The following is a 57671-nucleotide window of genomic DNA, read 5'->3' as shown; positions in this document are numbered from 1 at the left end:
TATCAGGTTTAAATTTGTTCTTGCAGATGTTTCAAATATACATAGAGTAGAGCCGCTATTTGAGATGTATAATTTCTCAATGGTCTATCATGCTGCAGCTTATAAGCACGTGCCTCTTGTTGAAGATAATCCTAATGAAGCGATTCGGGTGAATGTTTTGGGTTCAAAAAATATTGCTGTTTTATCCAGTCGTTATAAAGTAAACCGATTTGTGATGATTTCTACGGATAAAGCGGTAAATCCTACTAATGTAATGGGAGCTTCTAAAAGAGCTGCAGAGCTATTTGTTCAGTCTTTACAACATGCTGAAGGAAATTCAACAAAATTTATTACCACAAGATTTGGAAATGTTCTGGGATCAAACGGTTCCGTTATTCCACATTTTAAAAAGCAGATTGAAGCTGGAGGACCTGTAACAATCACACATCCTGATATTGTAAGATATTTTATGACCATTCCTGAGGCTTGTGAACTGGTTCTTCAGGCTGGAACAATGGGGCAGGGAGGTGAAATTTTTGTTTTCGATATGGGTGAGCCGGTGAAGATTCTGGATTTAGCCAGAAGAATGATTAAACTATCGGGATTTGAACCCAACATTGATATTAAGATTATTTACACAGGACTTAGACCGGGAGAAAAGCTATACGAAGAGCTGTTAAGTGATAATGCAAAAACTCTTCCTACCCATAATGAAAAGATCATGATTTCTAAAGATCCTACCATGTCATTTTCAGAAATAGAGAGTCTTGTCCAGTTGATCGGAGAGGCTTCTGTCAATAAAGAAAAAGTAGAAGTTGTTAAGATTTTAAAGCTAATAGTACCTGAATTTATAAGCAATAATTCGATCTACGAGGTTTTAGATAAATAAAAAAAAATATAAGTGTATATTTGCACAATTTTAAAATATGAAAAGTAAAATATTAGGGATATTTTTTGTATTCTTATTAATATCATGTAAGGTAAAGGAAAATGCCCAGAATGATTTAAATTATATGCAGAATATAGAGAATGTTGCAGTAGAATCCTCTGCTAAAAATTCTAATTCTACTATACAGACTGGTGATCAATTAGTGGTTTTGATCACTGCAAAAGATATGGATGTAGTAAAACCATTCAATCAAAATTATTCTTCTTCTGAAATGATCCAGACAAATAGTCTAGCAGGAGGAAATACTCCTAACCAAGGGATGACAACCATTTCTGGACCCACATATATTGTAGACAGTGAAGGGAATATAGATTTTCCCGTGCTTGGTAAGATTGATACAAAAGGTAAATCACTTGTAGAATTTAAAAATGAAATTAAAGATAAAGTAAGCCAATATGTTATTAATCCGACAATAAGTGTCAGACTTGCAAATTTTAAAATAACAGTTTTAGGTGAGGTTAATAAACAAGGAGACTATACCATATCTAACGGGCAGGCTACTATCCTCAATGCCCTGGGGCTTGCAGGAGATTTAACGATGTATGGTAAGAGGACGGATATCTTAGTAATAAGAACTGAAAACGGAACGGTTACGCATGGTAAAATCAATTTACAGGATGCTAATCTTATTAATTCTCCATATTTTAACCTGAAGCAAGGAGATGCTATTATTGTTCCATCAAATAAAGCAAGAGATTTAGCCTCTAAGCAAAACCCTAATACAGCAATTTATCTGACTGCAGCTTCTGTTGTAGTTACTGCTCTTGCTGTAGTAGTTGGTTTATTTAAAAAGTAAGAGTATATATTTAAAATGCAATTTTATTTAGATTGTATTATAAATGTAAGGTAGGCTCTTCTAATAAAATCACAAAGAAATGAAATCATATAAAATAGCTGTTATTGGACAAGGATATGTAGGATTACCTTTGTCTTTAGAGTTTGCAGGTCATTATCCGGTGTTGGGTTTTGACATTAATGCAGACAGAATTAACCAGCTTAATAATGGCTACGATATAACCCTGGAAGCAGATATCCATAAGCTTAATGAAGGCTTACACTCTTATAAAGAATCTGGCGGAAGCATAGGTTATAATGGTACAAGTGAACTGAATGAAATTTTAGACTGTAACATTTTTATAGTAACTGTACCCACTCCGATTGACAAATATAATGCTCCCGACTTAAATCCATTGCTGACAGCATCAAAAATGTTAGGAGGGATTATTAAAAAAGGAGATATTGTAATATTTGAATCTACCGTTTTTCCCGGTTGTACAGAGGAAGAATGTGTTCCGATACTAGAACTGTATTCTCAGTTAAAACTCAATGAAGATTTTTTTGTAGGCTATTCTCCGGAAAGAATTAATCCAGGAGATAAAATAAACACGTTAACAAGTGTAAAGAAAGTAACCTCCGGGTCTACTGTTGAAATTGCAGACGAAATAGATCATTTATATAAAAAAATCATTACAGCAGGTACCCATAAAGCACCTAGCATAAAGGTTGCTGAAGCATCTAAAGCCATTGAAAATGCCCAAAGGGATGTGAATATTTCTTTTGTTAATGAGTTAGCCCTCATCTTTGACAGAATGGGAATTGATACACATGATGTTCTTGAAGCTGCTGGTACAAAATATAATTTCTTACCATATAAACCGGGATTAGTAGGCGGACACTGTATTTCTGTAGATCCATATTATTTAGCTCATAAAGCAGAGCAATTGGGGTATCATCCTGATGTTATTTTATCCGGTCGAAGAGTAAACGATTCAATTGCAAAATTTATAGCGTCGAAAGTGGTAAAACTATTAATAGCAAAAAGTAAGATTATAAAAGGTTCACAAGCTTTAATTTTAGGGGTAACCTTTAAAGAAAATTGCCCCGATGTTAGAAATACCAAAGTAATTGATATTTATAATGAATTAATAGACTACGGAATTGGAGTTGACATTTTTGATCCATGGGTAAACAAATCAGAAGTGGAACATGAATATGGAATAAGTATTCTGGATCAACTTCCGGAAGATAAAAAATATGACTCTATTATCATTGCTGTATCCCATAAAGAATTTCTTACCTTAGATTTTGAAAAACTAAAGAAAAAAGATAGTGTTATCTTTGATACTAAAGCTTGTATTGATAGAAGTCTAGTAGATGCTAGACTATAATTAAAATAATAAAACTAATAAATATCTGTTGTTAATTGACAGAATAATTTGTAAAATTTAAAACTAAATAATGGATAATCCAGTTATTGAAGAATCAGAAAAAATTAATATTCAGGAAATAATCAAACCCTATTTAAGAAACTGGTTATGGTTTGTAATTATCCCTATAGTGTCTTTAATTATCAGTTATTTTTATTTAAAACTGACTACCCCGGTATTTAGTATTCAATCATCGGTACTTATTAAAGATGCTAAAAAAGCTCCTTCTGGTGGCGGAGATTTTGGCGTATTGCAGGACCTGTCAGTATTGGGGGGGATGGGAACCAACAGTATAGAGAATGAAATAGAAGTTTTTAAGTCTAAAAAGTTAATGCAGGAAGTTGTAAAACAATTAAGGTTACAAACTTCTGTTTACACAGAATATGGCTTAAAAGAAAAAGAACTTTACAAAAGTACATCTCCTATTATCATTGAAGTAGTTAATGAGAAACCTTTTACAAAAGGACCTGAAAAACCTATTTTAGTAAAAATTTCCGGAAATAATATAACTTTAGATAGCGATGAATTACCTGAAGTTAAAACTCAGTTCAATAAAATTATAAATCTTCCTTATGCTAATATAATCATATTGAAAAATTCCCAGTTTAATAAATTAGAAGCTGGTGAAATGGGAGATATTTATATGACTTATTCAACGGTTGATGGTGCTGTCGATAATTTACAGAAAATATTAAATGTGAAATTAGTAAATAAAGATGCTACAGTAATTGGATTATCTCTGAATTATGCGAATGTATCTAAAGCTAAAGATATAGTAAACAAATTAGTAGAAGCTTATAATAATGAAGCTATTTCAGATAAAAATTCAGAATCTAAAAAGACAAAAGATTTTATAGATGACAGAATCAATATCATTTCAAATGAATTAGGACAGGTTGAAAATGAAAAGGAAAAATTCAAATCGAATAATCAGATTACTGATCTAGTTACAGAAGCTAAAATTAATCTTGAAGTTTCTGCAGAAGCAAGAGCAAAACAAATTGATCTTGAATCTCAGCTTGAACTGACCAATGCGTTGATTGATTTTATGGGTAGACAAAATAACAGTCAGGTTCTACCTACCAATATTGGTTTAAATAATACCACTGCTACCACTAATATTTCTGCATACAATCAGTTGGTATTGGAGAGAAACCGTTTATTAGAAAATGCAACTCCTCAAAACCCATTAATTATAGATCTTAACAAACAGATTTCGTCTTTAAAGGGCTCTGTAATGGAAAGTCTTATTAAAAACAGAACAGGGATTCAGTTAGCTAAAAATCAATATGAAGGAGAGCAGAACAAGATAAGCTCAAAAATTACGAAAATTCCTGCTCAGGAGAAGATGTTTAGGAGCATTGAGAGACAGCAGCAGATAAAGGAAAATTTGTATTTACTTCTATTACAGAAAAGAGAAGAGACTGCTATTTCTTTAGCTGTAACAGCCAGTAAAGCAAGAATAGTAGATTATGCTTATGCTTCACCTAAACCGGTTGCACCAAAAAAAATACTTATACTGCTAGGAGCATTGGTTTGTGGTTTTGCTATCCCTTTCCTTATTGTATATCTAAAAGAACTTCTTAATAATAAAGTGAAATCAAGAAGTGATCTAGAGAAACTTTCTAATGGTAAATCTGTAATAGGTGAAATCCCTGGTTTATTAAGAGGTCAGGATGAATTGGTGAAACTTAATGATCTTTCACCTTTGGCAGAGGCATTTAGAATTCTTATTACCAATATGAATTTTATGATTCCTAAAAAGAAAGATGCTAAAGTGATCTTCGTTACCTCAACGGTAAAGGGAGAGGGGAAAACTTTTGTTTCCGTTAATTTAGCACTTACTTTAGCTACTCCGAATAAGAAAGTTATTATTATTGGATCTGATATTAGAAACCCACAGCTTCAGAGATATAATCCTGCTAGAAAAGGTTTGTTAGGTCTTACAGAATATTTGTACAGTGATAAAGTAAATATTAAGGAAGTTGTACACGTATCTACGTTCAATCCTTATTTGGATGTTATCTATTCTGGAAGCATTCCTCCAAACCCCACGGAACTTCTTACAAATGGACGTTATGAACATTTAATTGAAGAATTGAAAGACCAATATGACTATATTATTCTGGATACGGCTCCTTTAATGCTTGTTACAGATACATTCCTGATCGCCGATATGGCTGATGTTACTTTATATGTAACCAGATCAAGATATACAGAAAATGCATTAATTGATTTTGCAAATAAGAGTATCAGCAGCCAGAAAATTAAAAATGTAGGCTTTATATTAAATGATGTTGATAAAGATTACTTTGGATATGGTAATAAATATGGGTATGGATATCATGCTGAAGAGCAAAATTGGTTTACAAAACTAAAAAACAGATTTTAATTATGGATAAGCCGGTTCTCATTACACTTCCTAAAATTGTTGATCCCAGGGGTAATTTGTCTTTTTTTGAACATCCCAATCAGCTACCCTTTGAGATTGTAAGAACTTATTGGGTCTATGATGTGCCAGGAGGAGAAATAAGAGGAAGCCATGCGTTCAAAGAACAGCAGGAGTTTATTATTGCACTTTCAGGAAGTTTTGATGTAATACTCCATGATGGTATAAAAGAAGAAAGATTTTCTTTAAACAGATCTTACTATGGTTTGTACATTCCCAAAATGTATTGGCGAAGATTAGAGAATTTTTCTACTAATTCGTTAGCCCTTATTGTATCAGACAAGCTATATAATAATGAAGATTATATTAGAGATTTTGAAGAGTTTAAAATATTAGTCAATGGAAAGTAAGGCTTCAGTATTTGATTGCAGTGTAATTGATTTGGGAAAAATCAATTTTGCAGAAGGGAATCTAACAGTTGTTGAGAACGACTCATCATTTCCCTTTAATATAAAGAGAGTATTTTATCTTTATGATATTGCTGGTGGTGAAAGCCGTGGAGCACATGCCCATAAAGAATGCCACCAATTCCTCATTGCGGCAAGTGGCAGTTTTGAAGTTTCCTTAGATGATGGAAAATTCAAAAGACAGGTCTTTCTTAATCGTCCTGATATAGGATTACATATTCCTCCGGGAGTATGGGCTTCAGAAGTTAACTTTTCTTCGGGTGCAATTTGTTTAGTATTAGCCTCTCATTCGTTTAATGAAAAGGACTATATTAGAAATTATCAAGATTTTTTAAACTATATCAATGAATAGAATTCATTCTTTATCTGATGTTCAGACAACTAATATTGGGATAGACACATTCGTTTGGCAGTTTAGTATTATTCTAAAAAACGCAGTCATTGGAAATAATTGCAATATCAATTGTCATGTTTTCATTGAAAATGATGTAATTATAGGTGATAATGTAACCATAAAACCTGGAGTACAGATTTGGGATGGATTGCGAATAGAAGATAACGTATTTATTGGACCTAATGTAACATTTACCAATGATAGGTATCCACGATCTAAGAAATATCCTGAAGAATTTCAGCAGACAATTGTTAAGAAGGGAGCAAGTATTGGCGCAAATGCTACCATTTTGGGAGGAATTACCATTGGAACAAATGCTTTAATTGGAGCAGGGAGTGTGGTGACTAAAGATGTGCCAGCTAATGAATTATGGGTAGGTAATCCCGCTAAAAAGATTAAAAACATAGAATAATGATTAAATTTCTTGATTTACAAAAGATCAATCTTCAGTATCAAAACGAAATAGAAGCAAAGCTTCTGGAAGTTTTCAGATCAGGTTGGTACCTTATGGGTAGTGAACTTTCTAATTTTGAAAAAAATCTTTCCCAATACATAGGCTCAAAACATGCAATTGGTGTTGCTAATGGTTTAGATGCCTTACGCCTTATTCTTCGTGGCTATATTGAGATGGGCGTAATGAAGAAAGGAGATGAAATCTTAGTTCCTTCTAATACTTATATTGCTTCTATTCTTGCCATCTCAGATAATGATCTGGTTCCTATTTTAGTGGAACCGGAGATCAATACTTATAATATTGATATTTCTAAAATTGAAGAAAAAATTACCCCTAAAACGAAAGGAATCCTTATTGTACACCTTCAGGGAAGAGTTGTATTTTCTGAAGAGCTTAAGACAATAGGGGAAAAGCATAATCTTAAAATCATTGAAGATAACGCTCAAGCTATCGGCGCAGAATGGAAGGGCATAAAAGCTGGAAACCTTGGGGATGCTGCAGGTTTTAGCTTTTATCCGGGTAAAAATCTTGGAGCTTTGGGAGATGCTGGAGCTGTGACAACCAATGATGATGATTTGGCAAAAGCGATCAGAGCTTTGGCAAACTATGGTTCAAATCAGAAATATGTTAATATATACCAAGGATTAAATTCGAGACTTGATGAAATTCAAGCTGCCGTATTGGATGTAAAACTAAAGTATATAGATAATGAAAATGAGGTAAGAAAACATATTGCCAAAAGATTAATAGGCGAAATTAAAAATTCGAGTATTATACTTCCTGAATATCCTGCAGATGAGAATGAGCATGTATGGCATGTTTTTGTAATCAGAACAGGGAAAAGGGATGAGCTACAGACTTATCTTACAGAAAATGGAATACAAACTATCATTCATTATCCTATTCCACCTCATAAACAAGAAGCTTACAAGGAATGGAATGATTTGTCATTTCCAATTACGGAAAGAATACATAATGAAGTTTTGAGCTTGCCTATTTCGCCAGTGATGAGTGAGAAAGAAGTTTCTGATGTAATCTCTATTATTAACCGGTTTTAATGATTTCGAAAATAAAGAAAGTACTAACAAGTGATCTTGTAAAAGTTTTCTCATTTACAGGGCTTTCTACATTAATCAAATTGATTACCAGTTACATTACTGTAAAAGTTGTAGCTAGTGTAATAGGTCCTGCTGGTGTTGCATTAGTAGGGCAGTTGCAAAATTTTACAGCAATATTTACGACAATAGGAGCTGGTGGAATCAATAATGGTATTGTAAAATATGTTTCAGAATATAAAGAGAATGAATCAGAACTAAAAAAATATCTTAAAAATGGTTTTAAATTAACCACTTTTTTTTCATTAATATCTGGACTGTTTTTAATCATTTTTTCCATATATCTTAGCAAATGGATTTTGTTTGAGACAAAATACTATTACCTCTTTATCCTTTTCGGGGTGAGTTTGGTTTTATTATCTTTTAACAATTTTTTCTTATCAGTGCTTAATGGTTTCAAAGAGTTTAAGATCTTTGTTACAATTAATATCTTTACAAATATTGTTAGCTTACTATTTACAATTATATTAGCTTGGTTTTATGATTTGCAAGGAACTTTAGTAGCTTTAGTCACCTACCAAGGCATTATTTTTTTTATCACTCTCTTTTATTTAAAAGAAAAAAAATGGTTTTCGAAAGAATTATGGGGTAGTTGGGATAAGACTATCATTAAGAAATACCTTTCTTTCAGTTTGATGGCGCTTGTAACTGCAATGACGGGTCCTGTGTCACAATTGTTGATAAGAGGCTATATTATTAAAGAATTTTCGATAACAGAAGCAGGTTTTTGGGAAGGAATCAACAGGATTTCTGCAATGTATCTTATGTTTGTTACGACATCTTTTAGTGTTTATTATTTGCCAAAATTATCTGAGATAAAAGATAATAAACTGTTGAAACAAGAAATCCTTAAAACCTATAAAATCATAACTCCACTAATATTTGTAACTTTATTGTTCATTTATTTCTTAAAAGATATGGTAATAAATATACTTTTTACAAAGGAATTTTATCCAATGAAAGAACTATTTTTATGGCAATTGATTGGAGATTTTTTCAAAATTATGAGCTGGTTGTTAGCTTTTGTAATGGTGGCAAAATCCATGACAAAAACCTATATCACAACCGAAATAGTGTTTTCTGTCTTGTTGGTTGTTTTGTCTTATTATTTCATTAATCAAAACGGAGTTGTTGGAGCAACTCAATCATATTGTATCAATTATATTATATATTTTGTATCAATGATTTTTATATTTAAAAATAAGCTATTTAAAATTACATGAAGATAATTATTCCTATATATGCGTATGGTAAAGCGGGTGGTTTTAGAGTGCTTTCTCAATTGGCTAACCACTTTATAAAGGATGGGCACAAAGTCGTATTTTTATCTCATAAAAGCAGTGATATTCCCTACTATCCAACCAAGGCTGAAGTTTTATATTATGACAATAGTGGCAGCTTGTCTTCTACAAATCAGATGGAGTATAATACTCCTGTTTTAGGCATCTTTTCATTAAGAAGGATTTTGAAAAATGTGTTGGATAACATTACTTGTGATATAATTTTAGCCAATCATTCATTGACTGCACAACCTGTTGCAAAATGTATTAATAGTGCCAAAAAATTTTATTATATTCAGGCATATGAACCAGACTTTTTTAAACCACTTACATTAAAGAATAGAGTGCTTCAGTATATTAGTAAACGGTCTTATGGATTGGGTCTAAATATGATTGTAAATTCTAAAATGTATTTTGATTATAAGGAAATTAAGGCTGAAAAATATGTTCCACCTGGTCTGGATTTAAATATCTTTCAAGAAATAAAAAATAAAAAGAGTGAAAAGCTTGTTATAGGTACTATTGGTAGAAAAGAGAAACACAAAGGAACTGGCTATATTATAGAGGCTTTCAAAAACCTAAAAAATAAATATAATCTGAATATTGAATTGAATGTTGCTTTTGGTACAAAAGATTTAGAAAATATTGAAGGTATAATAACTAGCCAGCCTGATGGAGATGAAAATTTAGCCAATTTTTATAATTCTTTGGACGTATATATCTGTGCACAGACAATACAGTTGGACGCTATCCATTACCCAATCCTAGAATCCATGGCATGTAAAGTTCCGGTTATAACCACAGGATATTATCCTTCATCAAACTCTAATGCATTTCTAATCCCTATAGAAGATGTGAATGCCATAGAAGAAATGATACTTAGTTTTTTAAAATGTAGTAAAGAAGATATCATAAAGAAAACGGAAATTGCCTATCAAGATATTAAACAGTTTGATTGGACAAATGTATCGAGACAAATGCTAAACTATTTTGAAAATTAAATTAATCTGCAGTGGACACATATTACCTGATACTTTTTGTTGCATTTTTATTATGCTTTTTTGATTTCGTTTCTTATCGAGGTCCGAAACTTTTTGTTTATTGTATATTTTGTTTGATAGTAATCTTTTTGATAAGTTTTAGAAAAATAGGAAATGACAATGATAGCCAAATGTATGAAAGTATGTTTTATATTTATTCGAAATCTACTATAAACGAATTGATAGAGGGAGGATATGGGTACGTCGAAAAGGGTTATACTTTCTTAAACAAATTTATTGGAGAATTAGGAGGTACTTTTAGAAATGTATTAATGGTTATGGCAATTGCTACGGCTGCGGTCAATTATAGTTTTTTTGTTAAGAAGACGAATTTTATTTTTATTTCATTATTGGCATACTTATCATTTTTTCTCATATACAGAGATTTTACACAGATAAGATATGGTCTTTGTGCAGCATTTTGTTTTTGGTGTATTGATAATTTTATTGAAAAAAAATATGTGAGAAGCTTAGTGTTTTTTTTACTAGCATTTTCATTTCATAATTCAGCACTGATCCTATTGCCTACATTACCCTTTTTGAAGTATTTCAAAAATAAAAACGTTTTGATTCTGCTCCCTATTCCCTGCTTTATCTTAGGTAGTTTAGTCAATTTTTTTCCTTTGCTTCTTATTTATGGCTACAGTAATGCCCATATGGATGAATATTTGAAGGAAGAGGGAGGAGGAGGATACGCAATATCTATTTTCGGTTATTTTTTAATTTTAATTTATTATATTTTTGATAGATATTCAAAAAAAATAGTATTTACTGAGAATCAAAACTTTTATTTTAGAATTTTGGCTTTTAGTGTCTCTCTCAATTTACTTTTTGTTCAATCTGCTATTTTTCAAAGATTTACTTTTATTTTATTTCAGTGTTCTATTATAGTAATATCAATTTTATTATTTATGGCAAGAAAACATATTAAGAGAAAAGAAAATTTCTTCATTTTATATTTTTGTTTAAGTGTTTTTTACCTAATTTATGGAATAAGGATTATAAATCCTGAACTTATACGACCATATGAAATATCTTTTTCCGAATGATTGATATCCTTTTAGCCACATATAATGGTGAGAAATTTTTAAAAGAACAAATTGATTCACTTAAGAATCAATCTTATTCTGATTGGAGACTGTTAGTACATGATGATGGTTCGATCGACAAAACGATAGATATCATTAAAGAGTATCAAAGAAATGATCCGAGAATAATTCTAATTGAAGATGGCATAAAATTCGGAAATGCGGGCAAAAATTTTATGCATTTGTTGTCTTTTTCAACATCTGATTTTGTTATGTTTTGTGATCAGGATGACATTTGGATGCATGATAAAATAGAACTTCACTATAATGGAATAAAAGATAAAAAGACGCCCGCCATGATTTATTCAAATGGCTACATCTATAAAAATAATGTAAATATTCAGATTGAATTCATAACTTTCCATAGAAATAATATTCAAGATAGTATTTTCTTGAACGGTGGAATTCATGGTTGCTGTGTTATGATAAACAAATTGATGTTAGAAAAAATTAACCATATTTTTCCTGATTATGTATATATGCACGATCATTTTATTACCATCCTTTCTGTAACTTTTGGGGAAACGATTTATATAGATAAACCGCTTATGCTATATCGTCAACATGATAATAATGTGACGGGAAATATTGAAACTTCTTTTTTCCTAAGACTTAAAACTTTTTTAAATTACAATAATCCTATTATTGAAAAAAGGCACTATAATGCAAATAAAAGTTTTTATGAAACATACAAACTAATAATGGATGAAAAGAAGAGAAAACTTTTTAAAGATTATTTGAGATTTACGGAAGTTAATCTTATTCAGCGTCTTAGAATAGTAGTCAGAAATTCTTTTAAAGTGATAAGTGTTAAAAATTTAGTATTGAAAACATTATTAAGAAAACCAATCTAATAACAATTTTGTATGAAAAAAGGTATTTTGATTCTTGCATTGTCTTTTTGTGGAATTTTGGGTTTCGCATCGGTTAAAGTCTTTCACGTAAGAGATTTTGGTGCAGTGTATAATGATAATAAAGATGATACTCAGGCTATTCAAAAATGTATAAATGAAGCAGTTAAATATTCAGATTCTAAGATAATTTTTGGATCTGGAGTGTACAATGTTAATAAGCAGTTGGCTATAGATTATACAAATAAATCTTTAGAAATCAGTAGTGAAATGATTAATGGTAAAATTGCCGAGATTCACTCTACTTCTCAGGAACATATCATTCATGCTAGAGGTTTTTTCACAAATCCATCAACAGGCACATTTAAATTAAATCAGATTAAAATTATCGGTAATAATATGCCATACAGTTCCAAACATCCAAACATAAACAAGAAAGAATGGAAGGCGGCTCTGATAATTACTGATATGAGCAATGTATACATAGACAATGTGCAGATTGAAAACTTTTATGGGCAAGGAATCCATATCACAACAACGGACCCACTCAATTTGCCTTTGAATTCTAGATTTAAATTTGTGGAAATTACAAATTGTAAACTAATAGATGTTTGGGGTAGTAACCCTAAATTTGATGATTATGGTGATGCCATATATCTCGCAAATGTTGCAAACGGAATAGTGAAAAATAATTATATAGAAAACAAACTTCTACGTACAAATCAATTAGGCAGATGCGGAATAGTATTAGAATTTTTTTCCGAAAATATTCAAGTTTTAAATAATCAAATAGTAGAAGGTTATGATCGCCCTTTGCACATTGAGAATACATATGGTGGGCATTCTGTTAAAAATAATATTTTCAAAGGTTCAGATTTAGGCATTGTTATAGTAGAAAATTTTGAAAAACCTTATAAACCAACAATATTTTCTAAAAACAATATTTCAAATGTAAACCTTCTTAAGAATGTTAAATTTACTAAATCCTATGGAGAAGGAAGTTATGGAGACAGATCGTTTGTGTTTATTATAACAACAGGAAAGAGTAAAGAAAATTTGATTATTTTTCAGGATAATGAATTCATAGTGGACGATAATTATATTTATAATTCCAATTCTGTATTTAATATAAGGTCAAAAAATGTAGAATTACTTGGAAATACTTTCAAGAGCACCAGCATAAATAAAAATTATTCAATATTTAATTATGGTAAGAGTAAGCTAAGTAATAACAAGCTCCAAAATAATTTTGATATACGATGAGAATTCTTCAAGTGATTGACTGTTTGAGCATAGGAGGTGCTGAAAAAAATTTGGTAGAAATAGTTCCTTTACTAGTCGAGCGTGGTTTTGTAGTAGATGTTTTATTGCTGAACGGTAATAAAACTCCATTCTATTATCAGCTCGAAAAGTTAGGCATAACAAAAATATTTAGTTTGGGAGATTCTTATTACAATCCCAAATATATCTTTAAGATGATACCTTATTTGAAAAAATATGATTTGGTTCACGTTCATTTGTTTCCTGCTCAATATTTTGTTGTTTTAGCAAAAATTTTATCTTTTTCTAAGATTAAGTTATTATTTACTGAACATAGTACGGGGAATAAAAGACTAAATAATCCCAAACTCAGATTTGCTGAAAAATTTATAGATAAATATTATTCTAAAATTATATGCATTACCCCACAAGTTAAGAACATTTTAATAGAGAAGCTTCGGATTGATCATTCAAAACTACTTGTTATTGAAAATGGAGTTAATCTTGAAAAAATTAAAAATGCTATTAAATATGATAAATTAAATTTTGGATATAACCAGACAGATGTTCTGTTAATAATGGTTGCAGCTTTCAGAAATGAAAAAGATCAGGATACAGTTATTAAAACTATGCAAAAATTACCTGAAAACTACAAATTAATTTTGGTTGGAGAAGGAGCAAGAAAAGAACAATTAAAAATTTTGATGAATTCACTTCATTTACAAGAGCGAGTTAATTTTTTAGGCATTCGAGAAGATGTTTATTCATTATTAAAGATGTCGGATATAGCAATATTAAGCTCTCACTGGGAAGGATTTGGTTTAGCTGCCGTAGAGGCTATGGCAGCAGGAATACCTATAATAGGATCGAATGTTTCCGGATTAGCTGAGGTAATAGGAACCCCCGACTTGTTATTTGAGAGAGAGGATGAAGTTGATTTGGCAAAAAAAATTGAAAAATTAATTACTGATAAAATTCATTATTTAAAAATGCAAAAATATGCACTTGAACGTTCTAAGAATTATGATGTGCAAATAATGGTCTCCAATCACTATAGTCTTTATAAAAATCTTATAAATGAGTAACAAAAAAGTTCTACATATTATAACTGTTTCTTTTGTTATAAATCATTTTTTTGGAAAACAGTTTTCTTATCTCAAAGAAAAAACATCAAACCAATATTTCTTAGGTTGTAGCCCTTCTGATGAATTTTTTCAGCTCAGTGAATCGCTAAATTATACTCCATTTGCCGTCAATGTAACGCGGCGCATTAGTCCCATTACTGATTTAAAAGCAATATTTAAGATTTATAAATTCATAAAGGACAATAATATTGATACAGTTATAGGTCACACCCCAAAAGGTGGAATGGTTGCAATGATTGCCGCTTTTTTTGCAGGAGTCAATAACAGAGTATATTTTAGACATGGGATTATCTATGAAACAAGTAAAGGTCTCAAGAGGTTTCTGCTCAAAAATATTGACAGACTTTCAGGCACATTGGCGAAAAAAGTTGTTTGCGTAAGCAATTCTGTCAAAAAAATAAGCGAACACGATAAATTAAATAATCCATCTAAGAATATTATCTTAGGTTTAGGTACTTGTAACGGAATAGATACGGAAAATAAATTTAATCCAGAAAAACAAGATGAATACCTGATAAAAGATATTAGGAACCAGACTAAAATTACAGACAAAGATTTTGTAATAGGCTATGTTGGAAGATTGGTAAAAGATAAAGGGATTAATGAGCTTATTGAAGCATGGAAAACTCTTAGAGAAGAATACGATCACATAAAGCTTCTTTTAGTGGGGCCAATTGAAGAAAGAGATTCAATTAGCGAAGAATCAAAAAGGATGATTGAAAATGACCTTCGTATTATCAATACAGGATTTGTATTAAATGCAGCTCCATATTTCAAGTTAATGGATGTTTTTGTACTACCTACCTATCGTGAAGGATTTCCCACTGTTTCTTTGGAGGCATCATCTATGAATTTGCCAGTTTTGATAACTAAAGCTACAGGATGTACTGAATCAATTATTGAAAATAAAACAGGTGTTTTTATTAAAAATAATGCGGAAGATATTAGAGGAAAAATTGAATTTTATATTGAAAATCCCGAAATGAAGCAACTTCATGGAGATAACGGTAGAAGTTTTGTGAGAGAAAACTTTGAAGAAACAAAAGTTTGGGATATAATACATACAAAATTAGGCTATTAAAATGAACATACTTATCACAGGGATCTCCGGATTTGTCGGACAAAACTTATCTGAATATTTAGAAAAACAAAATTTTGTTGCTTTAGGTCTTTCCCTTAGAAGCAGTTACGTTTTTAATATTGATGCTGATGCAATAATCCATCTTGCGGGAAAAGCTCATGATACTGCAAATACTTCTGCTGAGGAAGAATATTTTAAGGTAAACAGAGATTTAACAATTCAACTTTTTGATGAATTTTTAGATTCAAATATCAAAGATTTTATTTATTTCAGCAGTGTAAAAGCAACAGCAGATACCGTTGATGGAATTTTGGATGAAGGGCATGTATCCGACCCTAAGACGTCTTATGGAAAATCTAAGCTTTTGGCTGAAGAATATTTATTATCAAAAACCCTTCCCGAAGGAAAGAGGTTTTTTATTATCCGTCCATGCATGATCCATGGTCCTGGAAATAAAGGAAATCTGAATCTCCTGTATAAAGTGGTAGAAAAGGGTGTTCCGTGGCCGTTAGCAGCTTTTGACAATAAACGTTCATTTTTGAGTATTGACAATTTAAACTTTTTAATACACGAAATACTTAAAAATAAAGATATTCCCTCCGGAATTTATAATTTTGCTGACGATGAAAGTATCTCTACAAATGATTTGATAGAAATTATAGGGAAGGCTTCAGGGAGAAAAAGCAAGTTGTGGAGGCTGCCTTCCGGAATGATTTCTTCAGCAGCAAAATTAGGTGATGCTTTAAAATTACCTTTAAATTCTGAAAGATTGAAAAAGCTAACGGAAAGTTATCAGGTTTCAAATGAAAAAATTAAAAATGCTTTACATATAAAAAAACTTCCTGTATCCGCAGAAGAAGGCCTTTTTAAAACAATAAAAAGCTTTAAAAACACATGATGGAATATATAATTATAATAATTGTCTTATTTATTGTAATGCTGATGTATTTTAAAATAGCTGATAAATATAATATTATTGACAAACCCAACCACAGGAGCGCCCATACACAGATTACCTTAAGAGGCGGAGGAATTATCTTTCCTGTTGCATTTATTATTTTTGGGTCGTTTAACCCCAGCTTGGTAATAGAGGAGTATTGGTCTTTTGGATTGGGTCTGCTTGCCATATGTACAATAAGTTTTATTGATGATGTTAGAACATTATCTAATAAAATAAGGCTGTCTGTTCATCTTATTTCAGTTATTTTGCTGTTATATTTTACCGGAGCCTTTGCCTTAATGCCTTTCTGGGTCTGGCCTATATTATTTGTTGTGATCATAGGGACACTCAATGCCTATAACTTTATGGATGGTATTAATGGAATGACAGGGATCTACAGTTTGGTTACCCTGGGGTCTCTGGCATATATCAACAGAGAGGTTATTCAGTTTACAGATCATGATTTTATTTATTATCCCCTATTGGCATGTCTTGTTTTTTTGTTTTTTAATTTCAGAAAAAAAGCAAAATGTTTTGCCGGTGATGTAGGAAGTATGGGGATTGGCTTTTGGGTAATTGGGCTCATTACATTGCTGATTATGAGAACAGGTGAATATAAATACATCTTACTTTTAGCCATCTACGGAATGGAAGTAGTACTTACCATTATTGAAAGAATAGTATTAAAAGAAAATATTTTCGAGGCCCATAGAAGGCATTTATATCAGCTTTTCGCCAATGAGGAAAAAGTCTCTCATTTAGTTATCAGCAGTGTTTACGCTCTAGTACAATTATTCATAAATATATTTTTAATACATTCGCACTTGCCAATTTGGGCTATTGTATTAATTGTTTTTATTCCTGCAGGTGGTGTATATCTGGGATTAAAATTGAGCTTAAAAAAGAAATACAGTTTATAAAAAAATTAAAACCTAAATATGAAAATAAAAGAAACTTCCTTAAAAGATTGCTACGTAATAGAACCTACTATTTTCGAAGATGAGAGAGGTTACTTTTTTGAAAAGTATAACGAGAAAAGATTTGAAGAGTTGACGGGAATGAACGGTCATTTTGTACAGGACAATATTTCGAAGTCTTCTTATGGTGTGTTGAGAGGATTGCATCTTCAAAAAGGAGAACATGCACAGGCAAAGTTGGTATCTTGCCTTGAAGGAAGAGTTTTTGATGTCGCTGTAGACCTTCGTAGAGAGTCTCCTACTTTTGGCCAGTGGTATGGTGTTGAGCTTACTCCTGAAAATAAATTGCAACTTTATGTACCAAGAGGATTTGGACATGGTTTCTCTGTATTAAGTGAAACTGCTGTTTTTTCATATAAATGCGATAACTTTTATAATAAAGAATCAGAAGGAAGCGTTATCTGGAATGATTCTGAATTGAATATAGACTGGAAGTTACCGTTGGATGTAGTTCAGCTTTCAGATAAAGATAGAATCCTGCCTACATTTGCTGAGGGAAACTTTTAAATAAGATATTGAAAACCACTTTTCTAAAGTGGTTTTTATTTTTTAATTTTTTACTCTTCAATATTTTGTATCTTTGCACACTCAAAATCAAAAAGATGCGCACAAAATCTGTAGGGAAGAAGAAAATCAATGTAGTTACTCTTGGATGCTCCAAGAATGTATATGATTCTGAAGTTTTAATGAGCCAATTAAAAGCGAATGGCAAAGAGGTGGTTCATGAAGACCGCGGTGATATTGTAGTCATTAACACCTGTGGATTCATAGATAATGCCAAAGAAGAATCTATCAATACGATCCTTGATTATGTAGAAGCTAAAAACAGAGGAGAAGTGGAAAAAGTATTCGTTACAGGGTGCCTTTCTGAAAGGTACAAGCCGGATTTGATAAGAGAAATTCCAGATGTAGACCAATATTTTGGAACAAGAGACCTTCCTATTCTCTTAAAGCATCTTGGAGCAGATTATAAACACGAATTGGTTGGTGAAAGGTTGACAACCACTCCTAAACATTATGCTTACCTTAAAATCTCGGAAGGCTGTGACAGGCCTTGTTCATTCTGTGCCATTCCTTTGATGAGAGGTGGACATATTTCTACCCCTATCGAAAAATTAGTTACTGAAGCTCAGAAACTGGCTAAAAAAGGAACAAAAGAATTGATTCTTATTGCTCAGGATCTTACCTATTATGGATTAGATCTGTACAAAAGACGTGCACTTGGAGATCTTTTAAAAGAATTGGTAAAAGTAGAGGGAATAGAATGGATTCGTCTTCACTATGCTTTCCCAAGTGGATTTCCTGAAGATGTTCTGGATATCATCCGTGAAGAACCGAAAGTATGTAATTATATCGATATTCCCCTTCAGCATATCAATTCAGATCTTTTGAAATCTATGAAGAGAGGAACTACCCATGAAAAAACAGATGCGCTTTTAGCAAAATTCAGAGAGAAAGTTCCGGATATGGCTATTAGAACGACTTTAATTGTAGGATATCCAGGCGAAACCCAAGAGAGGTTCCAGGAACTTAAAGACTGGGTAAGAGAACAAAAATTTGATAGATTAGGATGCTTTACCTATTCACATGAAGAAAATACAACGGCCCATGTATTGGAAGATGATATTCCACAGGAAGTAAAAGAGGCAAGGGTAGAAGAAATCATGGAATTGCAGTCACAAATTTCATGGGAAAAAAATCAGGAAAAAATAGGTAAAACCTTTACATGTGTCTTTGACCGTAAAGAAGGAAATTACTTTATCGGAAGAACAGAATATGACTCTCCGGATGTAGATAACACAGTTTTGGTTTCAGCTGAAGAAACCTATATTTCTATAGGAGAATTTGCAGAAGTGAAGATTACCTCAGCTGAAGAATTTGACCTATACGGAGAATTGGTGTAATCATTTTTATTTAGTCTTGATTATCAGCAGTATTGAATTTGACTTTCAGACCTGAAATAAAAATATATTAATGAAAATTAACATAAATATTCTGTTTCTGTTGATTTTTATATTGTTGGTTTTCAATTGTTTGCGCTTTTTCGATATTAAGATTTTTTAATTTTATTTTATAAAGTATACAAATTAAAAAATTATGTCTTAAATTTGCGCCATAAGCAATATTTTTAAATATATACTCTTAATAAGTTATTTGTTTGAAATATTGTTTAAATTGACTATAATGTACTATCTTTGTCTATATTAACTAGGAAGAATCACAAGTTGGGATTCGTATTCCTTTTAAAAATACTGATGAAAATAATGTAATTAAAATCTTTAAAAACTTATGAAAAAATTTTTATTCACAGCAACTATGCTTGTTTGCCTTTCGGCACTTTCCAAGGCTCAGCAAGGGCGCGTGGGGATTAACACAACCACACCCGCCGCAACATTAGATGTAGTAGCCAATACTACTGACATTGCAAGACCTGATGCTTTATTGGTCCCTCGTTTAACTGAAGATCAGCTGGCAGCTAAAAATAATGCTTATACTGCTGATCAGAACGGTGCGCTTACTTATATTACTGCTGTAGATGGTACAACTACCACTAAAACAGCAAATGTGACTGCCGTTGGATTCTATTATTATGATTCTGTATCTTCTACATGGAAACCTGTAGGAGGAGGCACTTCTACTCCAAACTTCCAAATTCAGAAAGGTAGAATTCATAATGCAAATACTGCTATTGTATGGGCAGCTGATGATTATTCAGTAGTTGCAACTGCATTAGGAGGTACTAGTGTATTAAAGTTACCGGATGCGACAACGCTTCCTTTAAATTCAGTAAGATGTGTATCTGCTAACGGACCTGGAAATATAGGTTGGGATACTACTGCTGTAGCCGGACCTACTAGACCTATCGGTGGTTTCCCATCTACAATTACTTCTGCCGGATCTTTCTGTTTCATTACAGTTGACCAGGCTGGTGTAAAGGTATGGGGTATACTTTCAGGTAGATAATAGAATTTAATTGTAACTTTTAACTTTAAGCAAATGAAAAAAATAATATTAGCACTTTTTGTGACAGCAGGTACATATGCAAGTGCACAGGTTTTATCCAACGGGTCTATCATTAACCAATTCCCAAATGAGAACATCTTCTTAGATGGTTCTACAAATAATAACTCAACTGTTAATGATGGAAAAGGATTATTATTCCCGTCAACAGATTTAACACAGTTTACTTTTAAAACAGCTAGTTTAGATGGTATCAACTTCCCTTCAGCTTATGATGGTATGGTAGTTTACAATACGGCTACCGGTAATACTGTTACTGGTAACGGAGTAGTAACTGCTGTAACTCCTGGTTTTTACTATTTCTCTAACCCAGGTCAGTCTACAGATGTTGCTCCGGGTAAATGGTTGCCATTAGGAGGATCTAATGCTAATGCAGGTAAAGTGAATATCCTTACAACAGAAACTATAACTAATACTTCAGTAAATAACAAGCAGGTATATGCTGTTAAAGGTGCATTTACTACATTAGGTACTTCTACAGCAGTAAATATTCCTGCTCCTGCAGGGATGACCGCTATGTATGGAATCACGATCTATAAAGCTGGAACAAATACGGTATATGACAGAAGTTTATATTCTTATACGGTAGCTACTTCTGCTGGAAATGCTATTACAGGATCTCCTAGTATGTCTGTAGTTTATCCGGCTGATACATATGAGTATGTATTAGAGTATTTGAAAAACTAAAAATTAATTTAATTACATATAAAACCAATGAGTCTTCTCATTGGTTTTTTTAATTATAGCAGTAGGTAAATGAATTGCGCAGACAGGTTATAAACATCTTAAAAGACTATCTTTAGGATTAAAGCCTGAGACTAGGAAAATTCAGCTGATTAAATACGCATATTTTAAATTGACCAGAGTTTGAGAAGAAAAATATAAAATAACAGGGTATTCTTCCTAACTTTTGATAGTAATATTATTTTTTAATCTAAAGAGTTTAAGAAGGAACCTGTTTATACTTTTTATTTTAACCGCAAATCGAAGATTCAATAGTCAAGAGTCACAAGTTTCTTTAATAAAACTGTGAAAATAAGCTCATGTAAGTTTTAAAAAATCAATTTTTTTTTTTTGATTAAGTGTACTTTTATTTTTAAACAGTTTAAACTTAAAATAAAACTAAAGTGTTTATAAGTTTTCATTCAGCTTTTGCGACTAATTTTTTAAACGGGTTTAAGTATTGATATATAAGAATGAATAATGGGTTTAAAATTTTTTGAGGTTTATTTTTGTTGTTAAAATGACTTTGAAAGGAGGAGCCTTATAAGAGGAAACAGCCTTTATTACAAATTTTTTCTTTTCTCTTTAATCTTAAAACTTTTGTCTCCTTACAACAAATTTTAAAAATAAACTGAATATTGGTTTTTTTTCAATATATTGATTTTCAATACTTTAACTTTACTGTTTTTTTTAATTATACATGAATTAGTTAATTATATTAACTTTTAGACTATTTTTTTAACACTTTTTAACAACGTGTCTTAAAATGCCTATCCATAGGGAATTGCAAGGTTGTTTAACATAGGTTTTTGTTTTCGTTAACATATTTTAACATTTCGACTGTGGACTTTAAAAGATTCCTGATACATTTGCCCCAGTCAAAACCAATAAAAGTTCAACATGATGAAAAGATTCATTCTCGTAATCATAATGATGATTTCAACCTTAGGTGTTTATTCGTTTACGAGTAATGCCTTAGATGCGAAAAAAACAAGTTATGCATCGTACTACCACGATAAATTTAACGGTAGAAAAACCGCTAGCGGTGAAATCTTTGATAACTCAAAGTTTACTGCAGCAAACAGAACGCTTCCATTTGGAACAAACGTTAAGGTAACGAACCTTAAAAATGGTAAAGAGGTAATAGTGAGAATTAATGACAGAGGGCCTTACCATTCATCAAGATCTTTAGATATGTCTAAAGCTGCGTTCGATGAGATCGGAAATATCAGTCATGGTACCATTCCGGTTGAATATGAAATTGTCGATTAAATTTATGATTTAAATTAAAAAAGCCAGCTGTTTAAGCTGGCTTTTTGTATGATCATACTAGCGCTTATCAGATATCTAATTCCAATAAAGCAGGACAATGATCAGAATGTACCGCCTCTTTTAAAATTACAGCTCTATTAAGCTTGTCTTTTAAACTATATGAAGTAAAATTATAATCTAATCTCCAGCCTTTATTATTTGCCCGGGAATTCTGTCGGTAGCTCCACCAGGTATAATTGTCAGGATCACCGTTGAAAAACCTGAAACTGTCAATCAGTTCACATTCATTGATGAAATTGGTCATCCATTCTCTTTCCATAGGAAGAAACCCTGAAACATTTTTTAAGCGGATCGGATCATGTATATCGATAGCTTCATGGCAAATATTGAAATCACCCGATATAATAAGATTGGGAATTTCTTTTTTAAGATTTTTGATATATTCTAAAAAGTCGTGACAGAACTGCATCTTAAAATCTAATCTTTCAATATTGGAAGCCGAAGGAACATATACTGAAATAGCTGAAAATCCATCAAAATCTGCGCGGATGATTCTGCCTTCGTTATCATAGCTTTCAATACCACAACCATATTCTATATGGTTAGGCTTTATTTTTGAGGCTATACCAACCCCACTATAGCCTTTTCTTACTGCTGAATGCCAGTAACTGTGATACCCTGATTTTTCAAGACTCTCGATATCTATCTGATCATTTCCGGCTTTACTTTCCTGGATGCAGATAATATCCGGATCAGCAACCTTCAGCCAGCCTAAAAAATCTTTCGTAAATGCTGCCCTGATTCCATTGACGTTGTATGTAATTAATCTCATTAGTCTTTTATAAAGAATTTAAAGTTTTCATTGTATTTTGAAGGAATAAACTCGATGATCTCATAATCTGCTATCTGATGAATATAAAAAGGATCTTCGCTGATGGTCTTTTCCGCTTCATGTTTAGAGGAGATATCGGCAATAATGATACCTCCGGTTCTTGGCTCCTTTCTTCCTGAAGTGATGAATACTCCGGAGTCATAATACTTTTGAAGAAAGAGATTATGTTCAGGAATATAACGTTCTACATTTTCAAGAGGCATTTTGTAGGTAAGCGAAATAATAAACATGCTGTATTTTTTACGAAGATATAAACTCTTTCAGACTATAAAAAAAGAAGCGGAAAAAATCAATTGATTTTTTCCGCTTTATATTCAAAAATGAAAATACTACTTAGGTTCTAGAACACTGATTGGAATAATACACTCTTCAAGTGAAATTCCTCCATGCTGGTAAGTCTCTTTATAGTAATTTACAAAATGATTGTAATTTTTAGGATAAGCAAGGAATATATTGTTTTTAGCAAAAATATACTTTGAACTCAGGTTTCCTTTTGGTAAGAAAAGCTTTTCAGGATTAGTAATTGCCCATACATCACTGCTGTCATACGTTAAGCTCTTTCCTGTTTTATAGCGGATATTGGTGGAGGTTTCCCTGTCGCCAACAACCTTGCTTGGTTTTTTTACATATACCGTTCCGTGATCGGTGGTAATAACCAGTTTATATCCGCTTTCTGCTGCTGCCTTAATGATCTTCAGTAGTGAAGAGTTTTCAAACCAGTTGAAAGTAAGAGAACGGAAAGTCTTATCATCACGGATAAGCTGGTCTACAATATGGTTGTCTGTTTTAGCATGAGAAAGAATATCAATAAAGTTATAAACAATAACTAAAAGGTCATTGTTTTTATGCTGATTGAAGTCATCATAGATTTTTCTTTCAAAATCAGCATTCAATACTTTAAGATATTTCATAGACTTAGAACCAAGTCCGATTCTTTTCATCTGATCTTCAAGGAAATCACGCTCAAACTCATTCTTATTACCTTCCTCATTGTCATTGAACCACTTGTCCGGGAAACGTTTTTCAATTTCTGACGGCATAAGACCTGCAAAAAAAGAATTTCTTGCATACTGTGTTGCGGTAGGTAGAATACTGTAATAATAATCTTCAGAAATTTTATTGTAGTATTTTGTGAATAATGGTTCTACCACTTTCCATTGGTCATAACGAAGGTTGTCAACCATCAAAAGAAGTACTTTTTCTTTTTCTACTTCCGGTTTTACTTTTTCTTTGAAAAGGGTATGGCTCATCAAAGGTTTATCTGAGTCAACAAGCCAGTCTTCATAATTTTTTTCAATAAATTTTGCAAACTGAATATTAGCCTCTTCTTTCTGCGACTGCAGAAGATCAGCAAATTCATTATCTGCTACTTTATCAAATTTAATTTCCCAGCTAAGGATCTTCTTGTAATACTCTGCCCATTCCTGATACGTTCTCAGATAGGAAAGTTCCATAGAAAGGTTTCTGAACTCCTGTTGATACTGCAGAATTGTTTTCTGCTCCACCAGATTGTCCTCCTGAAGGTTTTTCTTTAATGAAAGCAAAATCTGGTTAGGATTCACAGGTTTTAAGATGTAATCGGCAATCTGAGATCCGATAGCTTCTTCCATGATGTGTTCTTCTTCACTTTTAGTTACCATAACTATTTTCAGGGAATTGTCTTTTTCCTTGATCATAGGAATAGCTTCCAGTCCGGAAATACCGGGCATATTTTCATCAATTAATGTTAATGCGAATTTCTCTGAATCCATAAGCTCCAATGCCTCGTTCACATTATTAACGGGGGTTACCTGGTAGCCCTTTTTTTCTAAAAATACGATATGAGGTTTAAGTAAATCTATTTCATCATCTATCCATAATATCTTTTCTGACATAATTTATTTTTTACATGATTATTCTATCAAAATGTTGACCAATTCCGTTTAAAATCTCACAAAATGAGCAGATTAAAAGTTAAATATTAGTTAAATGAAAACGATGGTCAAAATTGTCTGTTTTCATTTCATTTATTCTTTGGTTTCTATATAGCGCAAAGCCCTCTGTAATACCTCATCAATTCCCTTTTTTATGCCCTCTGCGGTGGGTTTTACTATAATATCGGGAATGATACCGATTCTTTGTGTTTCTCTGCCATCAGGATAATATGCGCCAAGCCCGGTAAAACAGGTGTCGAGGTCAGCAATCTTAAATCTGATAATATCTCCGTTAGCTCCGGAAGTATTGCTCCCTATTACTTTAGCGTTTGGATGCTGCTTAAACATCATGGTAGTTGTTTCTGCCTGGCTTTGAGTATCTTCGTTCACCAAAACAACTACATTGCCTTTATAATAATTCTTATTTTTTCTTCCGATACTGTTTTTTCTACTGTAAAATTTGCCCGGATAATTGGTTTCGGGAAAATTAAATTGATAATAAACAGCCGGTTTTGGAAGTAAAAGGTGGCTTAAGGGTATAATGGTCTGCCTGGGATAATTTCTAAGATCAAAAATAATAGATCCGGCAGATTCCAGGTTTTTGTACATCTCATCCAGATCTTCCCTTTCAATAATTCCCATATTAACGTAACCAATACTTTTTTTATTATCTATGAATGCCCATTTTTGGGGAACTGCAGTTGTTTCATAGACGAGATCTTTTACAAAATATGTTTTTGCTGTAATCGGTAAATTTTGTCCGTCTCTTTCAATCTTTACAGAAATTGAATCTTTATTGCTGAAAAGGAAGAGGTTTTTTACTTTTTTTATTTTTCCCCACGAATTGGAAGCGGGAATAAATTTTCCAAGATCATTGACCATTTGAGGAATGGTTTTACCATTAATATCATAAATCACATCTCCCACATGTAAAGGTGTTTCTTCATGGAATCGGGTAGTATTTACTTTGGTAATCACCAGCTTGCCCTCTGCATATGAATATTCTACAGGTATTTTTCTATTCCCGAACTGATGAAGACTAATTAAAGTTGAAAACAGAAATGCATGTGAGTCATCTGTTTTTGTTACCAGTTCAGCTAAGGCCAGGTGATAATTTTCATCATTATTTACATGAAGGAATGTTGGAATCATTTCAGATAAAACATCACTCCAGCTTTGATCTGTTTCATATTTATAAGGAAAAAAATATTCCACATAATTCCAGTATCTGAAAAGTTCCAATAATCCAATTTCTTTGGCAGTAAATTTTGAACCATAAGAATTTTCATTTCTGAAATATACTTTTCTTCCTCCTTTTCCAAAATAATGGTTGTTACCTGTATTCCGGTTATTTTCTATATTATGAAGTTTTTGGGCTGTTTTTTCATTGAATATATTAGAATTGTCTATCCATTTTAGGTCAAAATTATTCAGAAAATAAATCTTGTCACTTTCTTTTAAACATGATTTACATTCATCTATTTTTCCAAGGCTTTCAATCCAGTTAGAATATAAAAGGTTGAGTTCTTCTTTATCATGAATCTTTTCAAGTTCATTGATCTTAAGAAGAAGTTGCTGATCCCAATCCAATTTTCCTTTTGCCACATTGGGATGGTAGTATTTTAAAAATCCCCAGACTCGGCATAGTGATTCCAGTTTTTGGTTTTCTGATAAAACCCGGGCGGAAAAGTGTAAACTTAAAAAAATAAAAAAGAAAAGTGAGAGTTTCCTCATTAAAGGTTATTGTGTTTTCATTCAAAGATAGATCTTTAATATTACAGTTACAAAAGATTTTTTTAAAATAAACAGGTCTTTGAAAATCTGAGGAACTTAAAAATTTTCCGGTGTGAAATTAATAGTAAAAGTAGGCGGCATTAATGGGTAGATGAGATCTTAATAGTAAATTAATGAGTCCTAAAATTTAAAATTCCTAACTTTGTTTACTAATATTGAAGTTTCAATGCAGAATAAGCTTAAAATCATCAACGATCCCGTTCACGGATTTATCAAAATACCACACGAAATTTTATTTGATATCATTGAACATCCTTATTTTCAAAGATTGAGGAGAATTGGGCAAACAGGTCTTTTGAATCTTATTTTTCCGGGAGCAACCCATACAAGGTTTCATCATGCTTTGGGGGCAATGCACCTGATGTTTACGGCATTGGAAACATTAAAACAGAAAGGCATTAAAATTTCTGAGGAAGAAGAAAAGGGGGCAATGCTGGCGATTTTGATGCATGATATTGGTCATGGTCCCTTTTCTCATGCATTGGAAAGTATGCTGATGGACGACTGGCATCATGAAAATCTTTCATTGCTGCTGATGAACGAGCTTAATGACGAATTTGACGGACAGCTTTCAATGGCTATTGAAATGTTTCAGGGGAAGTACCATAGAAAATTTTTTAATCAGCTGATTTCTTCTCAGCTGGATGTTGACCGGCTGGATTATCTGAAAAGAGATAGCTTTTTTACAGGAGTATCAGAGGGAAATATTAATACCCAGAGAATTATTTCTATGATGAATGTTTGTGAAGAAGGAGAATTAGTCATAGATGCCAAAGGAATTTATTCCATTGAAAACTTTCTGACTGCCCGGATGTTTATGTACTGGCAGGTATACTATCATAAAACCTCTGCCTTAGCCGAATTTCTTTTGGTAAAAATTCTGGAACGTGCAAAATATCTGATTTCTCAAGGGAAGGAACTTCCTGCAACGGAAAATCTGAAATACTTTTTATACCGCGAAAAAAGCTCAGCTTCAGATGAAGATATAGAAAGATTTACACAGCTTGATGATAATGACGTCATCCAGGCGATGAAAGAGTGGCAGAATTCTGATGATTTTATATTGTCATATTGGTGTAAATGTGTGATTCAGAGAAACCTTCCGAAGACAATCATTTCAACACAGGCTTTTGATGAAAAAATCATTGAAGAAAAAATAAAAAATACCAATGAATTTTTCGGAATTGATAACGGTAAAGAATTGGTGCATGAAATCAAAAGAAAACTTCTTCCCTATCATACAGAAAAACAGCCAATTTATTTGTTGCATAAAAATGGTAAAAAAACAAGGCTTCATGAAGCTGAAGACCAGCTTTTATCAGGGTTAATGGTGAATAAGACAACAAGACATATACTGATGTTTCCCCGGGATATTTCCAGTTTAGATTCTTAAAGAATATTAAAATTTGAGATCTGAAACCAAAAAATGTTTGCAAATTATAGAATTTCTTATCTTTGCAGAATATGGAATTTACAGCTTCGCAAATTGCAAGTTTTATTGACGGAAAAATTATAGGTGACGAAACGGCACTTATTACAGGGGTTTCTCCAATTGAAAATGGAGAATCAGGACATCTTTCTTTTATAGCACAAGATCGGTTTTCCCATTTTTTGGATACCTCCAAATGCTCTGTTATCATTGTTTCTGAGAAACTTATAGTCAAAGATAATTACAATCCAACCTTAATTGTTGTAAAAGATGCCTATCTTTCTTTTCAGGTTCTGATGAATTTATATCAGGAAATGAGAGGAAGAAAAGAAGGTGTTGAGAATGGTTCATCCATTCATGATACAGCTGTAATAGGAGACAAAGCTTATATCGGTGCATTTACTTATGTTTCTGAGAAAGCTAAAATCGGGGAGGGCTCACAGATTTATCCACATGTATATATTGGAAAAGGTGTAAAAATTGGTAAAAACTGTAAGATTGACAGTGGTGCCAGAATTTATGACTATTGCATTATTGGTGATAATTGTGTGATCCATTCTAATACGGTAATAGGAGGTGATGGTTTTGGTTTTCAGCCTACCGCTGAAGGATTCAAAAAGATTCCGCAGCTTGGAAATGTTATTATTGAAGATGATGTTGAAATCGGTTCAAACTGTAGTATTGACAGGGCAACAATAGGTTCTACCATTATTGGTAAGGGAACAAAAATTGATAATCTGATTCAGATTGCTCACAATGTGAAAATAGGACAGAATAATGTAATAGCCGCACAAGCCGGTATTGCGGGTTCTACTACAATTGGGGACTGGAATCAAATCGGAGGTCAGGTAGGAATTGTAGGGCATATCAAAATCGGAAACCAAGTGAAAATTCAGGCTCAGAGTGGTGTGAATTCCAGTGTTAACGACAAAGAAACACTGTATGGTTCACCAGCAATCAGCTACAATGACTATCTGAGAAATTATGTTCATTTCAGAAATTTCACTGAAATAGTAAGCAGAATAAATAATCTTGAGAATAACTCAAAAGATCATACTAATGAGTGATATGCAAAAAACACTTCAGCAAGAGGTTACTCTTTCTGGAATTGGTCTTCACACTGGTAAAGAAGTAAAACTTACCATTAAACCTGCCAAAGAGAACACAGGTTTTGTATTTGTAAGAACAGACTTAGAGGGCCATCCTCAGGTAGAAGCAGATGTCAATTATGTTATAGCAACAGAAAGGGGAACAACATTAGAAAAACTGGGAGTGAAAATTACGACCTGCGAACATCTTTTAGCAGCATTAGTAGGTTGTGATATTGATAATGCAATGTTAGAAATGGATGCCTCTGAACCCCCAATTTTGGACGGATCTTCAAAATATTTTGTCGAAGCAATTGAAAGTGTTGGAGTCGTAGAGCAAAACATTGCCAGAGAATATCTGGTAGTAAAAGAAGTTCTTACTTATAGTGACCCGGCTACCGGCTCGGAAATCACAATTATTCCTTCAGATACATACGAAGTAACAACAATGGTAGATTTTGGAACTAAAGTTTTAGGGACTCAAAATGCTACGCTAAAAAATATTTCTGAGTTTAAAGACGAAATATCATCAGCAAGAACATTCAGCTTCTTACATGAACTGGAAATGCTGTTAGACCATGGGTTGATCAAAGGAGGAGATATATCTAATGCTATTGTATATGTAGATAAAGATCTTACACCGGAAACTACAGAAAAATTAAAGAAAGCCTTTGGGAAAGATAATGTTTCTATCAGACCAAACGGTATTCTTGATAATTTGAATTTAAACTATCCAAATGAAGCTGCAAGACACAAATTACTGGATGTAATTGGTGATCTGGCTTTAGCTGGAGTAAAAATAAAAGGTAAGGTTATAGCTAACAAACCTGGCCATTTTGTAAATACTCAATTTGCAAAAAAACTAAACCGTCAGTGGAAATTGCAGAAAAAGAAAAACGTTCCGGACTTTGATCTTACAAAAGAGCCGGTATTCGATATCAACGGAATTATGAAGCTTATGCCTCACAGACCTCCGTTCTTATTAATTGATAAAGTTCTTGAACTTTCAGATTCTCATGTAGTAGGATTGAAAAATGTTACTATGAATGAGCCCTTCTTCGTTGGGCATTTTCCTAAAGAGCCTGTAATGCCGGGAGTACTTCAGGTGGAAGCTTTAGCACAGACAGGAGGTATTCTTGTATTGGCAAGCGTTCCAGATCCTGAAAACTATTCTACATACTTTATTAAAATCGATAAAGTAAAGTTCAAAAGAAAAGTAGTTCCTGGAGATACTATTATTTTCAAAATTGAACTGATAGAACCTATCAGAAGAGGTATTGTTCACATGCAGGGATATGGATATGTGGGAGATACAGTGGCAGTGGAAGCAGAGCTTATGGCTCAAGTTGCAAAAAATAAAGTTGATTAAATGATCCATCAATTAGCAGCCGTAGATAAACGTGCGAAAATCAGCAAAAATGTAATTGTAGAACCTTTTACTACAATTGCAGGGGACGTAGAAATTGGAGAAGGAACCTGGATTGGTCCTAACGTTACCATCATGGAAGGCGCAAGAATAGGAAAAGATTGTAAAATCTTTCCGGGAACTGTAATTTCTGCAATCCCTCAGGACTTGAAGTTCGATGGGGAAGATACACAAACAATTATTGGAGATAATACAACTTTAAGAGAATGTGTGACTATAAACAGAGGAACTAAAGCTCTTGGATTTACAAAGGTAGGCAGCAATTGTCTTATCATGGCTACTTCCCACGTTGCTCATGACTGTATTATAGGAGATAATGTGATTATTGCCAATGGATGCGGTATTGCAGGACATGTTGAAATTGGAGATTTTACTGTAATGGGAGGTCTTTCAGCAGTTCAACAGTTTGGTAAAATCGGAAAACATACTATGATTTCCGGGGGATCACTGATCAGAAAAGATATTCCTCCGTATGTAAAAGTTGCCAGAGACCCAATTTCTTATGCAGGGATTAATTCTGTTGGTTTAAGAAGAAGAGGGTTTTCTAATGAGAAGATCTTCGAAATTCAAAAAATTTACAGAGCTATTTTCCAGATGAAGATGAATGTTTCCCAGGCACTGGCATATATTGAAAAAGAAATGCTTCCTACTGCTGAAAGAGACGAAATCCTACAGTTTATCCAAAACTCACCAAGAGGTATTGTAAAAGGATACGGAACCAGCAAAGACAGCAATTAACCAAACAGAGCTAAAAGTAAATTTGCAATTTGCCTATTTGCCGCACAGCCCAATAAAAACTAAATAAAAAAAGAATAATATAATTAATGGCAACAAGTAACGATATCAGAAAAGGACTTTGCATCGAATTTAGCAATGATATTTTCAAAGTAATTGAATTTTTGCACGTAAAGCCAGGAAAAGGTCCTGCTTTCGTGAGAACAAAACTGAAGTCAGTAACCAATGGGAAAGTACTTGATAATACTTTTTCTGCAGGACACAAAATAGATGAAGTAAAAGTAATTACAAGAAAGTTCCAGTATCTGTATGATGATGAGAACGGGTTCCACTTCATGAATAATGATGACTTCTCTCAATTATATATCAATAAAGAAATGATCGAGAACGCTCAGTTTATGAAAGCTGGTGAAGAAGTAACGATCATTCTGAAAGAGGCTGATGAAACTCCACTTTCTGCTGAGCTTCCACAATCAGTTTATCTGGACGTTATTGAAGCTGATCCGGGGGTGAAAGGAAACACTGCAACAAATGCCCTTAAAAACGCAATCGTTGAAACAGGAGCAAGAGTAATGGTTCCTTTATTTATTGAGCCGGGAGATAGAATTAAAGTAAGTACTGAAGACGGTAGCTACTTAGAAAGAGTAAAATAATAAATACAATTTACATAAATTCGGTTTGCATTAGCATTCCGAATTTTGTTTTATAAGAAAATCTATTGTTATGAGATTCCATTCTCCACAAAAGCTTAAAACAATTGCAGATCTGATAGGAGCAAAATTTGTTGGTCCTGAAGATTTTGAAGTATTGGGTTCCAATGAGATCCATATGGTGAAACCGGGTGAGATCGTTTTTGTGAACCATCCTAAATATTATGACAAAGCATTACAGTCTGCGGCTACCATCATTTTGATCGATAAAGAAGTGGAATGTCCTATAGGAAAAGCTCTTTTAGTTTCTGATGATCCTTTCAGAGATTTTAATGCAATTAATACTCATTTTACAAGAATATACAATTTCACAGAAGAACTTCATGATGCAGAAATTGGTGAGGGCACAAGAATTCACCCTTCAGCAGTCATTGGAAATAATGTGAAAATAGGAAAAAATACCCTTATTTTCCCTAATGTTGTCATTGGTGACAGAACAGAAATAGGAGATAATGTAGTCATTCAATCCAATACAGTATTGGGTGGTGATGCATTTTATTACAGAAAGCTAAACGGAAACTTTGACCGTTTAATTTCAGTGGGAAATGTAGTCATAGAAAATAATGTGGAGATAGGAAACGGCTGTACCATTGACAGAGGTGTTACAGATTCTACCATAATTGGAGAAGGCTCAGTGTTGGATAATCAGATCCAGATAGGACATGATACCGTTATCGGAAAAAAGTGTCTGATCGCTTCCCAGGTGGGGATTGCCGGATGTTGTGTTATTGGAGATGAAGTAACATTATGGGGACAGGTGGGCATCGCCTCAGGCAATAAAATAGCAGCTGGAACTGTAATTTTAGGAAAAACAGGAGTAAACAGAGACCTGGAAAAAGGTACTTATATCGGGATGTTTGCCGAAGACTTCAAAACATATCTGAAAAAAGAAGTAAAGCTGAGAAATCTCAAATAAACTATTCTAAAGGTTTTATCTAAAATCAAAGAAATTTAAGTAAATTTGTGATCATTAATAAAATAATTAATAAATTAAAACAACAATAAAATGTCAATTTTAGTAAACAAAGATTCTAAAGTAATTGTACAAGGATTTACAGGGAACGAAGGTACTTTCCATGCTAGCCAGATGATTGAATACGGAACCAACGTAGTAGGTGGGGTTACTCCAGGAAAAGGAGGTAGCGAGCACTTAGGAAAGCCGGTATTCAATACAGTAGCTGACGCTGTTGAAAAAGCAGGAGCAAACGTAAGTATTATTTTCGTACCGCCAGCATTTGCAGCAGATGCTATTATGGAAGCTGCTGAAGCAGGTATTAAAGTAATTGTATGTATTACTGAAGGTATTCCTGTAGCTGACATGGTAAAAGTAAAATCTTATATTGCTGACAGAGACTGCAGATTAATCGGACCAAACTGCCCTGGAATCATTACTTCTGAAGAAGCTAAAATTGGTATTATGCCAGGTTTCGTTTTCAAAAAAGGTAAGGTAGGTATTGTTTCAAAATCAGGTACCCTTACGTATGAAGCTGCTGACCAGGTGGTAAGAGCAGGATACGGAATCTCTACAGCTATCGGTATTGGTGGTGACCCAATCATTGGAACAACTACAAGAGAAGCATTAGAATTATTCATCAATGATCCTGAAACTGAGGCTGTTGTAATGATCGGTGAAATCGGTGGTGGATTAGAAGCTGAAGCTGCCAGATGGTACAAAGCAAGCGGATCTACTAAGCCGGTTGTAGGATTTATTGCTGGACAGACTGCTCCAAAAGGTAGAACAATGGGACATGCTGGTGCTATTGTAGGTGGTGCTGAAGATACAGCTCAGGCAAAAATGGAAATCATGAGAGAAAATGGTATCAACGTTGTTGACTCTCCTGCTGACATCGGTGCAACTGTTGCAAAAATCCTAGGATAATCTTAAACAAAACATATGAAAAAACTTTTATTAGCCTCAGCGCTTACCCTCTCCGCTTTGTCTTTTGCTCAAGTTCAATGGAAAAATACCAGATTTGGAGTTACTGCAGGATTAAATTATTCCAGAGTAGCCAATGCCCATAATCCTTCTGGCCCTAGATACACTTTTCAAGGTGGAGCTTTGGCTTTGATCCCGGTTGGAAAGGCAAACCAATTCTATATACAGCCGGAAGTTCTGTACTATGGTGCAGGAGAAACTGGTAAAGATAAGGATGCAAAAGGAAAAGATGGTTATGATGCTGTATATGGCAACAACTATCTGAGTGTACCTCTTTATTTTAAAGGGTATTTTTCAGAATCTGAATCAGAATTCTTTGGAATGATAGGACCAAGATTTAACTTTTTGCTTAACCAGAATGTTAAAGATGTTCCTGCAGACAGACCTTATTATGATCCGGATGTTATTGATCCGGCAAGACCAACAGTCAACGGAAAAGCAAAAAGCTTCAACTGGGGGTTAGGACTAGGAGTAGGTTATAGCTTCAAGAGACAATTGGAAGTAGCCGTTAAATATGATTTAGGTTTTTCAGATACTTATCCTGGCCTTGCGAAAGAAAAAGGAGGTACCGACAAGAAAAAATCTGAACAGGTTTTAGCGCTTACCTTAAGCTACATATTCAAATAAAAGTTATTCATCATAACATAAAAAAATCCCGGAATTTCCGGGATTTTTGTTTTATATAGAAAAGTTTCTATCCTCTGATCCATTTCCAGAGCTCTTTTAAAGTAGCTTTATTGCCATACATTAAAATACCTACACGGTAAATTTTTCCTGCCAGGAATATCATGAAAATGGTTGTTCCCAACAATAATACAATAGATAATGCAATCTGCCATGCAGGAACTCCAAATGGTATTCTTGCAATCATTGCCACAGGTGAAGTAAACGGAATAATAGATAACCAGAAGCCCAGTGGACCATCAGGGTTATTCATTAATGAAAAGCTTCCATACATCCCTAGCATCAACGGTAAAACAGCAAATAAAGTAAACTGCTGGGTTTCGGTTTCATTATCAACGGCAGAGCCTATTGCAGCATAAATTGAACTGTAGAAAATATAACCTAAAAGGAAGAAAACAATGAATACAAAAATAATCAATGGGAAGTTCATTTCCAGTAAGCTATGGGAAATCTGAGTAGCCAGCTGGGCAATGTCCAGTTTATTCATTACCTGTTCATTTCCGCCAGGAATATTTTTCTGGAGTGATGAAAAACCGGTATTTAAAACCACAGCACCAATCACAGACATGGTGATCCAGATGATAAACTGAGTTAAGGCAACTAAGGTCACCCCTAAAATTTTCCCCATCATCAGCTCAAAAGGCTTTACAGAAGAAATGATAATTTCTACGACACGGTTGTTTTTCTCCTCCAGAACGCTTCGCATTACTCTTACTCCATAAATGATGATAAACATAAAAGTGACGTACATCAAAATCATGCTAAGTCCTGTTTTCACCCCGAAAGCAAGATCAGAATCTTCTTTATTGTCGTTAGATACATTGATGGTTTTCAGGGTGAAACTTTTATCAAGATCATCTAACTGAACTTCCTGAATCCCTAATTGCTTGATCTTTTCCTTTTTAATAACGTTGGAAATATCAGAAACAATCTTCTGTTTTGTATCAAGACCTATTTTGCTGTTTACTATTAACCGGCTGCTGCTTTCCAGCTCATCATAATTTTGATTTTTAAGCTCCGGTAAAACTAAAATACCATCCAGGGACTCGTTGTCCTTTAAATTATTAACTTTTGCCTTTTCGTCTGCTGCAGAAATAAATTGGTAATCCAGTTTATCATTAGACTTTAGCTGATCTTTAAACAATCCGCTTTTATCCACCACCTCTATGATACTGTGAGATTCATTAGCTTTAAACATAAGCCCAATCACTGCTCCAAAAGCAATAATAAGGATAGGAGCCAATAAGGTCAATATGATAAAAGACTTTTTCTTAACCTGAGTAAGAAACTCTCTCTTTGTAATTAAAAAAATATTATTCATAAAATTAAGAATGGTTACTTACTGCATTAATAAACACCTCATTCATACTAGGAATTCTTTCGTCGAATGATCTTACCTGGCCAACGTTTACAAGGTCAAGGAGAATATTATTCTGCCCGGCCTCGTTCTTCAGGTCGAATGAAATGAGATTATTCTCATGAGAAAGATTAAAAATTTCATATTTGTTTTTGAAGGTTTCAAATTGGTCACTGCCAACTTCGGAAAGCGTAACGCCAAAAATATTTTTCTTAAACTTTTCTCTCACGTCAAAAACCTTTCCGTCAATAATCTTCTTGGAATTGTTGATCAGTGCTACATAATCACACATTTCTTCCACACTTTCCATTCTGTGGGTAGAAAGAATAATAGTGGTTCCGTTATTTTTGAGATCAATGATCTGGTCCTTAATCAAGTTCGCATTTACAGGATCAAAACCGGAGAAGGGCTCATCAAGAATCAAAAGGTGAGGTCTGTGTAAAACAGTAACTACAAACTGGATCTTCTGGGCCATTCCTTTGGAGAGTTCAGAAAGCTTTTTTTTCCACCATTGGTCAATATTGAGTTTTTCAAACCATTTTTTAGCTTCCTGTAAGGCGTCATTTTTGCTCATCCCTTTCAGTTCTGCAAAATAAAGAATCTGATCACCCACACTCATATTCTTATATAATCCCCTTTCTTCAGGCATATAACCAATATCTCTGATATGATTCGGATTCAGTTTTTCTCCATTGATGAAGATGTCTCCTGAATCTGCCTGGGTAATTTGGTTGATGATACGGATAAAAGAAGTTTTTCCGGCTCCGTTGGGGCCTAGAAGCCCATAAATGCTGCCTTGTGGAACATGGATGCTAAAATCATCCAGTGCGACCTTTTTTCCTGCATTATAGGTCTTTTTAATATGTTCAGCTTTTAACATTAAATTGTTCTTTTACAATTAGTATAAAAAAGTGCTGAAAGTTACGGAAATATTAAACAGAATTGGTGTAAAAGAAAAAATCCTGATGATTATCAGGATTCTAATTTATTGTTTTACGATTTGAGTAACTTTTTGCGTGTTGTCACTTAAGAGGTAACGGATCAGATATTTTCCGGGTTTCAATTTTTCAATATTGATTTCTCCGGAATTCATATTGACAGTATAGCTGGCAACCTGCATACCCAAAATGGAATAAAAAGTCACACTTTTGATTCTTAAAGAAGAATCCTTTGCCTTTATGATAAGATAATCCTTTGCAGGATTTGGATAGGCAATCATCACTCCATCATCAGCCTTCTGTGAGATGGAACCCGGCTCCTTAAGCTGAGCTTGTAAATTGTTGGAAAATCCAACAAAAGTGCCTACAAATAAAATTAAAAGTAAAAGTTTTTTCATCAAATTTATATTTTCTCGAATATATATAACAAATGTAACAAATTCTACAATCTTGCACAATAGTTTTTTATTGAACTTGTAGTAAATTTGTAGAAACTTATTCAAAAAGTATTCCAAAATGATACATTCAAGAAATAGAAGACTTAGAGTTAATGAATCTATCAGAGGTTTGGTAAGAGAAAATGTGCTTACAACTGATGATTTTGTGATGCCGATCTTCGTAATGGAGGGCGAAAACAAGCAGGAGGCAATCCCGTCGATGCCGGGGATATTCAGGCGGAGTATAGATTTAACCGTAAAAGAATGTAAGGAATTATTTTCTTTAGGAGTAAAAGCTGTCAATTTGTACATGAAAGTGTCAGAAAATCTGAAAGACAATACCGGAAAAGAAGCATGGAACAAAGACGGATTGATGCAGAATACCATCAAGGCGATTAAGGATGCCGTTCCGGGAATGGTGGTTATGCCTGATGTAGCGTTGGATCCTTATTCAATCTATGGTCATGACGGAATCATTGAAAACGGAAAGGTTTTAAATGATGCTACCAATGATGCATTGGCGAGAATGTCTGTGTCTCATGCTGAAGCAGGAGCAGACTTGGTGGCACCAAGCGACATGATGGATGGCAGAGTACTGGTGATCCGTGAAGCACTGGAAGAAAGCGGGTTTACAGATGTAGGAATTGTGAGCTATGCTGCAAAATATGCAAGTTCTTTCTATGGACCTTTCAGAAGTGCTTTAGACAGTGCTCCGAAAGATGATATGGAGATTCCGAAAGACAAAAAAACATACCAGATGGATTTTCACAATTCCCGTGAAGCATTGAATGAAGTCTATAAAGATATTGATGAGGGAGCTGATGTTATCATGATCAAACCGGGACTTCCTTATCTGGATATTGTTTCCAAAGTGCGTGAAGCTATAGACTTGCCGATAGCGGTTTATAATGTAAGTGGAGAATATGCCATGGTAAAGGCAGCGGTTCAGAATGGCTGGCTGGATAATGATAAAACCATCATTGAAAGTCTTACCTGTTTCAAAAGAGCCGGAGCAGATATGATTTTTACTTATTTTGCAAAAGAAGCAGCAATGATTCTGAATAAATAAGAAAAAAGATACTATGAAAAACACCTCAACTAGAGGTGTTTTTTTTATGCTTATGTCATAGCCGGTTAAAACCAGCCTTTTTTTCCATATACGTAAGTGTCATCAAACTGCTTGTCACTCATAAAAAGATATAAAATACCTTCTATAAAACGGAATAATAGATGCCGCTCCTAGGGTAACGATATTAAGGATGAGCTGAATAACACCTTCTTTGGTATAGCCCAGATAAAATTTATTGAGAGCCAGCCACCCTACAAGGATACCCAATATAGCCGCTGGAAGTTTCTTTTCCGAACGATAGGGGATATTGCTCTGCTGATTTTGTGTGTTTCCTGTTTTTGTATAGCCGTAATTTTCCATTTCCTAATGTTTTTAACCGATTGATTTTTTTTAATATAAGTAGTTTGAAATTATAAAAAGTTACAGTGATATGAAAGTAAATAAGTTTATATTGCTATAAAGGGAGTTTATATTTTTGATATATTTGCCCTATGATTTTACGAGGAGAAAACTTAATCAAAGAATACGGTCCTAAAAAAGTTGTAAAAGGCGTTTCTGTACAGGTTCAACAGGGAGAAATTGTTGGTTTGCTGGGTCCGAACGGAGCCGGAAAAACCACTTCGTTTTATATGATTGTAGGGTTGGTTAAGCCTACTTCAGGAAAGATTTTTCTTGATAAACAGGAGATCACCACTGATGCTATGTATCGCAGAGCTCAGAAAGGGATTGGCTACCTGGCACAGGAAGCTTCCGTTTTCAGAAAACTTTCCGTGGAAGAAAACATTATGGGAGTACTGCAATTGACCAAGCTTTCAAAACGTGAGCAGCAAATCAAATGTGATGAGCTGATCGAAGAATTTTCTTTACAGCATGTTCGTAAAAACAGAGGAGACCTTCTTTCCGGAGGAGAAAGACGTAGAACGGAAATTGCCCGTTGTCTTGCCACCAGTCCGAATTTTATTCTTTTGGATGAGCCTTTCGCCGGGGTAGACCCTATTGCAGTAGAAGATATTCAGAAAATTGTAAGAAGCCTTGTTGATAAAAATATCGGAATTTTAATTACCGACCACAACGTACAGCAGACGCTGGCAATTACCAACAAAACTTATATCATGTTTGAAGGGAAAATTCTTAAGGAAGGACTTCCTGAAGATCTTGCCAATGACCCACAGGTAAGAGAAGCATACCTTGGAGAAAACTTCGTTTATCAAAGTATTTTAGACAAACCGAAAAAGAAAAAATATGCCTACAATATCTGGGCAGGGAATTTTGATTCAAAAAATCATTTCCAGGGATTTGTAAACGAAAACTTTAAACAGTTTGATGACCTGAGAATGATGTATGGTTTTGAAGATATCAGCTTTGCTTCACTGGCCAATTCTGAGATTGAGCATATCTTTAATGAAGTGGTAGATAAAAATGCAAACAACTCATTTGTTTTCCAGAAAAAAGAAATCAATTCCAACTACTCTTTAGAACAGGCACAGGCAGAGTCTAAAGAGGCAAGTAAATCAGAACTTCATTATCTGACTACGTATATGTATGAAGGATAAGATCCTGGAATTTGTTGAAAATATTAAAACTGGAAGCAAAGTTTTCCTGGTAATGAATCCGGGAAACCTCAGAATAAGAAAGAATTATTTGCTGTAAATTATAATAAAACGTACCTTTTCTCTTGAAACGGTACGTTTTTCAGTTTAAATAATTTCTATGGCAAAACCTTTTAACAGAACAGTTACTTTATTTGGGATCTATAAACAGCTGGTTCCATTTATCAGGCCTTATCGCCCCATGATTTATGGAACATTGTTTCTTACTTTTCTGGGAGCCCTGGCGGCACAGGTTAACCCAATCGTTCTGAAATATACAGTGGATGAGGTGACTAAGCTTACCCATCTTCCCCATCCTATGACAGAAGGGATTCATATCCTGATCATTATCTCCATTATTTTGCTTGGAAAGGAATTACTGAATATTTTTATCAATTTCGGACAGAAGTTTTATGGGGAAAAGATCAGAATTAATGTGAGTTCTGTTCTCGCACAGTCAGCTATAGATAAGATTTTGACCTATAAAGTTGCTTATTTTAATGACGAAAACCATGATTCCGGAAAATTACAGATCAGAATTGACCGCGGTATTGAAAGTTTAACAAAGCTGGTCCAGAATTTTTTCATAGATATTTTGCCGCTTTTTTCCAATGCTATTATCGCTTTGATTATTATGTACATGCAGAATGTATATGTGGGAATGGTTTCTACGATCATTGTTCCCATTTATTTTTATATAAGCTCACTACAAGCCAAAAAGCTGGGTGGAGTGCGTCGCCAGCTCAGAAACCAGAGAGAAAAGAAAACTTCAGGACTTTTGAATCTGATTAATTCCATTATGGTGATCAAAAGTTTTGTCCGTGAAAAATTTGAAGGTAAAAAGCAGTATGATCTGCAGATGCAGCTCATGGAAAGCCAGATGTTCACCAGAAAGATCAACTTTATTTATGATGGGATGAAAACTTTTATTGAGCAGTTTGGAGTTGTTCTGATTATTCTTTTAACGGTTTATCTTGTGCTGGATCAGCAGATGACTATTGGGGCTATTATGCTTCATATTATGCTTTTTAATAATGTTTCAGCACCTATCCGTCAGTTACACAGGATTTATGATGATATGAATGATGCCATGATCTATGCCGAAGGATATTTTGATATTCTTAATGCCGATCATGAAGCCGAGCCCAACGGAAATTTTGTAGAAAAAAAGATTAAGGGAGTTTTTGAATTGAAAAATGTTGATTTTACCTATCCCAACGGGACAAAAGCTTTGCATAACGTATCCATGAAAATTGAGAATGGAAAAACAACCGCTTTGGTTGGGTTAAGCGGAGCCGGAAAATCTACAGTGATTAATCTTCTGTGTAAATTTTACCTCCCGGATTCCGGGGAAATCCTGCTGGATACTATAAACCTTAATGAATTTGATAATACTTTTCTGAGAAGTGATCTCGGATTGGTCCTTCAGAAAAATCATATCTTCCAGGGAAGTATTGAAGACAACATCCGCTATGGAGATATGAATGCTGATCTTAAAGAAATTCAGGAAGCTGCCAAAAAGGCTTACCTGCATGAGCAGATTATGGATCTTCCGGATCAGTATAATCATGATGCCACCCAGCTTTCAGGAGGACAGCAACAGAGAATTGCTATTGCCAGATTGTTTCTTAAAAATCCACCCATTATCTTTCTGGATGAGCCTACGGCAAGTTTGGATGCAATAGCCACAGAACAGATTAAGAATTCCTTAGATGCCATAAAAGAAGGAAGAACAGTGATTATTATTTCGCATTCTTTATCCCAGATTTTAGATTCGGATACTATTTATGTGATGAAAAAGGGGAGGGTGGTTGAAAACGGAACCCATGATGAACTTTATAGTAAAGATGGTACCTATCGGGAGATTTTTGATGCTTCAGCAAGGAGTTTAAACCTGGATAAACTGGTGAATACTTATAAAGAAAATTAAATAGAAAACTCAGCCGGACAGCTAAGTTTTCTATTCAATACCCATTTTTTAATGGGCTTTTTCAGGAACCTGATAAGTGCCCACCTCTGCACCAAAGGCAATATTGATTCTGTTGTAACTGTTGATGGCAATGACAGCCATTGTTAAATCCACCATTTCCGTTTCAGAAAAATAATGACTTACTTGTGAAAATACCTCATCAGGAACTTCTTTACCCTGTAAAGCTGTTAAAGACTCAGCCCAAAGTAGCCCGGCTTTTTCTTTTTCTGTATAAAATGAACATTCTCTCCAGGCACTTACCAGAAATATTCGCTGTTCAGTTTCACCCTTTGCTCTTAATTCTTTGGAATGCATATCCAGGCAGAAAGCACATCCGTTCATTTGAGAAACTCTGAAGTAAAGGAGTTCTAAAAATGTGTTGTCCAATGATGAGTTTTGTACCTGAAATCCCATGTTGTGAAGTGCATTTATCGCTTTGTTCCCCATTGCAAATGCGTTGATTCTTTGTGACATACTATTTGTTTTTTGATTAATGATGTGACAAATGTAGAACTGAATTTCCCGGATTTTTTTTACAAATGATAAATAATGTAAGGAAAGAAAACAATTGATTTCCAAATGTTGTTATCTATTTTTGGGCTCTGATCCTGCTTAGAGAAACCTGGGTAATCCCAATATAATCTGCCATATCTCCAAGGCTGATGCGCTGAATAAGGTCAGGTCTCTGTTTCAGAAAATTATGATAACGCTTTTTGCCGTCGTCTTCCAGCATTTCACTGATCCTTCCCATCATATTCACCGGAGCTTTGGAATACAATTTACTGAACAATGTTTCTGCACTGTGGTATTTTTTGCATAATTTCTCAATGATATCTTTATGTATACGAAGGATTTCAGTATCTTCTAAAGCTACAACCATGTATTTTGAAGGCTGCCTGGTAAGAAAGCCGCTTAATTCTGCAAAAAAAGTCATGATAAAATCTTTGTCACCATTGTCAAAAAATAATTTGACAAGGCCTTTTTCTATAAAATAAAAATACCTGCAGGTTTCATCTGCTTTTAACAGAAAATCTCCTTTTCTGTACATTTTGTATTCCAAACCGGAAACAAGTTCATTTATGACTTCCTCTTCGGGTTTTAAAATCTTCTCAATGGTCTGGATGAACTGGGTATAGGGCATAAGAAATAGTCTGTTTGAAAAAAATAAAATTAGTAAAAAAGCACTTATAATTTATGGGATACCTCAAAAAAGAATTTTAGCTTTGTTGAAGCAATATGAACGACCATTATCTTAAAAAACTAGACCGGGTAACCGCTATTCTCACCCAGCTTCAGTCTAAACCTATTGTAAGGGCGCAGGACCTGGCAGCAAAATTTGATGTCAGCATCAGAACAATTTACCGTGATGTAAAGACACTGGAAAATGCCGGAATTCCTATTATAGGAGAAGCCGGAAACGGATATTCCCTGATGGACGGTTATAAACTTCCGCCTGTGATGTTTACCAAAGAAGAAGTTTTAAGTTTTATTACTGCTGAAAAACTGATGCAGAAATTTTCTCATCAGAGCTTGGGAAATCATTACCAGAAAGCAATGGAGAAGCTGCGTTCTGTATTGAGAAATTCAGATAAGAATTTGATTCAGAATATTGAAAAGCAGATTGATGTTTTTAATTTTCATGCCCATCCGGAAGATTCTCTGAAAAATGTTATTCCGATCATTCTAGAAAGCATTGCAGAGAAAACTCAGCTCATTATAGAGTATAAAACGGTAGATGCAAAAGTGAGCCACAGAACCATTGAAACAGTAGGAGTCTTCTTTGAATTCAATTTCTGGTATATCATGGCATTCTGTACCTTGAGAAAAGATTTCAGGCAGTTTCGGGTAGATAGGATTTTGCAGATTACCAAGACAGAAACTCCTTTTTTGCAGGAGTATGGGCAGGTGAATGATTACCGTAAAAAATCAAATGTAAATAAATCTATTGCTAAACTATTAGTAGATAAAAAAATAATGTCCCATCTGGTCAATTCAAAAAAATATTACGGGCTGATTGAAGAGGTGGAAACTGACAGAGGTGTCGAGCTGACTTTTGAAACAGAATGGATCAATGACGGCTTTCCCCGATGGCTAATTACTTTTGCCGATTATGCTACCATTTTAGAACCCGAAAGTCTTCGGATAAGACTCAATGAGTTGCTGGTGAAAATGACTGAAAGACATCAATAAACCTCAACATGACTGCTGAGGTTTAATATAGGCAAAAAGATGAAATGGTTATAAAATGAAACTAATATTTTTATTAAAGAACTCGTTTAAACTTTTTATTTTAACCACAAATCAAAGATTCGACGTAGTCAACGTCACAAAGTTTCTTGAACACTTAAGTTTAATGAAGCTGTGAGAATAAGCTCACTAAAGCTCGCATAAGTTTTTAAAAAATCAAAGATTTTTTGCTTACGTGTGCTTTTATTTTCAATCAGTTTTAAACTTAAAATAACTAAAGTGTTTATAGCGTTTCACTCAGCTTTGGTGACTCAATTTTTAATTAGTTTAAACAGGCTTAAAAATAAAATAGTATCCTGGCATATTAAAATCTTTCCCAGAAGAAAGGAGGTTCTATTCCCAAAGCTCTCAGATAAACATATCCCTGGCCACGGTGGTGAATTTCATTGTCTACAAAATAAAGGATGTTTTCATATACCGGGAATTCATACTGTCCGAATAAGTTGAAAGTCTCCTGGAAACGTTCTTCTGAAATCTGGCCGAAATAATGATTGATTACTTCTGTCTCTTCATCCCATTTCTTTAAGATGTCTTCTTTAGTTGTTGGAACAAAGCCCTCTTCGTTATAAGCTTCCATATTTTTTTCAACAATTCCTTTTAAAGCAACTCCGCCAATACTGATCAGCTCTACGGCCAGTTTTGCGAAGGGTCTCATACCACCTACTGAAAATTCAAATAATTCTTTCTCAGGGAAAGCTTCAATAACTCTTCTTGTAAGATTTCTGTGGCCCTGCCAGTGCTTTAATAATTGCTCAGTTGTCATGAATTGTTTTGTTGCTGTTGCTGTTGCTGTAGTTGTCATAATTGTATGGTTTTTGTTTGTTATTATTGATACAAAGGTAAGACCGGATTATGACAACAGTTTGTCAGCAGGATTTTTGATCCCGAAAAATATTTTATTCCTTTGTTGAAATATCTTTACCTACTTTTCCGTTAAAGGAAAAGTATAGTAATAAAAAAAGAAATTGATCATTAGAATTATGAAGAAGTATATTTTGCCAGTTATTACTGTTCTTTCATTAGTTTCATGTAATAAAATTGAAGAAAAAATAGACCAGACCGTTCAAAAAACAACGGAAACGGTACAACAGAAAGCCCAGCAGGCAGTAGAAGAAACAGTCAAAAAAACAGTCAGCGAATCTATCAACTCATTCACAAACTCTCACGATGTGAAGTTCAGTGAAGTTTTTCCGAATGCAGGAGCGGGTATCGTTTCCGAGGAAAAAGGGAAAAGATTCAAATTTCCCAACGGTACTGAAGGTTATATTTTTAAATATAAGGCAGACATTGCCGCCTTATTACCTCTTTTGGAAGGGCAGCCTACATCGGATGAAAGTAAGTCAGATAAAGCAGCCCGCAAAATTGATGGACAAAGCCTTATTGATAAAATAAGTTTTATTTCGAAATTTCTTCCTGAAAATACTTTTGATACAGGTTTTTTAGAAGATATTAAGAATGACAAAAGTATAGAATATTATAAGTTAAAAAGATTCCCAAACAGTAGTACTATTATCTACAACCCAAAAAATCAGACCATAATACAATATGTAGAGGTAAATAAATAATTTGGATTGGCCGGCTTTTGCCGGCCATTTTTATGGTTATTGCGAGCCATAGCTGATGCAATTTTAACCTATTTTAAATTGATTGTCAAAAAGAATAAAATTATTATTATTTGTAATTTCAGTTAATTATTTTTTATATAAAATAGAAAATTGTTGCTATATTTCTTTTTTAGATTATTAATAAGCAATTTTATACTTTGTAAATCAGTTTTTGTTTTTATAAATCAATAATATTTTATTGATTATTGAATATAATTCTTATTATTTATTTTGTTTTTATGTTTAGTGTTTAATTTTTTTATAAATTTATTTAATTATTAATACTTGACATGAAAAAGAAAATCTTTAAAAAAAAAATCTATGCATTAGTATTAAGCGGAGCTGGTACTATGGCATACGCTCAGGAAACTGTAAAAGAAAACAATATAGATGAAGTTGTGGTTACTACGGGAAGAACTAAACCCAGAACCATAATTACCTCTGCAATTCCTATTGATAATATTTCAGCTGTACAGCTAAAATCTACAGGGCAAGTTACCTTTGATAAAGCTTTGACGTATGCTGTACCCTCTTTTAATTCATCACAGCAAACCGTTTCTGATGCAACAGCTCATTTTGATCCTGCAGATTTAAGAGGATTAGGACCTTCCAGAACATTAGTTTTGGTGAATGGGAAAAGAAAAAATCAAAGTGCTTTAATTTATGTAAATGATACACCGGGAAAAGGTGAGGTAGGTACGGATCTGAAAAGTATTCCGTCTGCTGCTTTACAGAATGTAGAGGTATTGAGAGATGGAGCATCTGCACAATATGGTTCTGATGCTATTGCAGGAGTGATCAATATTATTCTTAAGAACAGCGTTGGAAAAAGTACAGTCAATCTTTTTTCGGGTATTACTTCAGAAGGAGATGGCTTTAATATCGGAGCAGATTTTAATACAGGAATCAGAGTGGCAAAAAATGGAAGTTTGAATCTTACATTGGGATATTCTTCCCAAAATAAAACAAACCGTGCAGGATCTACTACAAAAGATGAGCTTTTTGGGGTAGAGAATGCCTGGACGCAAGCCAATCCTGGATTAGGAATGACTATAGGACAGCCAGAGACAAAAGTTGCCAATATGTTTGTAAATTTTGAATTGCCAACAGGTGAAACGGGCAAGTTCTATGCTTTTGGAGGGACAACTTACAGGAATGGAACAAGCTATGGTTTGTATAGAACGCCCTATTGGGTAACTTCAGATTTTGGTTTATTAACTCCAAAAGGACAGCCTTATAATGGATTTCAACCAGAATTTAAAACAGATGTTTATGATTATAACTTAACCTCCGGGTGGAAAGGCATGTTTGGAAAATGGAGTTTTGATGGTAGTGCAACCTTTGGCTCTAATGCTGTAGATTATGTTGTAGGAAATACCATTAATACGTCTTTGGGTGCAAATTCACCAACCCGTTTTAAAGCAGGTGGGCATCAGTTTAGTAATATTATAGGAAACATAGATATCAACCGAGATTTTGGTGCGCTTGTTTTAGGAGCTGGTGTTGAAGTACGCAATGAAAACTATCAGGCGAAGGCAGGAGAGGAAGCATCCTATATAGGAACTGGTGCAGAATCATTTCCAGGGCTGCAGCCACAGAATGAAGTCAATGAAAATCGTCAGAATATTGGCGCTTATGTGAATGCTGAATGGGATATTACAAAAAACTTATTACTTGGAGGAACTGTGAGGTATGAAAATTTCAGTGATTTTGGAAATAATGTTTCCTGGAAAGGAAATGCAAGATATAAGTTGTTAGATGATAAATTAGTGTTCCGTGGGTCTGTTTCTACAGGATTCCGTGCGCCTTCATTACACCAAATTTATTATTCTAATGTTCAAACCAAAATTACAGGGAATACAGTAGCTAATCAGGGTACTTTTAATAATGACTCTCAAATTGTAAGATCTGATCTTGGGGTACCAAAATTAAATGCTGAAAAAGCCTTTAATATTACTGGAGGATTTGCCGTAAAACCTTTTAAAAACCTTACTATTACAGCAGATTATTATAGAATAAAAATTAAAGACAGAGTACTTTTCTCAGGAGATATTGGTTACAAAACCGGTGCTCCTGGTAGTCCGGATACAACAAACCCTGTGGAAGTAATATTAGACAATAATAAAATAACCTCCTTGAAGTTTTTCACCAATGCTGTAAATACAGTTACTCAGGGAGTAGATTTTGTAGCTAATTATTATACTTCTGCTATTGGTAAAGGAAGATTGGGGATTATTGCTGCTTTTAATTATAACGAAACTAAAATAGTAGATAATATTGCTGTTCCACCTATTTTGGCTGAAAATGGTTACTCAGAAAACTTTTTTGATAGAAAAGAACAATCCAGAATTACTTCTGCAAGGCCAAAAACAAAAACTATTCTTAGTCTTTCATATGACATTTCAAAGTTTAACTTTAATCTTAATAATACTTATTTTGGTTCTGTTACATGGCAGCATGCAGCTGATCCTGCCAAAGATCAGACATTTTCTGGTAAGGTCGTTACAGACATAGTTTTAACATATAAAATCACGAATGACCTTAAAGTTTCCGGAGTAGTAAATAATTTATTTAATATTTATCCGGATATAATAGACAGTAAAGGAGATATAGTAACAGATCTTGGAGGAAGGTTCAAATATCCTTGGGAGGTCAATCAGTTTGGATTTAACGGAACAATTTTTCAGCTCAATGTTAATTATACTTTTTAATCTATAAATAAGGGAATTAACATTTGCTTTGTCATGCTTAACAAAGAGTAAACCATATCGAAAGGTATAAAACCTACCTATGCAAATATTAACTGACATTAATTCCTAATGTCAGTTAATTATTTTTTCAGATAGAATAGGGATTTATTACTATGTTTTACTTTTCAAATTGTACAAAAAAAAGTATTTTAGTAGTATGAAAATTTATACAAAAACAGGAGATAAAGGCCAAACGGCACTATACGGCGGAACAAGAGTTTCCAAAGCGAGTGCAAGAGTGGACAGCTACGGAAATATAGACGAGTTGAATTCATTCATCGGAATTTCAAAAAGTCATATTGAGGATGAAGAGGTTCTAAGACAATTGAAAAAAATTCAATTTGATTTATTCACAGTAGGTTCAGAAGCAGCTACACCAGTAGATAAACTCATGTTGGCAAATGGAAAATCACGTCTTCCTATCATTATTTCAGAAACAGAAATTGAAGAACTGGAGCAATGGATGGATTCTTTTGATGAAAAACTGGAACCGCTTCAGTACTTTATCCTTCCCGGAGGTGGAAAATCCGCCACTTTCTTACATGCAGCAAGAACCATCTGCAGAAGAGCGGAACGTTCATTGGTATTCTTAAATGAGGCTGAAGAAGTACGTCCTGAACTTATTAAATATTTAAACAGATTATCAGATTATCTTTTCGTATTGGCAAGATACATCTCAAAATTGAACAACGAACCGGAAGAATACTGGAACCCGAATGAGAGATAAAGTATTACTTTTCATCAATGGAGAGGCTCCGAAATCTTTACCCAATCCTGAAAATTATGGTTTAATTGCCTGCACAGACGGGGCTTTTCACTATCTTAAAAGAATGGGTTTTCCCTTAGATAAGCTAGATTTTATTTCAGGTGATTTTGATTCGCATTCGGGATCAGATGAAGATATGTATGAAGAGAAATTTATTCTCACATTGGATCAGGATAAAACAGATTTTCATAAGGCATTGGAAATTATTCTGGAAAAAGGATTTTCTGATATAGATGTTTTTGGGGCAAGTGGAGGAGAACAGGATCATTTCCTTGGAAACCTTAGTGTTGCTTATGCATTTAAAGACCGTATGAGCCTCAGGTTTTACGATGAGTTTTCAGAATATTATTTTATCCCTAAAAATTTCACATTGGAAGGAGTGAAAAATAAGATGATTTCTCTTTATCCTTTTCCGTCAGCAGGTAATATAACAACTACAGGACTGAACTGGCCTTTAACCAATGGAGATTTAAGCATTACTACAAGAATAGGAACCCGGAATTTTGCTGTTAAAGATGAAGTTTCAGTGCAATATGAGTCAGGAGATCTGCTCATTTTTGTAGGGAGTAATGAAATGGAATATCCTTCAATATAGTAAAGCAGTCTTTTTACCGATAATGGAAATGGGCTTTAGTCCGCTTACCCGTAATAACCATTCCAAAGCGTTGGGTATAAAAGTTTAAAAATTTTTTGTAACTTTTGTGGTAAAACAAAAAAGAACTATTGAATAAGTTTATCAAAATATCACTGGTCAGTCTTTCATTATGCAGTGCTTTTTCCTGTAAAACATTGCATAATGAAACACCGGAGTATGGGAAAAATGAAACGGAGAAAGTTATCAAGATCAAAAAAGTGATTAATTTCCGAACGGTAGGAAATATTAAAAATATGGATGGCCGTACCTTAAAACATGGCTTTTTTTACCGAAGCGGGCATCTTCATCAGCTCAAAAAAAGCTCTTTTGATGACATTCAAAGCCTGGGAATAAAAGAAATTATTGACCTTAGAAATTCTAAAGAAATTGCTCAGAAACCGGATCATCTTCCGGCAGAAATTAAGTACAAGAATTATTCTGCCTTTGAAGATCAGGGCGATCAGCTGGATCAGGCTAAAAAACTGGTGTTAAAAGGAAAAGTAAACGGTTCTGATGCAGATAAAAGAATGGTAGATTTCTATCGGGAATATGTCACAGAAAATCCGGAAACGATAAAGACCATTATTACAGAGATTTTAGAATCCAATGAACCTGTTCTCTACCACTGCACTGCCGGGAAAGACAGAACGGGGATTACTACAGCTTTGATCTTAACGATATTGAAATTTGATAAGGAAACTATTTACAATGAATACCTTTTATCCAATACCTTTAGAAAAGATCTTGTTCAGAAAAGACTCCGGCTGGCCAATAATTTACATTTTCTTTATCCAAAAATGGACATAAAAGTCCTGGAAAAGCTGAGCTGGGTTGAAAAAGGATATCTTGATGCAGCTTTTGGGGAGATTAATAAAAAGTACGGCTCAATGGATGTTTACATTCAGCAGGCCTTAGGGATCTCTGAAGCAAAAAGGAAGGAATATATTGAAAAGTTTACGTATTGATTATCAGATAGAAAAATATTTAGAAGAGACGATCAGGGTATTATAGAAAATTATAATAAATTTAACGCCCAAAAATCAAACTTTTTTAGCAATTTTGCATTTCTTAATTCACTTGTTTAGAAATGAAAATAAAGTACTCGGAACTTATTGATCAGACGTTATATTTCCCTACAGAGGAGTTTAATGTTTCTGAGAACAATTTGTTGTTCCACGATGTTCCATTAATGGATGTCGTAGAGCAATTTGGCACTCCGCTAAAGATTAGCTATCTGCCGAGAATTTCTCAAAATATTCAGAAAGCCAAAAGCTGGTTTAAAGAAGCTTTTGAAAAAACCGGATATAAAAAGAATTACACCTACTGCTACTGCACAAAATCCAGTCATTTTAACTTTGTACTGGAAGAAGCCCTTAAAAATGAAATTTCTATAGAGACTTCTTCTGCCTATGATATGGATATTGTAAAAGCTCTTTATGAAAAAGAGAAAGTAGATAAAAATATTGAAGTGATCTGTAATGGATTCAAAACGGATGATTACCTGATGAAGATTTCAGAGATGATCAATAATGGTTTTGAAAATATTACTCCGATCCTGGATAACTACCGGGAGTTGGATAAACTTACGGAAAGTATAGATTCTACTTTTAATATAGGGATCAGAATAGCTTCGGAAGAAGAACCGAAGTTTGAATTTTATACCTCGAGACTAGGGATAGGATATAAAGATATTATTCCTTATTACAGCCAGAAAATTGCTGAACACCCGAATGCAAGATTGAAAATGCTTCACTTCTTCATTAATACGGGGATTAAAGATACTTCATACTACTGGAACGAACTGTATAAATGTCTTCGTGTATATGCACGTTTGAAGAAAATTGCTCCTGAAGTGGATTCCCTGAATATTGGAGGTGGTTTTCCTATTAAAACTTCTTTGAATTTTGATTATGATTACCAGTATATGGTAGAGGAAATTGTTTCTCAAATCAAGAAATTCTGTGAAGAAGAAGGAGTGGAAGAACCCAATATTTATACTGAATTCGGAAGCTTTACAGTTGGAGAAAGTGGGGCGAACCTTTATAAAATTATTTCTCAGAAACGTCAGAACGACAGAGAAAAGTGGAATATGATCGACTCTTCTTTCATGACTACACTTCCTGATACCTGGGCAATTTCAAGACACTTCATTATGCTTCCGCTCAACCGTTGGGAAGATTCTTATGAAAGAGTATTCCTGGGAGGGCTGACATGTGATTCCGATGATTATTACAACTCTGAACAGCATACCAATGCGATTTACCTGCCGGTTTTTAGTGATATAAAACCATTATACATTGGATTTTTCCATACCGGAGCTTATCAGGAAACCATTGGAGGTTACGGTGGGGTACACCACTGCCTGATGCCTCAGCCGAGACATGTCCTGATTCAAAAGGATGAGAACGGTGAGCTGCAGTATGAAATTTTTCGTGAAAAGCAGGAGCCAGAAGATGTGTTAAAACTTCTTGGTTACAAATAAATCTGTTATCAATAAAAACAGGCTTTAAGCTCTTTTGCAAAAAACAATTGGCTCAGTTAAAACCTATATAAAGCAAAAGCTCTCAAAATTTTTGAGAGCTTTTTATTTTAGAAATATTTTGAAACTTTATCCAGTTCTAACTCTTCGTAATCGGAAACTACAGTATCCGCTAATGTATAATCCTGATTTTTAGAATGTGGACTTCTGTAAGCGGCACAGAAGATTTCAGCTCTGTGTGCAGCAAGAATTCCATTGGTAGAATCTTCAATTACCATACAGTTTTCTACCGGTTCACCTGCCATTTCTGCCGCCAATAAGAAAACTTCAGGATGGGGTTTTGATTCTTTTAAATCTGCACCACTGATCTTCCCACTGAAGTAATTTTCAAGTTCGAATTTATCAAAAACCATATTGATAGTCGTCATGGTTGCAGAAGAAGCTAAGATCAGCTTTATCCCGTTTTCATGGTAATGCTCAATCAGTTTTCTTACTCCTGGAATTAAATCAAATTCGTCATCGTTATAGAAATAATCCTTAAAATGGGATCTTTTGATCGCTGAAATAGCTTCATGCGTCTGGTTAAGATGATATTTCTGAATTAATGCTTCACAAACTCTTTTGGTAGAAGCTCCGGTAAAAGACGTATATAAATCTTCGGAAACTGCAATTTCCAATTCATCAAAGGTTTTGAAATAAGCTTTTCTATGCAATGGTTCTGTATCTACAATAACTCCATCCATATCGAAAAGAACGGCTTTTAAAGGCATATTTTGAAAGTTTTTACAAAAATAACTTTAAAAATTTAAACATTAAATGATTTCAGGATTTAAAAGTTGGCATAAGGGTAAAATTCATAACAAATCACCAATTATTTATAACTCAACTACTATTTTGTATCTTTGCAGAATCTTTTTAATTTTTCAATCATTTAATTTTTTAATTAATAATTATATATGAAAACATACGCAGGAATTCCCGAAGAAAACGCAACGTTAGAGAATTCGAAAGTAATGTTGGTAACTGTTCCTTATGATGGAACTTCAACATGGGGAAAAGGAGCTGATAAAGGCCCTGAGTTATTCTTAGATGCTTCTGAAAATATGGAGCTTTATGATATTGAAACAGGAACTGAACCTTACCTTGAAGGAGTATATTTAGCGGGTGAAGTTTCTGAAAACTCCAGCCCTGAAGCCATGACAGAAGCTGTTTATCAAAAAACAAAAGAGCTTTTGCAACATGAAGGAAAAGTATTTACCCTTTTCGGTGGAGAACACTCTGTGTCTATCGGATCTATCCGTGCTGTAGGGGAGAAATATGAAAATTTAACTGTTCTTCAGTTGGATGCTCATACGGATTTACGTCCTGAGTTTCATGGATCAACTTCTAACCATGCTTGTGCTGTTTTTGAAGCGAATCAGAAACATAACTTAGTTCAGGTGGGAATCCGCTCTATGGATGCTGAGGAAGTTGAATATCTGCCTGAAGGAAGAGTATTCTTTGCTCATGAAATAGCGAACAATGAAAACTGGGTTAATGATGTATTGGAAAAAGTATCAGGAAATGTGTATATCACCATTGACTTAGATGCTTTCGACCCTTCTATTGCACCATCTACAGGAACTCCGGAACCGGGTGGATTACAATGGTATCCAACATTGGAATTATTAAGAAAAGTATTTGAAAAATGTAATGTAGTGGCCTTTGATATTGTAGAATTAATGGATTCTCCAATGGCTAAGCCAACAGCTTTCTTGGCGGCTAAGTTATATTATAAGATGCTTGCGTACAACAATATTTATAACAACAACTAAATTCCGCAAGAATCGGATTTTTTCTGCCGTATATTCTTAGGAAATTTGTGAGGTAAAACAGAATAAAAATGTCCACACAAAATCAAATAGATTATAACAGAATTGCCAAAGCGATAGAATATATCCAGAGCAATTTCAGGCTTCAGCCAAGTTTGGAGGAAGTGGCAGAGAATATTCACTTGAGTCCGGCCCATTTTCAAAAGATCTTTACAGATTGGGCAGGAACAAGTCCGAAAAAATTTTTGCAGTTCATCAGTCTTGAACATGCTAAAAATTTATTGAAGGAAGAAAAGGCAAGCTTATTTGACACCGCGTATGAAACAGGGCTTTCCAGTACCAGCAGGCTTCATGATCTGTTTGTGAAAATAGAAGGAATGTCCCCTGCGGAGTATAAAAACGGAGGGAAAAGTCTTGTCATTAATTATAGCTTTTCAGAAAGCCCATTCGGGAATATAGGAGTGGCTTCCACAGAAAAGGGAATCTGCTATATGGCTTTTGAAAACGATAAAGAATCAGTATTAGGGAATTTGAAACATAAATTTCCTAATGCTTCTTTTCTTGAAAAACAGGATACACTTCAGAAGAATGCATTGTCCATATTTGATAAAGACTGGACAAAGCTCAATACCATCAAACTTCATTTAAAAGGAACCGATTTTCAGCTTAAAGTTTGGGAAAGCTTATTGACTATTCCGATGGGAAAACTGTCTACATACGGTACTTTGGCTGAAAAGATTGGAAACCCAAAGGCTTCCAGAGCTGTAGGAACTGCCATCGGAAGTAACCCGGTAGCATTTCTTATTCCGTGTCACCGTGTTATTCAGTCTACCGGACATCTTGGCGGTTACCGATGGGGTAGTGAGAGAAAACAGATGATTGTAGGCTGGGAGAGCTCACAACTTTACTCCTAAGTGTTTTAGCCACCATAACCTATTTACAAAAACATTATGTAATTTGTATTAACAAAAACAAAAATCAATGCTCAGTCTCTTCGACGAAACACCGGATTATCCCTTAAGTCTCCTTCCACACGATGGAACTGCTCTTTACTATGGAAAAGTTTTCTCAAAACAGGAATCTGACTTTTACTACGACTATTTGTTCCATCAGATTCCCTGGGAACATGATGAAGCGATGATCTTCGGAAAACTGATTTTAACTAAGAGAAAGGTAGCATGGTTTGGCGAAAAAGCTTTTGAATACACCTATTCAAAGAGAACAAAATATGCAAAATACTGGACCCCTGAGCTACTGGAATTAAAAAAGAAGTGTGAAGAAGTGACAGGTGAAACCTACAATTCATGCCTTCTTAATTTATACCATGACGGAAGCGAGGGAATGGCTTATCACAGTGATGGAGAAACCGACCTTAAGAAACATGGCGCTATTGCTTCTCTTACTTTTGGAGCGGAGAGAAAGTTTTTATTTAAACATAAAACAACAAAAGAAAAGGTGGAAATCTTCCTTGAACAGGGAAGTCTGCTGGTTATGAAAGGAACAACCCAGGATCACTGGCTTCACAGGCTTCCTCCAAGTACAAAAGTAAAAACACCCAGGGTGAATCTTACCTTCAGAACCATTGAAGAATAAAAGCTCACATAGAGTAAGCAAATTATGCAGATTCTAACGTAATCCTCGGTCAAAATCTGTAATTAAAAATATCTTACAGTTTATTCTAATTAGCCTTGTCAAGGTTCTAAACCTTGACAAGGCTGTTTCTCCTCTCCAACAAAAGTAATAATCCCCAAGAGCAAACCTTAATTTTCAAACTATTGAAGAATAAGAACTCTCGCAGATTCTAACGCAATCATCTGTGAAGATCAGTGCAATCTGTGGGAAATAAAATTATTCTTATATAACAATTATCAGCGAAATCGGCTTAATCAGGGAGATATCCAAAAGCAAAAACGCTGTTCAAATGGACAGCTTTTTCTCTTTATTTTAAAACCTCAGCTTCAATAGAGCTGTCATCATAAATTTTAATTAATGCCTTAGTATAATCTTCCTTAGTAGCAAAATTAGGATTATCCAGGAACTTCTGTGGATTAACAGCAAACAGAGGAAACCAGGTACTGCTGATCTGGATCTGGATCTTATGTCCTTTTTTGAAAGTATGAACCACATCCTGAAGCCTGAAGTTGACCGCTGTTTTCTGATTCGGAACTAAAGCTTCACCTTTTTCTCTTGTATTTCTGAATCTTGCCGGCATAATTTCACTTCTTACCATCTGATGGTAGTTTCCATAGATTACGCCGTCTTTCTTTTCAGCAGGTTTGAAATCTTCAGGATATACATCAATCAGTTTTACCGCAAAATCGGCATCTGTAGAAGTGGATGCAATATTCAGTTTGGCCATAATCTCTCCGGCAAATGCAATATCTTCTGTCAGAACATCTGTAGTGAACGTCAGTACATCGGGTCTTCCTACTGCAAATCTCTGATCTTCCGACATATAATTTTTAGGCGTAAAGCCGTTAAAATCTTTTAAGTGATCGGAACTTAAAACCGGGTTTTCAGGATCACTGTAATATTCTGAATATCCTGAGCCGGAAGTTTTCTTTAAGGTTTTGTTCGATAAATAGAAATTAACTTTCTGTGCATTTTTAGGAGGATAAGAAGCAAATTCTTTCCATTCTTTGGCTCCGGTATCATACATTAAGGCTTCAGGAAGTCCTGCATCTTCTTTTGTATTTCCTTTCAGATAGTGGTTAAAGAATTTGGTCTCAATATTTTTCTGATAATACGTGGCAATGCTGTCTCCGAAATAGGTTTCACTGTG

55 protein-coding genes and 1 pseudogene (2 of these 56 cut by a window edge) are annotated in these 57671 nt (G+C 34.0%); 43 read left to right on the top strand and 13 right to left on the bottom strand.

Annotated elements, in window-relative coordinates:
- From MP478_RS20345 to MP478_RS20240, 22 genes are all read left to right on the top strand, one after another.
- A protein-coding gene (locus MP478_RS20345) for a nucleoside-diphosphate sugar epimerase/dehydratase (RefSeq protein WP_257191816.1) crosses the window boundary here: on the top strand, window positions 1-868 show its end. It extends 1061 nt beyond the left edge of the window; 868 of the gene's 1929 nt are visible here — the last part of the coding sequence; the start codon falls outside the window, past its left edge; it ends in the stop codon at window positions 866-868.
- Window positions 869-905: 37 nt separating this feature from the next.
- The gene (locus MP478_RS20340; protein ID WP_230040436.1) at window positions 906-1724 is read left to right on the top strand and encodes a polysaccharide biosynthesis/export family protein; all 819 of its coding nucleotides are present in this window, start codon (window positions 906-908) and stop codon (window positions 1722-1724) included.
- Between the two features lie 79 nt (window positions 1725-1803).
- Entirely contained in the window at window positions 1804-3096 is a 1293-nt protein-coding gene (locus MP478_RS20335; protein ID WP_230040434.1) for a nucleotide sugar dehydrogenase, read from the top strand.
- A gap of 70 nt (window positions 3097-3166) precedes the next feature.
- Complete coding sequence (locus tag MP478_RS20330; RefSeq protein ID WP_257201487.1) at window positions 3167-5527, top strand: tyrosine-protein kinase; 2361 nt, start codon at window positions 3167-3169, stop codon at window positions 5525-5527.
- Window positions 5528-5529: 2 nt separating this feature from the next.
- Window positions 5530-5934: an FdtA/QdtA family cupin domain-containing protein gene (locus tag MP478_RS20325; RefSeq protein ID WP_257191813.1), complete on the top strand. Its 405-nt coding sequence runs from the start codon at window positions 5530-5532 to the stop codon at window positions 5932-5934.
- Window positions 5924-6343: an FdtA/QdtA family cupin domain-containing protein gene (locus tag MP478_RS20320; RefSeq protein ID WP_230040417.1), complete on the top strand. Its 420-nt coding sequence runs from the start codon at window positions 5924-5926 to the stop codon at window positions 6341-6343. The genes MP478_RS20325 and MP478_RS20320 overlap by 11 nt, the downstream gene beginning before the upstream one ends.
- Window positions 6336-6797 (top strand): acyltransferase, encoded by a 462-nt coding sequence (locus MP478_RS20315; RefSeq protein ID WP_230040415.1) that lies wholly within the window; start codon window positions 6336-6338, stop codon window positions 6795-6797. Before MP478_RS20320 ends, MP478_RS20315 begins: the two co-directional genes overlap by 8 nt.
- Window positions 6797-7897 carry a DegT/DnrJ/EryC1/StrS aminotransferase family protein gene (locus MP478_RS20310; RefSeq protein WP_257201486.1) on the top strand — a complete coding sequence of 367 codons (1101 nt, stop codon included), beginning with the start codon at window positions 6797-6799 and terminating at the stop codon, window positions 7895-7897. The genes MP478_RS20315 and MP478_RS20310 overlap by 1 nt, the downstream gene beginning before the upstream one ends.
- On the top strand, window positions 7897-9177 hold the full coding sequence (locus MP478_RS20305) for an O-antigen translocase (RefSeq protein ID WP_230040411.1): 1281 nt from the start codon (window positions 7897-7899) through the stop codon (window positions 9175-9177). Before MP478_RS20310 ends, MP478_RS20305 begins: the two co-directional genes overlap by 1 nt.
- Window positions 9174-10235, top strand: a complete 1062-nt coding sequence (locus MP478_RS20300) for a glycosyltransferase family 4 protein (RefSeq protein ID WP_257201485.1) — start codon at window positions 9174-9176, stop codon at window positions 10233-10235. The genes MP478_RS20305 and MP478_RS20300 overlap by 4 nt, the downstream gene beginning before the upstream one ends.
- A gap of 11 nt (window positions 10236-10246) precedes the next feature.
- Window positions 10247-11323 (top strand): EpsG family protein, encoded by a 1077-nt coding sequence (locus MP478_RS20295; RefSeq protein WP_257201484.1) that lies wholly within the window; start codon window positions 10247-10249, stop codon window positions 11321-11323.
- Complete coding sequence (locus MP478_RS20290) at window positions 11320-12216, top strand: glycosyltransferase family 2 protein (protein ID WP_257201483.1); 897 nt, start codon at window positions 11320-11322, stop codon at window positions 12214-12216. Before MP478_RS20295 ends, MP478_RS20290 begins: the two co-directional genes overlap by 4 nt.
- A gap of 12 nt (window positions 12217-12228) precedes the next feature.
- Window positions 12229-13476, top strand: a complete 1248-nt coding sequence (locus MP478_RS20285) for a right-handed parallel beta-helix repeat-containing protein (protein WP_257201482.1) — start codon at window positions 12229-12231, stop codon at window positions 13474-13476.
- On the top strand, window positions 13473-14558 hold the full coding sequence (locus tag MP478_RS20280; protein WP_230040402.1) for a glycosyltransferase: 1086 nt from the start codon (window positions 13473-13475) through the stop codon (window positions 14556-14558). Before MP478_RS20285 ends, MP478_RS20280 begins: the two co-directional genes overlap by 4 nt.
- The gene (locus MP478_RS20275; protein WP_230040400.1) at window positions 14551-15699 is read left to right on the top strand and encodes a glycosyltransferase family 4 protein; all 1149 of its coding nucleotides are present in this window, start codon (window positions 14551-14553) and stop codon (window positions 15697-15699) included. The genes MP478_RS20280 and MP478_RS20275 overlap by 8 nt, the downstream gene beginning before the upstream one ends.
- Window position 15700: 1 nt before the next feature.
- Window positions 15701-16597, top strand: a complete 897-nt coding sequence (locus tag MP478_RS20270) for an NAD-dependent epimerase/dehydratase family protein (protein ID WP_230040399.1) — start codon at window positions 15701-15703, stop codon at window positions 16595-16597.
- Window positions 16594-17559 (top strand): glycosyltransferase family 4 protein, encoded by a 966-nt coding sequence (locus MP478_RS20265; RefSeq protein WP_257201480.1) that lies wholly within the window; start codon window positions 16594-16596, stop codon window positions 17557-17559. Before MP478_RS20270 ends, MP478_RS20265 begins: the two co-directional genes overlap by 4 nt.
- An 18-nt stretch (window positions 17560-17577) precedes the next feature.
- A complete protein-coding gene (gene rfbC / locus MP478_RS20260) occupies window positions 17578-18123 on the top strand; it encodes a dTDP-4-dehydrorhamnose 3,5-epimerase (protein WP_257201479.1) in 546 nt (181 codons plus the stop codon).
- Window positions 18124-18218: 95 nt separating this feature from the next.
- Window positions 18219-19520, top strand: coding sequence for a 30S ribosomal protein S12 methylthiotransferase RimO (rimO, locus tag MP478_RS20255; RefSeq protein ID WP_230040392.1), 1302 nt, complete (start codon window positions 18219-18221; stop codon window positions 19518-19520).
- 385 nt (window positions 19521-19905) lie between these two features.
- Window positions 19906-20580, top strand: coding sequence for a hypothetical protein (locus MP478_RS20250; RefSeq protein WP_257191792.1), 675 nt, complete (start codon window positions 19906-19908; stop codon window positions 20578-20580).
- Between the two features lie 33 nt (window positions 20581-20613).
- The gene (locus MP478_RS20245) at window positions 20614-21324 is read left to right on the top strand and encodes a hypothetical protein (protein ID WP_257191791.1); all 711 of its coding nucleotides are present in this window, start codon (window positions 20614-20616) and stop codon (window positions 21322-21324) included.
- Window positions 21325-22260: 936 nt separating this feature from the next.
- Complete coding sequence (locus MP478_RS20240; protein ID WP_230040381.1) at window positions 22261-22632, top strand: septal ring lytic transglycosylase RlpA family protein; 372 nt, start codon at window positions 22261-22263, stop codon at window positions 22630-22632.
- 67 nt (window positions 22633-22699) lie between these two features.
- Here the strand turns inward: MP478_RS20240 and MP478_RS20235 are convergent, their stop codons facing one another.
- From MP478_RS20235 to MP478_RS22635, 4 genes are all read right to left on the bottom strand, one after another.
- Window positions 22700-23464, bottom strand: coding sequence for an exodeoxyribonuclease III (locus MP478_RS20235; RefSeq protein WP_257201478.1), 765 nt, complete (start codon window positions 23462-23464; stop codon window positions 22700-22702).
- A complete protein-coding gene (locus MP478_RS20230) occupies window positions 23464-23754 on the bottom strand; it encodes a YciI family protein (RefSeq protein WP_230040377.1) in 291 nt (96 codons plus the stop codon). The genes MP478_RS20235 and MP478_RS20230 overlap by 1 nt, the downstream gene beginning before the upstream one ends.
- 99 nt (window positions 23755-23853) lie before the next feature.
- Window positions 23854-25398, bottom strand: coding sequence for a bifunctional response regulator/alkaline phosphatase family protein (locus MP478_RS20225; RefSeq protein WP_230040375.1), 1545 nt, complete (start codon window positions 25396-25398; stop codon window positions 23854-23856).
- Window positions 25399-25530: 132 nt separating this feature from the next.
- Window positions 25531-27042, bottom strand: a complete 1512-nt coding sequence (locus MP478_RS22635) for a S41 family peptidase (protein ID WP_257201477.1) — start codon at window positions 27040-27042, stop codon at window positions 25531-25533.
- 355 nt (window positions 27043-27397) lie between these two features.
- Between MP478_RS22635 and MP478_RS20215 the strand changes: the two genes are divergently transcribed.
- From MP478_RS20215 to MP478_RS20180, 8 genes are all read left to right on the top strand, one after another.
- Complete coding sequence (locus MP478_RS20215) at window positions 27398-28624, top strand: HD domain-containing protein (RefSeq protein ID WP_257191821.1); 1227 nt, start codon at window positions 27398-27400, stop codon at window positions 28622-28624.
- Between the two features lie 71 nt (window positions 28625-28695).
- Window positions 28696-29727 (top strand): UDP-3-O-(3-hydroxymyristoyl)glucosamine N-acyltransferase, encoded by a 1032-nt coding sequence (gene lpxD / locus MP478_RS20210; RefSeq protein WP_257191789.1) that lies wholly within the window; start codon window positions 28696-28698, stop codon window positions 29725-29727.
- On the top strand, window positions 29720-31117 hold the full coding sequence (locus tag MP478_RS20205; RefSeq protein ID WP_047488416.1) for a bifunctional UDP-3-O-[3-hydroxymyristoyl] N-acetylglucosamine deacetylase/3-hydroxyacyl-ACP dehydratase: 1398 nt from the start codon (window positions 29720-29722) through the stop codon (window positions 31115-31117). The genes lpxD and MP478_RS20205 overlap by 8 nt, the downstream gene beginning before the upstream one ends.
- Window positions 31118-31912: an acyl-ACP--UDP-N-acetylglucosamine O-acyltransferase gene (lpxA, locus tag MP478_RS20200; RefSeq protein ID WP_230040369.1), complete on the top strand. Its 795-nt coding sequence runs from the start codon at window positions 31118-31120 to the stop codon at window positions 31910-31912. It abuts the gene before it with no gap.
- 86 nt (window positions 31913-31998) lie between these two features.
- Complete coding sequence (efp, locus tag MP478_RS20195; protein ID WP_103293839.1) at window positions 31999-32562, top strand: elongation factor P; 564 nt, start codon at window positions 31999-32001, stop codon at window positions 32560-32562.
- A 70-nt stretch (window positions 32563-32632) separates the two neighbouring features.
- Window positions 32633-33535, top strand: a complete 903-nt coding sequence (locus MP478_RS20190; protein WP_257201476.1) for a UDP-3-O-(3-hydroxymyristoyl)glucosamine N-acyltransferase — start codon at window positions 32633-32635, stop codon at window positions 33533-33535.
- Window positions 33536-33625: 90 nt separating this feature from the next.
- The gene (gene sucD / locus MP478_RS20185; RefSeq protein WP_047488432.1) at window positions 33626-34498 is read left to right on the top strand and encodes a succinate--CoA ligase subunit alpha; all 873 of its coding nucleotides are present in this window, start codon (window positions 33626-33628) and stop codon (window positions 34496-34498) included.
- A gap of 15 nt (window positions 34499-34513) precedes the next feature.
- The gene (locus MP478_RS20180; RefSeq protein WP_230040365.1) at window positions 34514-35182 is read left to right on the top strand and encodes a porin family protein; all 669 of its coding nucleotides are present in this window, start codon (window positions 34514-34516) and stop codon (window positions 35180-35182) included.
- A gap of 67 nt (window positions 35183-35249) precedes the next feature.
- Here MP478_RS20180 and MP478_RS20175 read toward each other — a convergent pair whose 3' ends face one another.
- The 3 genes from MP478_RS20175 to MP478_RS20165 all read right to left on the bottom strand — a co-directional run bounded on the left by MP478_RS20175 (window position 35250) and on the right by MP478_RS20165 (window position 37932).
- Complete coding sequence (locus MP478_RS20175) at window positions 35250-36560, bottom strand: ABC transporter permease (protein ID WP_257201475.1); 1311 nt, start codon at window positions 36558-36560, stop codon at window positions 35250-35252.
- Window positions 36561-36564: 4 nt separating this feature from the next.
- Window positions 36565-37476: an ABC transporter ATP-binding protein gene (locus MP478_RS20170; RefSeq protein WP_257191785.1), complete on the bottom strand. Its 912-nt coding sequence runs from the start codon at window positions 37474-37476 to the stop codon at window positions 36565-36567.
- 105 nt (window positions 37477-37581) lie between these two features.
- Entirely contained in the window at window positions 37582-37932 is a 351-nt protein-coding gene (locus MP478_RS20165; RefSeq protein ID WP_230040353.1) for a T9SS type A sorting domain-containing protein, read from the bottom strand.
- Window positions 37933-38050: 118 nt separating this feature from the next.
- On the opposite strand from MP478_RS20165, the gene hemB reads away from it, so the two are divergent.
- Complete coding sequence (gene hemB, locus MP478_RS20160; RefSeq protein ID WP_230040351.1) at window positions 38051-39040, top strand: porphobilinogen synthase; 990 nt, start codon at window positions 38051-38053, stop codon at window positions 39038-39040.
- A gap of 114 nt (window positions 39041-39154) precedes the next feature.
- On the opposite strand, the gene MP478_RS20155 is transcribed toward hemB, so the two are convergent.
- Window positions 39155-39400 carry an NINE protein gene (locus MP478_RS20155; RefSeq protein WP_373691731.1) on the bottom strand — a complete coding sequence of 82 codons (246 nt, stop codon included), beginning with the start codon at window positions 39398-39400 and terminating at the stop codon, window positions 39155-39157.
- A gap of 131 nt (window positions 39401-39531) precedes the next feature.
- On the opposite strand from MP478_RS20155, the pseudogene lptB reads away from it, so the two are divergent.
- Both lptB and MP478_RS20145 read left to right on the top strand, forming a co-directional pair.
- Window positions 39532-40257, top strand: a pseudogene (gene lptB, locus MP478_RS20150) (LPS export ABC transporter ATP-binding protein); the annotation flags it as partial.
- Window positions 40258-40831: 574 nt separating this feature from the next.
- Window positions 40832-42559 (top strand): ABC transporter ATP-binding protein, encoded by a 1728-nt coding sequence (locus MP478_RS20145; protein WP_230040602.1) that lies wholly within the window; start codon window positions 40832-40834, stop codon window positions 42557-42559.
- A gap of 48 nt (window positions 42560-42607) precedes the next feature.
- Here MP478_RS20145 and MP478_RS20140 read toward each other — a convergent pair whose 3' ends face one another.
- A complete protein-coding gene (locus MP478_RS20140) occupies window positions 42608-43072 on the bottom strand; it encodes a carboxymuconolactone decarboxylase family protein (RefSeq protein WP_257191782.1) in 465 nt (154 codons plus the stop codon).
- 115 nt (window positions 43073-43187) lie between these two features.
- Window positions 43188-43739: a Crp/Fnr family transcriptional regulator gene (locus tag MP478_RS20135; RefSeq protein WP_257201473.1), complete on the bottom strand. Its 552-nt coding sequence runs from the start codon at window positions 43737-43739 to the stop codon at window positions 43188-43190.
- A gap of 95 nt (window positions 43740-43834) precedes the next feature.
- Here MP478_RS20135 and MP478_RS20130 point away from each other — a divergent pair, with 95 nt between their 5' ends.
- Window positions 43835-44788: a YafY family protein gene (locus MP478_RS20130; RefSeq protein WP_230040341.1), complete on the top strand. Its 954-nt coding sequence runs from the start codon at window positions 43835-43837 to the stop codon at window positions 44786-44788.
- A 361-nt stretch (window positions 44789-45149) separates the two neighbouring features.
- On the opposite strand, the gene MP478_RS20125 is transcribed toward MP478_RS20130, so the two are convergent.
- Window positions 45150-45647: a DinB family protein gene (locus MP478_RS20125; RefSeq protein ID WP_257201472.1), complete on the bottom strand. Its 498-nt coding sequence runs from the start codon at window positions 45645-45647 to the stop codon at window positions 45150-45152.
- 178 nt (window positions 45648-45825) lie between these two features.
- Here MP478_RS20125 and MP478_RS20120 point away from each other — a divergent pair, with 178 nt between their 5' ends.
- From MP478_RS20120 to MP478_RS20095, 6 genes are all read left to right on the top strand, one after another.
- Window positions 45826-46410 carry an alkaline phosphatase family protein gene (locus MP478_RS20120; RefSeq protein WP_257201470.1) on the top strand — a complete coding sequence of 195 codons (585 nt, stop codon included), beginning with the start codon at window positions 45826-45828 and terminating at the stop codon, window positions 46408-46410.
- Window positions 46411-46739: 329 nt separating this feature from the next.
- Entirely contained in the window at window positions 46740-49160 is a 2421-nt protein-coding gene (locus MP478_RS20115) for a TonB-dependent siderophore receptor (RefSeq protein WP_257201469.1), read from the top strand.
- 196 nt (window positions 49161-49356) lie between these two features.
- On the top strand, window positions 49357-49926 hold the full coding sequence (locus tag MP478_RS20110; protein ID WP_230037304.1) for a cob(I)yrinic acid a,c-diamide adenosyltransferase: 570 nt from the start codon (window positions 49357-49359) through the stop codon (window positions 49924-49926).
- Entirely contained in the window at window positions 49916-50560 is a 645-nt protein-coding gene (locus MP478_RS20105; RefSeq protein ID WP_257201467.1) for a thiamine diphosphokinase, read from the top strand. Before MP478_RS20110 ends, MP478_RS20105 begins: the two co-directional genes overlap by 11 nt.
- 128 nt (window positions 50561-50688) lie before the next feature.
- Window positions 50689-51564 carry a tyrosine-protein phosphatase gene (locus MP478_RS20100; protein WP_257201466.1) on the top strand — a complete coding sequence of 292 codons (876 nt, stop codon included), beginning with the start codon at window positions 50689-50691 and terminating at the stop codon, window positions 51562-51564.
- Between the two features lie 122 nt (window positions 51565-51686).
- Window positions 51687-53081: an arginine decarboxylase gene (locus MP478_RS20095; RefSeq protein WP_230037298.1), complete on the top strand. Its 1395-nt coding sequence runs from the start codon at window positions 51687-51689 to the stop codon at window positions 53079-53081.
- Window positions 53082-53188: 107 nt separating this feature from the next.
- Here the strand turns inward: MP478_RS20095 and MP478_RS20090 are convergent, their stop codons facing one another.
- Window positions 53189-53848 (bottom strand): HAD family phosphatase, encoded by a 660-nt coding sequence (locus tag MP478_RS20090; RefSeq protein ID WP_257201465.1) that lies wholly within the window; start codon window positions 53846-53848, stop codon window positions 53189-53191.
- 186 nt (window positions 53849-54034) lie between these two features.
- Here MP478_RS20090 and speB point away from each other — a divergent pair, with 186 nt between their 5' ends.
- The 3 genes from speB to MP478_RS20075 all read left to right on the top strand — a co-directional run bounded on the left by speB (window position 54035) and on the right by MP478_RS20075 (window position 56482).
- Complete coding sequence (gene speB / locus MP478_RS20085; protein WP_230037294.1) at window positions 54035-54892, top strand: agmatinase; 858 nt, start codon at window positions 54035-54037, stop codon at window positions 54890-54892.
- A gap of 68 nt (window positions 54893-54960) precedes the next feature.
- Window positions 54961-55803 (top strand): methylated-DNA--[protein]-cysteine S-methyltransferase, encoded by an 843-nt coding sequence (locus MP478_RS20080; RefSeq protein ID WP_230037292.1) that lies wholly within the window; start codon window positions 54961-54963, stop codon window positions 55801-55803.
- Window positions 55804-55870: 67 nt separating this feature from the next.
- A complete protein-coding gene (locus tag MP478_RS20075) occupies window positions 55871-56482 on the top strand; it encodes an alpha-ketoglutarate-dependent dioxygenase AlkB (protein ID WP_257201464.1) in 612 nt (203 codons plus the stop codon).
- A gap of 346 nt (window positions 56483-56828) precedes the next feature.
- Here MP478_RS20075 and MP478_RS20070 read toward each other — a convergent pair whose 3' ends face one another.
- Window positions 56829-57671, bottom strand: the end of a protein-coding gene (locus tag MP478_RS20070) for a CocE/NonD family hydrolase (protein ID WP_257191771.1). Its footprint extends 1017 nt past the window's final position; the window shows 843 of its 1860 coding nt (coding positions 1018-1860); its start codon lies off the right edge, out of view; the stop codon is at window positions 56829-56831.

The sequence above is a fragment of the Chryseobacterium sp. WG14 genome (genome assembly GCF_024586945.1).
Classification (GTDB): Bacteria; Bacteroidota; Bacteroidia; order Flavobacteriales; family Weeksellaceae; genus Chryseobacterium.
Note: the sequence above shows the minus strand (reverse complement) of the source record. Positions and strands in the feature narration are given on the sequence as shown.

Coding starts and splice junctions, on each gene's coding strand:
- MP478_RS20325 (WP_257191813.1), top strand. CDS start 5,530: ATGGATAAGCCGGTTCTCATTACACTTCCTAAAATTGTTGATCCCAGG.
- rimO (WP_230040392.1), top strand. CDS start 18,219: ATGCGCACAAAATCTGTAGGGAAGAAGAAAATCAATGTAGTTACTCTT.
- MP478_RS20290 (WP_257201483.1), top strand. CDS start 11,320: ATGATTGATATCCTTTTAGCCACATATAATGGTGAGAAATTTTTAAAA.
- MP478_RS20335 (WP_230040434.1), top strand. CDS start 1,804: ATGAAATCATATAAAATAGCTGTTATTGGACAAGGATATGTAGGATTA.
- efp (WP_103293839.1), top strand. CDS start 31,999: ATGGCAACAAGTAACGATATCAGAAAAGGACTTTGCATCGAATTTAGC.
- MP478_RS20235 (WP_257201478.1), bottom strand. CDS start 23,464: ATGAGATTAATTACATACAACGTCAATGGAATCAGGGCAGCATTTACG.
- MP478_RS20305 (WP_230040411.1), top strand. CDS start 7,897: ATGATTTCGAAAATAAAGAAAGTACTAACAAGTGATCTTGTAAAAGTT.
- MP478_RS20245 (WP_257191791.1), top strand. CDS start 20,614: ATGAAAAAAATAATATTAGCACTTTTTGTGACAGCAGGTACATATGCA.
- lpxD (WP_257191789.1), top strand. CDS start 28,696: ATGGAATTTACAGCTTCGCAAATTGCAAGTTTTATTGACGGAAAAATT.
- MP478_RS20175 (WP_257201475.1), bottom strand. CDS start 36,560: ATGAATAATATTTTTTTAATTACAAAGAGAGAGTTTCTTACTCAGGTT.
- MP478_RS20110 (WP_230037304.1), top strand. CDS start 49,357: ATGAAAATTTATACAAAAACAGGAGATAAAGGCCAAACGGCACTATAC.
- MP478_RS20090 (WP_257201465.1), bottom strand. CDS start 53,848: ATGCCTTTAAAAGCCGTTCTTTTCGATATGGATGGAGTTATTGTAGAT.
- MP478_RS20330 (WP_257201487.1), top strand. CDS start 3,167: ATGGATAATCCAGTTATTGAAGAATCAGAAAAAATTAATATTCAGGAA.
- MP478_RS20145 (WP_230040602.1), top strand. CDS start 40,832: ATGATTTATGGAACATTGTTTCTTACTTTTCTGGGAGCCCTGGCGGCA.
- MP478_RS20095 (WP_230037298.1), top strand. CDS start 51,687: ATGAAAATAAAGTACTCGGAACTTATTGATCAGACGTTATATTTCCCT.
- MP478_RS20140 (WP_257191782.1), bottom strand. CDS start 43,072: ATGTCACAAAGAATCAACGCATTTGCAATGGGGAACAAAGCGATAAAT.
- rfbC (WP_257201479.1), top strand. CDS start 17,578: ATGAAAATAAAAGAAACTTCCTTAAAAGATTGCTACGTAATAGAACCT.
- MP478_RS20075 (WP_257201464.1), top strand. CDS start 55,871: ATGCTCAGTCTCTTCGACGAAACACCGGATTATCCCTTAAGTCTCCTT.
- MP478_RS20155 (WP_373691731.1), bottom strand. CDS start 39,400: ATGGAAAATTACGGCTATACAAAAACAGGAAACACACAAAATCAGCAG.
- hemB (WP_230040351.1), top strand. CDS start 38,051: ATGATACATTCAAGAAATAGAAGACTTAGAGTTAATGAATCTATCAGA.
- MP478_RS20170 (WP_257191785.1), bottom strand. CDS start 37,476: ATGTTAAAAGCTGAACATATTAAAAAGACCTATAATGCAGGAAAAAAG.
- MP478_RS20115 (WP_257201469.1), top strand. CDS start 46,740: ATGAAAAAGAAAATCTTTAAAAAAAAAATCTATGCATTAGTATTAAGC.
- MP478_RS20135 (WP_257201473.1), bottom strand. CDS start 43,739: ATGCCCTATACCCAGTTCATCCAGACCATTGAGAAGATTTTAAAACCC.
- MP478_RS20300 (WP_257201485.1), top strand. CDS start 9,174: ATGAAGATAATTATTCCTATATATGCGTATGGTAAAGCGGGTGGTTTT.
- MP478_RS20285 (WP_257201482.1), top strand. CDS start 12,229: ATGAAAAAAGGTATTTTGATTCTTGCATTGTCTTTTTGTGGAATTTTG.
- MP478_RS20080 (WP_230037292.1), top strand. CDS start 54,961: ATGTCCACACAAAATCAAATAGATTATAACAGAATTGCCAAAGCGATA.
- MP478_RS20215 (WP_257191821.1), top strand. CDS start 27,398: ATGCAGAATAAGCTTAAAATCATCAACGATCCCGTTCACGGATTTATC.
- MP478_RS20105 (WP_257201467.1), top strand. CDS start 49,916: ATGAGAGATAAAGTATTACTTTTCATCAATGGAGAGGCTCCGAAATCT.
- MP478_RS20225 (WP_230040375.1), bottom strand. CDS start 25,398: ATGTCAGAAAAGATATTATGGATAGATGATGAAATAGATTTACTTAAA.
- MP478_RS20130 (WP_230040341.1), top strand. CDS start 43,835: ATGAACGACCATTATCTTAAAAAACTAGACCGGGTAACCGCTATTCTC.
- MP478_RS20120 (WP_257201470.1), top strand. CDS start 45,826: ATGAAGAAGTATATTTTGCCAGTTATTACTGTTCTTTCATTAGTTTCA.
- MP478_RS20190 (WP_257201476.1), top strand. CDS start 32,633: ATGAGATTCCATTCTCCACAAAAGCTTAAAACAATTGCAGATCTGATA.
- MP478_RS20180 (WP_230040365.1), top strand. CDS start 34,514: ATGAAAAAACTTTTATTAGCCTCAGCGCTTACCCTCTCCGCTTTGTCT.
- MP478_RS20315 (WP_230040415.1), top strand. CDS start 6,336: ATGAATAGAATTCATTCTTTATCTGATGTTCAGACAACTAATATTGGG.
- MP478_RS20310 (WP_257201486.1), top strand. CDS start 6,797: ATGATTAAATTTCTTGATTTACAAAAGATCAATCTTCAGTATCAAAAC.
- MP478_RS20275 (WP_230040400.1), top strand. CDS start 14,551: ATGAGTAACAAAAAAGTTCTACATATTATAACTGTTTCTTTTGTTATA.
- speB (WP_230037294.1), top strand. CDS start 54,035: ATGAAAACATACGCAGGAATTCCCGAAGAAAACGCAACGTTAGAGAAT.
- MP478_RS20270 (WP_230040399.1), top strand. CDS start 15,701: ATGAACATACTTATCACAGGGATCTCCGGATTTGTCGGACAAAACTTA.
- MP478_RS20250 (WP_257191792.1), top strand. CDS start 19,906: ATGAAAAAATTTTTATTCACAGCAACTATGCTTGTTTGCCTTTCGGCA.
- lpxA (WP_230040369.1), top strand. CDS start 31,118: ATGATCCATCAATTAGCAGCCGTAGATAAACGTGCGAAAATCAGCAAA.
- MP478_RS20280 (WP_230040402.1), top strand. CDS start 13,473: ATGAGAATTCTTCAAGTGATTGACTGTTTGAGCATAGGAGGTGCTGAA.
- MP478_RS20230 (WP_230040377.1), bottom strand. CDS start 23,754: ATGTTTATTATTTCGCTTACCTACAAAATGCCTCTTGAAAATGTAGAA.
- MP478_RS20205 (WP_047488416.1), top strand. CDS start 29,720: ATGAGTGATATGCAAAAAACACTTCAGCAAGAGGTTACTCTTTCTGGA.
- MP478_RS20340 (WP_230040436.1), top strand. CDS start 906: ATGAAAAGTAAAATATTAGGGATATTTTTTGTATTCTTATTAATATCA.
- sucD (WP_047488432.1), top strand. CDS start 33,626: ATGTCAATTTTAGTAAACAAAGATTCTAAAGTAATTGTACAAGGATTT.
- MP478_RS20125 (WP_257201472.1), bottom strand. CDS start 45,647: ATGACAACTACAGCAACAGCAACAGCAACAAAACAATTCATGACAACT.
- MP478_RS20165 (WP_230040353.1), bottom strand. CDS start 37,932: ATGAAAAAACTTTTACTTTTAATTTTATTTGTAGGCACTTTTGTTGGA.
- MP478_RS20265 (WP_257201480.1), top strand. CDS start 16,594: ATGATGGAATATATAATTATAATAATTGTCTTATTTATTGTAATGCTG.
- MP478_RS20320 (WP_230040417.1), top strand. CDS start 5,924: ATGGAAAGTAAGGCTTCAGTATTTGATTGCAGTGTAATTGATTTGGGA.
- MP478_RS20240 (WP_230040381.1), top strand. CDS start 22,261: ATGATGAAAAGATTCATTCTCGTAATCATAATGATGATTTCAACCTTA.